General features: G+C 65.3%; 49 protein-coding genes, 1 tRNA gene and 1 pseudogene. 32 read left to right on the top strand and 19 right to left on the bottom strand.

Annotated features, from left to right (window positions below; all coding sequences use genetic code 11):
* Window positions 1–233: 233 nt before the first annotated feature.
* The gene (locus L2A60_RS13420; RefSeq protein WP_235704924.1) at window positions 234–464 is read right to left on the bottom strand and encodes an AbrB/MazE/SpoVT family DNA-binding domain-containing protein; all 231 of its coding nucleotides are present in this window, start codon (window positions 462–464) and stop codon (window positions 234–236) included.
* 186 nt (window positions 465–650) lie between these two features.
* On the opposite strand from L2A60_RS13420, the gene L2A60_RS13415 reads away from it, so the two are divergent.
* Window positions 651–908: a hypothetical protein gene (locus L2A60_RS13415; protein ID WP_235704923.1), complete on the top strand. Its 258-nt coding sequence runs from the start codon at window positions 651–653 to the stop codon at window positions 906–908.
* 5 nt (window positions 909–913) lie between these two features.
* Here L2A60_RS13415 and L2A60_RS13410 read toward each other — a convergent pair whose 3' ends face one another.
* From L2A60_RS13410 to L2A60_RS20910, 3 genes and pseudogenes are all read right to left on the bottom strand, one after another.
* On the bottom strand, window positions 914–1,120 hold the full coding sequence (locus tag L2A60_RS13410) for a hypothetical protein (RefSeq protein ID WP_235704922.1): 207 nt from the start codon (window positions 1,118–1,120) through the stop codon (window positions 914–916).
* A 54-nt stretch (window positions 1,121–1,174) separates the two neighbouring features.
* Window positions 1,175–1,648 carry a VOC family protein gene (locus L2A60_RS13405; protein ID WP_235704921.1) on the bottom strand — a complete coding sequence of 158 codons (474 nt, stop codon included), beginning with the start codon at window positions 1,646–1,648 and terminating at the stop codon, window positions 1,175–1,177.
* 109 nt (window positions 1,649–1,757) lie between these two features.
* Window positions 1,758–1,934: pseudogene (locus tag L2A60_RS20910) on the bottom strand (SRPBCC domain-containing protein); the annotation flags it as partial.
* A 158-nt stretch (window positions 1,935–2,092) separates the two neighbouring features.
* Between L2A60_RS20910 and L2A60_RS13400 the strand changes: the two are divergent.
* From L2A60_RS13400 to L2A60_RS13370, 7 genes are all read left to right on the top strand, one after another.
* Entirely contained in the window at window positions 2,093–2,410 is a 318-nt protein-coding gene (locus L2A60_RS13400; RefSeq protein ID WP_235704920.1) for a VOC family protein, read from the top strand.
* 44 nt (window positions 2,411–2,454) lie between these two features.
* Complete coding sequence (locus tag L2A60_RS13395) at window positions 2,455–3,504, top strand: extracellular solute-binding protein (RefSeq protein ID WP_235704919.1); 1,050 nt, start codon at window positions 2,455–2,457, stop codon at window positions 3,502–3,504.
* 20 nt (window positions 3,505–3,524) lie between these two features.
* Window positions 3,525–5,105 (top strand): ABC transporter permease, encoded by a 1,581-nt coding sequence (locus L2A60_RS13390; RefSeq protein ID WP_235704918.1) that lies wholly within the window; start codon window positions 3,525–3,527, stop codon window positions 5,103–5,105.
* A 2-nt stretch (window positions 5,106–5,107) separates the two neighbouring features.
* Window positions 5,108–6,154 (top strand): ABC transporter ATP-binding protein, encoded by a 1,047-nt coding sequence (locus L2A60_RS13385; protein ID WP_235704917.1) that lies wholly within the window; start codon window positions 5,108–5,110, stop codon window positions 6,152–6,154.
* 81 nt (window positions 6,155–6,235) lie between these two features.
* Window positions 6,236–7,375, top strand: coding sequence for an NHL repeat-containing protein (locus L2A60_RS13380; RefSeq protein WP_235704915.1), 1,140 nt, complete (start codon window positions 6,236–6,238; stop codon window positions 7,373–7,375).
* Entirely contained in the window at window positions 7,372–8,670 is a 1,299-nt protein-coding gene (locus L2A60_RS13375) for a Dyp-type peroxidase (protein WP_235704914.1), read from the top strand. The genes L2A60_RS13380 and L2A60_RS13375 overlap by 4 nt, the downstream gene beginning before the upstream one ends.
* A gap of 38 nt (window positions 8,671–8,708) precedes the next feature.
* Window positions 8,709–10,121: a carbohydrate porin gene (locus L2A60_RS13370; protein ID WP_235704913.1), complete on the top strand. Its 1,413-nt coding sequence runs from the start codon at window positions 8,709–8,711 to the stop codon at window positions 10,119–10,121.
* A 12-nt stretch (window positions 10,122–10,133) separates the two neighbouring features.
* On the opposite strand, the gene L2A60_RS13365 is transcribed toward L2A60_RS13370, so the two are convergent.
* The 6 genes from L2A60_RS13365 to L2A60_RS13340 form a co-directional block, all read right to left on the bottom strand.
* Window positions 10,134–10,694 (bottom strand): ferritin-like domain-containing protein, encoded by a 561-nt coding sequence (locus L2A60_RS13365; RefSeq protein WP_235704912.1) that lies wholly within the window; start codon window positions 10,692–10,694, stop codon window positions 10,134–10,136.
* Between the two features lie 164 nt (window positions 10,695–10,858).
* The gene (locus L2A60_RS13360; RefSeq protein WP_235704911.1) at window positions 10,859–11,752 is read right to left on the bottom strand and encodes an NAD(P)/FAD-dependent oxidoreductase; all 894 of its coding nucleotides are present in this window, start codon (window positions 11,750–11,752) and stop codon (window positions 10,859–10,861) included.
* Window positions 11,742–12,206 (bottom strand): Rrf2 family transcriptional regulator, encoded by a 465-nt coding sequence (locus tag L2A60_RS13355; protein ID WP_235704910.1) that lies wholly within the window; start codon window positions 12,204–12,206, stop codon window positions 11,742–11,744. The genes L2A60_RS13360 and L2A60_RS13355 overlap by 11 nt, the downstream gene beginning before the upstream one ends.
* 211 nt (window positions 12,207–12,417) lie before the next feature.
* Window positions 12,418–13,452, bottom strand: a complete 1,035-nt coding sequence (locus tag L2A60_RS13350; protein WP_235704909.1) for an ABC transporter permease — start codon at window positions 13,450–13,452, stop codon at window positions 12,418–12,420.
* Window positions 13,453–13,465: 13 nt separating this feature from the next.
* Window positions 13,466–14,971 (bottom strand): sugar ABC transporter ATP-binding protein, encoded by a 1,506-nt coding sequence (locus L2A60_RS13345; RefSeq protein ID WP_235704908.1) that lies wholly within the window; start codon window positions 14,969–14,971, stop codon window positions 13,466–13,468.
* Window positions 14,972–14,981: 10 nt separating this feature from the next.
* A complete protein-coding gene (locus tag L2A60_RS13340; RefSeq protein WP_235704906.1) occupies window positions 14,982–15,974 on the bottom strand; it encodes a substrate-binding domain-containing protein in 993 nt (330 codons plus the stop codon).
* 155 nt (window positions 15,975–16,129) lie between these two features.
* On the opposite strand from L2A60_RS13340, the gene L2A60_RS13335 reads away from it, so the two are divergent.
* From L2A60_RS13335 to L2A60_RS13305, 7 genes are all read left to right on the top strand, one after another.
* Window positions 16,130–16,411 (top strand): cyclase family protein, encoded by a 282-nt coding sequence (locus L2A60_RS13335; protein WP_235704905.1) that lies wholly within the window; start codon window positions 16,130–16,132, stop codon window positions 16,409–16,411.
* A gap of 24 nt (window positions 16,412–16,435) precedes the next feature.
* The gene (gene denD, locus L2A60_RS13330) at window positions 16,436–17,419 is read left to right on the top strand and encodes a D-erythronate dehydrogenase (RefSeq protein WP_235704904.1); all 984 of its coding nucleotides are present in this window, start codon (window positions 16,436–16,438) and stop codon (window positions 17,417–17,419) included.
* A gap of 87 nt (window positions 17,420–17,506) precedes the next feature.
* Window positions 17,507–18,490 (top strand): 1,2-phenylacetyl-CoA epoxidase subunit PaaA, encoded by a 984-nt coding sequence (gene paaA, locus L2A60_RS13325; RefSeq protein WP_235704903.1) that lies wholly within the window; start codon window positions 17,507–17,509, stop codon window positions 18,488–18,490.
* On the top strand, window positions 18,487–18,768 hold the full coding sequence (gene paaB / locus L2A60_RS13320) for a 1,2-phenylacetyl-CoA epoxidase subunit PaaB (protein WP_235704902.1): 282 nt from the start codon (window positions 18,487–18,489) through the stop codon (window positions 18,766–18,768). Before paaA ends, paaB begins: the two co-directional genes overlap by 4 nt.
* Before the next feature lie 6 nt (window positions 18,769–18,774).
* Window positions 18,775–19,551 (top strand): 1,2-phenylacetyl-CoA epoxidase subunit PaaC, encoded by a 777-nt coding sequence (gene paaC / locus L2A60_RS13315; RefSeq protein WP_235704900.1) that lies wholly within the window; start codon window positions 18,775–18,777, stop codon window positions 19,549–19,551.
* Window positions 19,548–20,039, top strand: a complete 492-nt coding sequence (paaD, locus tag L2A60_RS13310) for a 1,2-phenylacetyl-CoA epoxidase subunit PaaD (protein WP_316044780.1) — start codon at window positions 19,548–19,550, stop codon at window positions 20,037–20,039. Before paaC ends, paaD begins: the two co-directional genes overlap by 4 nt.
* A 10-nt stretch (window positions 20,040–20,049) precedes the next feature.
* Entirely contained in the window at window positions 20,050–21,123 is a 1,074-nt protein-coding gene (locus tag L2A60_RS13305; RefSeq protein WP_235704898.1) for a 2Fe-2S iron-sulfur cluster-binding protein, read from the top strand.
* Here L2A60_RS13305 and L2A60_RS13300 read toward each other — a convergent pair whose 3' ends face one another.
* Window positions 21,124–23,790: an Rne/Rng family ribonuclease gene (locus L2A60_RS13300; RefSeq protein ID WP_235704897.1), complete on the bottom strand. Its 2,667-nt coding sequence runs from the start codon at window positions 23,788–23,790 to the stop codon at window positions 21,124–21,126. It abuts the gene before it with no gap.
* A gap of 597 nt (window positions 23,791–24,387) precedes the next feature.
* On the opposite strand from L2A60_RS13300, the gene L2A60_RS13295 reads away from it, so the two are divergent.
* From L2A60_RS13295 to L2A60_RS13275, 5 genes are all read left to right on the top strand, one after another.
* The gene (locus tag L2A60_RS13295) at window positions 24,388–25,050 is read left to right on the top strand and encodes a protein-L-isoaspartate O-methyltransferase family protein (protein WP_235704896.1); all 663 of its coding nucleotides are present in this window, start codon (window positions 24,388–24,390) and stop codon (window positions 25,048–25,050) included.
* A 107-nt stretch (window positions 25,051–25,157) separates the two neighbouring features.
* Window positions 25,158–26,618, top strand: coding sequence for a TolC family outer membrane protein (locus tag L2A60_RS13290; RefSeq protein ID WP_407932557.1), 1,461 nt, complete (start codon window positions 25,158–25,160; stop codon window positions 26,616–26,618).
* 11 nt (window positions 26,619–26,629) lie between these two features.
* Window positions 26,630–27,274, top strand: a complete 645-nt coding sequence (locus L2A60_RS13285; RefSeq protein ID WP_235704894.1) for a DUF2497 domain-containing protein — start codon at window positions 26,630–26,632, stop codon at window positions 27,272–27,274.
* 225 nt (window positions 27,275–27,499) lie between these two features.
* The gene (locus L2A60_RS13280; RefSeq protein ID WP_235704893.1) at window positions 27,500–30,175 is read left to right on the top strand and encodes a valine--tRNA ligase; all 2,676 of its coding nucleotides are present in this window, start codon (window positions 27,500–27,502) and stop codon (window positions 30,173–30,175) included.
* 106 nt (window positions 30,176–30,281) lie between these two features.
* A complete protein-coding gene (locus tag L2A60_RS13275) occupies window positions 30,282–31,118 on the top strand; it encodes a slipin family protein (RefSeq protein ID WP_235704892.1) in 837 nt (278 codons plus the stop codon).
* Here the strand turns inward: L2A60_RS13275 and L2A60_RS13270 are convergent.
* Genes L2A60_RS13270 through L2A60_RS13260 form a run of 3 tightly spaced genes read right to left on the bottom strand, consistent with a single transcriptional unit; the run spans window position 31,101 to window position 34,169 of the window.
* On the bottom strand, window positions 31,101–32,276 hold the full coding sequence (locus L2A60_RS13270; protein WP_235704891.1) for a glycosyltransferase family A protein: 1,176 nt from the start codon (window positions 32,274–32,276) through the stop codon (window positions 31,101–31,103). The genes L2A60_RS13275 and L2A60_RS13270 overlap by 18 nt on opposite strands.
* Window positions 32,273–33,016: a PglD-related sugar-binding protein gene (locus tag L2A60_RS13265; RefSeq protein WP_235704890.1), complete on the bottom strand. Its 744-nt coding sequence runs from the start codon at window positions 33,014–33,016 to the stop codon at window positions 32,273–32,275. The genes L2A60_RS13270 and L2A60_RS13265 overlap by 4 nt, the downstream gene beginning before the upstream one ends.
* 1 nt (window position 33,017) lies before the next feature.
* Window positions 33,018–34,169: a DegT/DnrJ/EryC1/StrS family aminotransferase gene (locus L2A60_RS13260; protein ID WP_235704888.1), complete on the bottom strand. Its 1,152-nt coding sequence runs from the start codon at window positions 34,167–34,169 to the stop codon at window positions 33,018–33,020.
* Window positions 34,170–34,557: 388 nt separating this feature from the next.
* Between L2A60_RS13260 and gorA the strand changes: the two genes are divergently transcribed.
* The 4 genes from gorA to L2A60_RS13240 all read left to right on the top strand — a co-directional run bounded on the left by gorA (window position 34,558) and on the right by L2A60_RS13240 (window position 38,839).
* A complete protein-coding gene (gene gorA / locus L2A60_RS13255) occupies window positions 34,558–35,931 on the top strand; it encodes a glutathione-disulfide reductase (RefSeq protein ID WP_235704887.1) in 1,374 nt (457 codons plus the stop codon).
* Between the two features lie 48 nt (window positions 35,932–35,979).
* Complete coding sequence (locus L2A60_RS13250; RefSeq protein ID WP_235704886.1) at window positions 35,980–37,386, top strand: class II 3-deoxy-7-phosphoheptulonate synthase; 1,407 nt, start codon at window positions 35,980–35,982, stop codon at window positions 37,384–37,386.
* Between the two features lie 13 nt (window positions 37,387–37,399).
* Window positions 37,400–38,554 (top strand): beta/alpha barrel domain-containing protein, encoded by a 1,155-nt coding sequence (locus tag L2A60_RS13245; RefSeq protein WP_235704885.1) that lies wholly within the window; start codon window positions 37,400–37,402, stop codon window positions 38,552–38,554.
* A gap of 111 nt (window positions 38,555–38,665) precedes the next feature.
* Window positions 38,666–38,839: a hypothetical protein gene (locus tag L2A60_RS13240; RefSeq protein ID WP_235704884.1), complete on the top strand. Its 174-nt coding sequence runs from the start codon at window positions 38,666–38,668 to the stop codon at window positions 38,837–38,839.
* Window positions 38,840–39,052: 213 nt separating this feature from the next.
* On the opposite strand, the gene L2A60_RS13235 is transcribed toward L2A60_RS13240, so the two are convergent.
* The 3 genes from L2A60_RS13235 to L2A60_RS13225 all read right to left on the bottom strand — a co-directional run bounded on the left by L2A60_RS13235 (window position 39,053) and on the right by L2A60_RS13225 (window position 40,402).
* On the bottom strand, window positions 39,053–39,607 hold the full coding sequence (locus tag L2A60_RS13235; RefSeq protein WP_235704883.1) for an NADPH-dependent FMN reductase: 555 nt from the start codon (window positions 39,605–39,607) through the stop codon (window positions 39,053–39,055).
* A gap of 4 nt (window positions 39,608–39,611) precedes the next feature.
* Window positions 39,612–39,983: a YidB family protein gene (locus L2A60_RS13230; protein ID WP_407932556.1), complete on the bottom strand. Its 372-nt coding sequence runs from the start codon at window positions 39,981–39,983 to the stop codon at window positions 39,612–39,614.
* Window positions 39,984–40,072: 89 nt separating this feature from the next.
* Window positions 40,073–40,402 carry a hypothetical protein gene (locus L2A60_RS13225; RefSeq protein ID WP_235704881.1) on the bottom strand — a complete coding sequence of 110 codons (330 nt, stop codon included), beginning with the start codon at window positions 40,400–40,402 and terminating at the stop codon, window positions 40,073–40,075.
* 160 nt (window positions 40,403–40,562) lie between these two features.
* Here L2A60_RS13225 and L2A60_RS13220 point away from each other — a divergent pair, with 160 nt between their 5' ends.
* On the top strand, window positions 40,563–42,227 hold the full coding sequence (locus L2A60_RS13220; RefSeq protein ID WP_235704880.1) for an NAD+ synthase: 1,665 nt from the start codon (window positions 40,563–40,565) through the stop codon (window positions 42,225–42,227).
* A gap of 145 nt (window positions 42,228–42,372) precedes the next feature.
* Here the strand turns inward: L2A60_RS13220 and L2A60_RS13215 are convergent, their stop codons facing one another.
* On the bottom strand, window positions 42,373–44,007 hold the full coding sequence (locus L2A60_RS13215) for a Hint domain-containing protein (RefSeq protein WP_235704879.1): 1,635 nt from the start codon (window positions 44,005–44,007) through the stop codon (window positions 42,373–42,375).
* Between the two features lie 211 nt (window positions 44,008–44,218).
* Between L2A60_RS13215 and L2A60_RS13210 the strand changes: the two genes are divergently transcribed.
* The 7 genes from L2A60_RS13210 (at window position 44,219) to L2A60_RS13180 (ending at window position 47,642) form a co-directional block, all read left to right on the top strand.
* Entirely contained in the window at window positions 44,219–44,518 is a 300-nt protein-coding gene (locus L2A60_RS13210) for a hypothetical protein (protein ID WP_235704878.1), read from the top strand.
* 76 nt (window positions 44,519–44,594) lie between these two features.
* The gene (gene minC / locus L2A60_RS13205; protein WP_316044781.1) at window positions 44,595–45,338 is read left to right on the top strand and encodes a septum site-determining protein MinC; all 744 of its coding nucleotides are present in this window, start codon (window positions 44,595–44,597) and stop codon (window positions 45,336–45,338) included.
* An 11-nt stretch (window positions 45,339–45,349) separates the two neighbouring features.
* On the top strand, window positions 45,350–46,165 hold the full coding sequence (gene minD, locus L2A60_RS13200; protein ID WP_235704876.1) for a septum site-determining protein MinD: 816 nt from the start codon (window positions 45,350–45,352) through the stop codon (window positions 46,163–46,165).
* Entirely contained in the window at window positions 46,165–46,425 is a 261-nt protein-coding gene (gene minE / locus L2A60_RS13195; RefSeq protein ID WP_235704926.1) for a cell division topological specificity factor MinE, read from the top strand. The genes minD and minE overlap by 1 nt, the downstream gene beginning before the upstream one ends.
* Before the next feature lie 80 nt (window positions 46,426–46,505).
* Window positions 46,506–46,581, top strand: a tRNA-Phe gene (locus L2A60_RS13190).
* A 47-nt stretch (window positions 46,582–46,628) separates the two neighbouring features.
* Window positions 46,629–47,207 carry a DUF4337 family protein gene (locus L2A60_RS13185; protein ID WP_235704875.1) on the top strand — a complete coding sequence of 193 codons (579 nt, stop codon included), beginning with the start codon at window positions 46,629–46,631 and terminating at the stop codon, window positions 47,205–47,207.
* A gap of 165 nt (window positions 47,208–47,372) precedes the next feature.
* The gene (locus tag L2A60_RS13180) at window positions 47,373–47,642 is read left to right on the top strand and encodes an HU family DNA-binding protein (protein WP_235704874.1); all 270 of its coding nucleotides are present in this window, start codon (window positions 47,373–47,375) and stop codon (window positions 47,640–47,642) included.
* 148 nt (window positions 47,643–47,790) lie between these two features.
* On the opposite strand, the gene L2A60_RS13175 is transcribed toward L2A60_RS13180, so the two are convergent.
* Entirely contained in the window at window positions 47,791–47,955 is a 165-nt protein-coding gene (locus L2A60_RS13175) for a hypothetical protein (protein ID WP_235704873.1), read from the bottom strand.
* Window positions 47,956–48,081: the final 126 nt, after the last annotated feature.

The following is a 48,081-nucleotide window of genomic DNA, read 5'->3' as shown; positions in this document are numbered from 1 at the left end:
CCAGACGTGATTCGCTGCCTTGCGTGTTCGATTCGAGACCCACCACCCGCCTCCACGAGTCAGAATCTCTACCCACTCACACGCGTCAACGAATCGCTGCAAGAATTTTGTGACACAGTAAGATTAGAACCTGGACACTGATCGTTCCACCCGCAGCAATGGACGCCTCCGCCCGGTCCGCCTTCACGGCATCGCCCGAAGCGATATATACGAGTACGTTGGTGTCGAAAAAGCTACCGGGCATTCGCCTCGTCTCGGTCAAACTTGAAGTCGGCGGGAAGCCGGCCGCGGAAGGCACGGAGACGCTTCAAAAGCTCTTCGCGCCCAGGTTTTCGCACGACGCCAAGCTGCCGGATGTCTGCGACATGGATCTCGATTTCGTCGCCTTCCCTCAATTCGAGGGCTTCAACAACAGCCGCAGGAAGGCGAACGGCTAGGCTATTGCCCCATTTGGCTACCTGCATGCGGCCCTCAAAAGATACACATCTAGTTAGATGTATATCCATTACCGTACCCGGTCAAGATAATGCGAGCCGGGCTGGGATGACTACCGCCCGATCGGGCCGGCAGGTCGTAAATAAGGTGCAAGGGCGCAAATGAGGCTCATATCGTTTTGGCGGGCTCCTCTGCTATTCTCCGCTGTCGAGCACATGAGCGGACTGACGTGGTCATGCTGCAAGTCCCAGATGTGTCGCGGCTTCAAGGATCAGACGAAACGAGGATCTTGGCACGATGCACTTGGTTCGATAATCATCCACGAAGGGCAGCCATATCTCGTATTTTGCAAATTCCATCCCTTCGGCCGCTTCGAGATGGGTGGCCTTGGCGATGATTTCTGCAAGGATATCAAAGAGTTCTTTGAACTCGACGGTGAGCGCGCCGTGCTTTCAGGTGCAGTTCGAAAGTAGGAAATTCAGAGGCTCCGTTTCTCTTTCGCGAGCTGGACCGCGAACAACCGGTGCGCGTTCTGAGCCCGATTGAGGATCTGGATGCCCTGGTCCATGTAGGAATCGTCGGCGATGCGCTCGCGAAGCGCGCTGATCACGGCATAACCATGCAGCGGCCCTCCTCTGAGGACCGACAACACTTGCGGCCAACCCGTCGCGATTCCCCGCTCCATCCCGGAGACGGGCGCGAGCCGGTCATGCGTCAGTGCGGAAAACGCCGCGCAGGATCAGCCCGCGGCGGCATCCTTCAGCGCCTGCACGTCGATCTTCGTCATCGCCATCATCGCGCCCATCACCCGCTCGGCTTTTCCGGGATCGCCGGTCAGCAGTGCGGGCAGCCCGGCATAATTGATCTGCCAGGACAGGCCGAACCTGTCCTTCAGCCAGCCGCACACATTGTACGACCCGCCTTCGCCCAGCGCGGTCCATAGCCGGTCGATATCCGCCTGCTCGGTGCAATCGACCAGCAGTGAAAAGGCTTCGCTCAGCTTGAAGGCCGGACCGCCGTTGAGCGCGGTGAAACGCTGCCCTTCGAGCTCGAAGCCGACCACCATCACGCTGCCTTTCGGGCCGGCCCCGGCATCGCCGTAGCGCGAGAGATGGGTGATGCGGGAATTGCCGAAGATCGAAACGTAGAATCTCGCGGCGTCCTCGGCATCGGCATCGTACCACAGGAACGGGGTGATCGTCTGAATGGTCATGGTTGTCTCCGGTTTCAAATGGTTCCAGCGAGTGTGACGAGCTGATCGGCGCACTGGCTCCAGCCTCGATGAAAGCCCATCTCCTCGTGGGTCTTCTGTCCTCGGCATTCCAGTGCCGCACCCGCGCGGTGTAGCGCGTCTTGCCGTTCTCGTCGTCGAAGGTGACGATCGCGGTCATGAACGGCTTGCATGAGGTTTTCGGCATCCAGTCGCCGGTATAGGCATCGGTGAACACCAGTCTCTGCCCCGGCACGATGTCCAGGTAGGTGCCGGAGCAATCGATGTCCTGGCCATCGGGCCCTCACATCACGATGCGGTTCACTCCGCCGACCCGCAAATCCACCTCGGCCACTGGGGTGGTGTAGGGCGCGGGCGCAAACCACTGCCTCAGCAGGCCGGGTTCGGTCGCGCGGCCATTCGCTGAAGGAACCCGTCGCGTTCAGCATGATGCTGCCGGTCGCGGATGTCGATGCCGCTTATGGCCGCGCGACCGAAACCGGCTGCACTGCGAGCATGCCGGCCGCCGATATGTTCTGGGACGATCGCTACGGCCAGACCAAGGACCCGTTCGGCGTGATCTGGGCGTTCAACGGGCCGATCAAGCCGCAATTCCGCCCGCATGACAATGGCGCGGCGGCGAGCGCCCAGCCGCCGCGCCAGACCGCAACCGCGAGTTCGGCAACCCCCTCCCTTTTCATCGGCCCCCATTTCCACTGGTTGACAGGATCTGTCTGGTCCTATATCCGCATTCCTAACAATTAATAATAGTTCTCATTCTCATTTGATCGAGCATGAAAGGATTTTCCATGGGTTTGCTTCGGCTGCGGCGTTCCGGTCGATCCGATCGCCTGGTTCAGTTCGTTCTGACGGGTCTGATCGGCGCTGGCATATCGGCGGGGAGCGCGGTCCCTGCCCAGGCCAAAGTCGCGCTGATTCTCTACAGCGCACAGCATCCGCAAGTAGTGGCGATGCTGACCGGGGCGTTCGAGGCAAAAACCGGAATCGCAATCCGGGTCCATAGCGGCGAGGGGCCGGAAGTCGCCAACCAGATTCTGCGCGAGGGAAAAAACTCGTCGGCCGATCTGGTGTTCGTCGAGAATTCGCCGGAACTCACGTTGCTCGATCAGAAGCATTTTCTCGCGCCGATCGCCAAGGCAACGCTCGCGCTCGTCCCGCGCGCCGACAGCGCGGCGGATGGCAGCTGGCTCGGCGTGCTGGAACGGCAGAACGTGCTGGCCTGGAATCCGAAACTGATCCAGCACGCAACCCTGCCCAAGCATCTGCTCGATCTTGCCGCGCCGGCCTGGAAGGGCAAGGTCGCGATCGCGCCGGGCGATGCCGATTTCCTGCCCCTGGTCGGCGCGGTGATCCATGCCGACGGCAAGACGAAAGCGCTGGCCTGGCTCAAGGGCCTCAAGCGCAACGCGAAAATCTACCAGGACGACGAATCGGTGGTCGCCGCGGTGAATCGCGGCAGTGTCGCGACCGGCATCATCAACAACTACTACTGGGCGCGGCTGCGCACCGAGATGGGCCCGGCGCATACCCCGAGCCGGATCGCACATTTCGCGCCAGGCGATGTCGGCAACCTGATCAACGTATCGGGCGCCGGCATTCTGGCATCGTCGCATCACCGGAAGGAAGCGCAGCAATTCCTGGCATTTCTGGTGAGCGCCGAGGCGCAGTCGATGTTCGCGAAAAGCTCGGTGGATTACGAATACCCGCTGCGTCCCGGCATCGCGCCGAACAAGCTGCTCGCACCGATGGACACGTTGCATCCGCCGGCGATCGCGCCCGCGCAACTGGGCAACGACCGCGAGGCGGCGCGGCTGGTGCAACAAGCCGGACTGATCTGATCGCCAGGAGGACCGGGGCGGTGACGTCATTCCGCGCATTATCCGCTGTTCCGCGCCCGCCGCTCGGGCTGGTGCTGATCAGCGCGATTCCGGCAGCGCTGGTTCTGCTGCCGATCGGGATCACCCTGGCGGATGCAGCGGCGGCCGGTGGCCGCCAGGTGATCGATCTGGTCTGGCGGCCGTTGGTGGGCGTTCTTCTGCTCAACACCGTGATGCTGACCGTCACCGCCGCGACATGCTGCATCGCGCTCGGCACGATCGCCGCATTCCTGATCGAACGCACCGATCTGCCGGGACGTTCGGTCTGGGCGGTGCTGGCCGTAGCACCATTGGCGGTACCGGCCTTCGTCGCGAGCTATGCCTGGGTGTCGATCAGCCCCGATCTTGAAGGATTCGGCGGCGCGCTGATCGTCACCGTGTTCGCCTACACGCCGCTGGTCTATCTGCCGGTCGCCGCCGCCTTGCGCGGGCTCGATCCGGCGCTGGAGGATTCCGCGCGGGCGCTGGGCGACACGCCATGGCGCTGCATCCGACGGATCATCCTGCCGCAATTGCGCCCGGCGATACTGGGCGGCGCGCTGCTGGTCGCGCTGAACGCCCTGATCGAATTCGGCGCGTTCGCCCTGATGCGCTTCCGCACCTTCACCACCGAAATCTACGCCGCCTATCGCTCGGGGTTCGACGGCGCGGAAGCCGCCGCACTTGCGATCATCCTGCTGATCTTCTGCCTCGCCTGCCTCGCCGCCGAAGCGGCGCTGCGCCGCGATGCCCATTATGCCCGGATCGGCAAAGGAACGCGGCGACAGGCGGCGCCCTATCGGTTTGGACGCTGGCGATGGGCCGCGATACCGGGTTTCGCCCTGTTCGCCTTCCTGTCGCTCTGCGTGCCGATTCTCACTGTACTGTTCTGGCTGACCCAGCATGGTGCCGCGGCGATCACGCCGGACGAAGCCTCGCCGCGCGCCTTGCTGATGGCGACGCTCAGCACGGTGGAACTCGGGGCAGGCGCCGCCCTGCTCACCCTGATTCTGGCATTGCCCCTCGCCGTCCTGTCCGCCCGCTGGCCGCGTTTCAGGCTGACCGCTCCACTCGAACGCGGCGCCTGGCTGGCCCAGGGCGTGCCGGGCATCGTCATCGCGCTCGCGCTGATCACCGCGACCGTGCGCGCGGTGCCGGCGCTCTACGAAAGCACGCTGCTGCTCCTGATCGCCTATGCCATCCTGTTCATGCCGTATGCGCTGGTCGGCATCCGCGCTGCCTTGCTGCAGGCCGACCGGCGGCTGGAGGAAGCCGCGCGCTCGCTGGGTTCGAACTGGTTCCAGGTGCTGTGGCAGGTTACCGTGCCGCTCGCGGCACCCGGTTTCGGCGCCGCCGCGGCGCTGGTGTTCATCGCGGTGTCGACCGAACTGACCGCGACCCTCCTGCTCGCGCCGATCGGCACCGAAACCCTGGCGATCCGCATCTGGGGCGATACCTCGACCCTCGCCTTCGCCGCCGCCGCACCCTATGCGGCGGTGCTGATCGCCCTGTCGATGACCGCGAGCTGGCTGCTCGCGCGGCGCTTCGGCTTTACGTCCCTACGCGTCGATTTCGGAGACTGACGATGGCCGCTCTCGATATCGGCGGCGTGGTCAAGCGGTTCGGCGCCGGCACGGTGCTCGACCGGGTCGACCTCGCCGTTCGGTCCGGCGACGTGCTGGCGATTCTCGGCGCATCGGGCAGCGGCAAGACCACCTTGCTCCGCCTGATCGCCGGGTTCGACCGGGTCGATGCCGGGTCGATCGCCATCGACGGCGTCGCCGTGGCCAACCCCTCTCTTCATGTACCGCCGGAGCGGCGGCGGATCGGCTATCTTGCCCAGGAAGGTGCCTTGTTTCCGCATCTCTCGGTGGGGCGGAACATCGCCTTCGGCCTCGGGCGCGGCCGGCACGACGCGCGGATCGTCGAATTGCTCGCCATGGTCGGGCTGCCGGCCGATTTCGCCGCGCGCAGCCCGCATCAATTGTCCGGCGGCGAGCAGCAGCGGGTCGCTCTGGCGCGGGCGCTGGCGGCGTCGCCACGGCTGGTTATGCTCGATGAACCGTTCTCGGCGCTCGATGCCACCTTGCGCCAGGATGTGCGCCAGACCGTTGCCACCGCCCTGAAAGCCACCGGAGCGACCGCCATTCTGGTCACCCACGATCAGGCGGAAGCCTTGTCGATGGGCGATCGGGTCGCGGTGCTGCGCGACGGGCGGATCGTCCAGCACACCGATCCTGCGTCGCTCTATCATCGGCCGCGCGACGCGGCCCTGGCCCAGTTCGTCGGCGAGGCGGTGCTGCTACCCGCCATGGCGCACGGCGCGGAGGCCGATTGCGCGCTCGGCACGCTCGCCCTCGCCGAACCGATGCAGGGCGCGGTGACGATCATGATCCGCCCCGAACAGATCCGCCCGGTTCCCGAGGCGACCGCCGGCAGCACGGCGGCACTGATCGAAGCCACGCATTATTTCGGGCATGACGCGCTGATCGAACTGCGCCTCGCCGATGCTGCGGCGCCGATGCTGCTGTCCCGCGTGTTCAGCCACACCTTGCCGCATTCCTCCGGCCGCATCGGCCTTCTGGTCGAGGGCACGGTCGCCGCCTTTCCTGACGCCATCGCAGCGGATTGACCTGGAATCTCGCATGACACAGTCGCACGGTCGTATTTTGCGAATGAGAACTATTGTTAAATACAACTCAAGGAGCGCTCGATGATCCGATTGCCGACCCGCCCTCTGACCATCGCCTGCCTGCTCGCCGGCGCGATCGGCCTCGGCGCCGCCGCGCCGCGAGACCCGTCCTACCTCGCGGGACTCCGCAAGCACGCGCTTCTGACCTCGTCGATTCCGGCGAACGGCGACGAGAATCCCTATTCGCTGGTGGTCGCGCCCGTCTCGGCCGGCGCGATCAAACAGGGCGACGTGCTGTTCGACAATTTCAACAACCGGAAGAATTTGCAGGGAACCGGAACCACGATCATGCAATACGACCCGACCGCCAAAACGACCCGGCTGTTCGCCGACGTGCCGGCCAATCTCGCCGCCTGCCCCGGCGGCATCGGCCTGACCACGGCGATGACCATGCTGAAATCGGGCTGGGTGATCGTCGGCAGCATGCCGAGCAAGGACGGGACCACCAGAACCCTGGGGCGCGGCTGCCTGATCGTGCTCGATTCCAGCGGCAAGGTCGTGAAAACGATCACCAGCCCAGAAATCGACGGCCCCTGGGGCAATATGGCGGTGATCGACCGCGGTACGGCGGCGACGCTGTTCGTCAGCAATATCGGTTTCGGCATGGGCGCGCCGGGGCAGCCGGTCCGGCACAAGGCAACGATCCTGCTGCTCGATCTGGCGATTCCGGCCGGCCAGCCGCCATCGGTCGTATCCTCGACGGTGATCGGCGGTGGTTTCGGCGCGGTCTCCGATGCCGGCGCCTTCGCGATCGGCCCGACCGGGCTGGCGCTTGGCCAAGATGGCACGCTCTATGTTTCCGACGCCGTGGCCAACCGGGTCGTCGCGATCAAGGACGCAGCGATCCGCACCGCCGGCACTGGCACCGGCACCGGCACCGGCACCGGCACAATCGTCACCTCCGGCGGAATGCTGAAACGCCCGCTGGCGCTGGCGATGGCGCCGAACGGCGACCTACTCGCGACCAACGCGCTGAACGGCCAGGTCGTGGAAATCGACCCGCGATCCGGCACCCAGCGCGGCGCGCGATGGATCGACGCCGATGCGGCGCAGACCCCGCCCGGTAACGGCGATCTCTTCGGCATCGCGATGAAGCCGGACGGGTCAGGGTTCTATTACGCGCAGGACGACACCAATACGCTGATGGAGGCGCGCCGATGACCGGGGCGGACGCCCAGCCCGCCGGATCGCGCCGCCGCTTCATCGCCGCCGGCGGCGGCATCGCTGGTGCCGCGCTGGGCGCGAACACGGCGTTCGCGGGCGGCGAGACAAGCGCGCCACGCGCCACGCCGGACGATGCGGCCGAGCCGTTTTTCGGCCCGCATCAGAACGGCATCGCAACGCCGAACCCCATGCAGGGCAGCACCTATTTCGCCGCGCTCGATCTCGCCGCGCTCGATCTCGCCGCCGCCGATCGCAAGCCGGTGATCGCGATGCTCCAAGCCTGGACCGACGCCGCCGAACGCATGACCACGGGCCGCATCGCAGCACCTCCGGCCAGCCCAAACCGCCCGTTCGACAACCTTGATGCGCTCGGTCTCGGCTCGGCACGCCTGACCCTGACCTTCGGGTTCGGCCCCGATCTGTTCATGCTGAACGGCAAGGATCGCTTCGGCCTGGCCGGGCAGCGTCCCGCCGCCCTGGTCGATCTGCCGGTGTTTCCGGGCGACCAGTTGGAAAAACGCCATTGCGGCGGTGCCGTTTCGGTTCAGGCCAGCGCCGATGACCCGCAGGTCGCGTTTCACGCCGTTCGCGAGTTGGTCCGGCTGGCGCGGGATACCGCCATCGTGCGCTGGACCCAGGCCGGGTTCTCCACCGCGCATCGGGTCAATGGCACGGCGCGCAACCTGATGGGATTCAAGGACGGGACGATGAATCCCTCGATCCGCGACGCGAAAACGATGAACGATCACCTCTGGGCGGGTGCCGAGGCGCCGCGCTGGATGCAGGGCGGCAGCTACGCCGTGTTTCGCCGCATCCGCATCGCGCTGGAGCATTGGGACCAGATGACGCTCGGGTTTCAGGAACGCACGATCGGCCGGCACAAGCTCAGCGGCGCGCCGCTCGGCCGTGCCCGCGAATTCGACCCGCTCGACCTGAACGCACAGGACAAGGGGGGCAATCCGGTCATCCCCGCCACCGCCCATGCACGTCTCGGCGCGCCGGAGCAGAACGCCGGCGCGCAAATCCTGCGCCGCGCCTATAATTACAGCGACGGCGCCTCCTTCGTCGCCGAACGATGGCCACCCTGGAAACAGGTGATGGAATATGATGCGGGGCTGATGTTCGTCGCCTATCAGAAGGACCCGCGCCTCGGTTTCATCCCGATGTTCGAGAAAATGTCGCGGCTCGACGCGCTCAATCAATTCACCACCCATGTCGGCAGCGCGATCTTCGCCTGCCCTGGCGGAATTCGCAAAGGCTTGTATATCGGCCAGGCGCTGTTCGAAACCTGACTCGATCTTCCAACATCTCGATAGCAGGAGCGACTGCAATGGGAACACCGTCGTTCGGGCGGTCACGGGCTGATGCGCGCCGGTTCCGCCGCCCCGGCCTCATGGCAGGCGTCACACTCGGCGTTCTGTTCGCCGCCACGGCCCCGGCCGAGGCACAGTCGAATGACGACATCTGGTCGCGCGACACGATGCTGGGTTCGATCGGCGGGCTGCGCACCAAACCCGGCGATTCCGGCATCGTCCTCGGCGGCACCGATACCGAAACCCTGCTCGGCAATGTTTCGGGCGGGGTCAAACGCGGTGCGACGATGCAGGGACTAACGACCGTCACGCTGCGGATCGACACCGCCAAGGCGTTCGGCATCCCGGACGGCATCCCGGACGGCATGGTCAATGTCAGCGCGCTGCAGGTCCACGGCCGCAGCCTCAGCCCCTTCTATCTCGACGATCTGCAGACCGCGAGCGGTACGGAGGCCGACAATTCCACCCGGCTCTGGGAACTCTGGTACGATCAGGGTTTCGATCGCGGCCGGGTCGACGTGAAGATCGGCCAGCAGAGCATCGATCAGGAATTCATCGTCAGCAAATATTCCGGCCTGTTCGTCAACACCATGGCGGGCTGGCCGCTGGTCCCGTCGGACGATCTCTATGCCGGCGGTCCCGCCTATCCGCTGTCCTCGCTCGGCGCGCGGCTGCAATACAAGCCCGCCGACGACGAAACCATCCTGATCGGCGTGTTCGACGACAATCCGCCCGGCGGTCCGTTCAACGACGACCCGCAATCGCGCGATGCCGGCGGGGCCCGCTTCAATACCGGCACCGGCGCGCTGTTCATCGCCGAATTCCAGTATAGTGCCCGGTTGGCGCCAACCCTGCCCGGCACCTACAAGCTCGGCTTCTGGTACGACACCGCGCGCTTCCCCGACCAGGCGGTCGACACTGCCGGCCGCTCCCTCGCCAACCCCGCAGGCACCGGCATTCCGGCGCAGCGCGGGCACGATTACAGCCTCTACGCGGTGGCGGATCAGACGGTCTGGCAATCCAAGGCCAACAAGGCCCGCACGCTCAACGTCTTCGCCCGCGCGATGGGCGCGCCGGGCGATCGCAACCTGATCCAGTATTTCTTCAATGGCGGCGTCACCCTGACCGATCCGCTGCCCGGCCGCGACGACGATGCCGCCGGCATCGATCTCGGCATCGGCAAGGTAAGCAGCGCCGCCGCTGCCTATGACCGTGCCGTCGGCTTCTACACCGGCACACCTTACCCGGTTCGGGGTATCGAGACTCTGATCGAAGCGACCTACCAGATCCAGGTCGCACCCTGGTGGCAGATTCAGCCGGATATCCAGTATGTCGCAAATCCCGGCGGCGGCATCCCCGACCCGGCCGATCCGGCCCGCAAGCTGCGCAACGAGCTGATCGTCGGCGTCAGAACCAATGTGACGTTCTGAACGATCGGATCGTCAGTGAGTGCCGTCGCGCCGGACCAGATCGTCCATATCGGTCGCATGATCCTCCTCGTCCTGGAGGATTCGTTCGAGCATCGTGCTGGTCACCGGATCGCTGTCCCGGAAATACAAGATCAGGTCGCGGTAATATTCGACCACGGACTGCTCGGCAGCCAGGTTCTGGGCGATCATGCCGTCGAGATCGGTGTCGCTCCCATAATCCATGGCCAGATGCGATCTCAGCCCTTTCGGGGCGAAATCCGGCGTTCCGCCCAGTTGCCCAATCCGTTCGGCGACCATCCTGACATGCCTGCGCTCGTCATTGGCCTGTTCCTGGAATTCCGCCCCGACCGGCTCGTCCCGCAACCCCGTCACCGAGACCGACATCATCGTGTAGCGCCAGACGCAGACGATTTCGATCGCGAGCGCCGCCTGCAACAGGCCGATCGCGGCAGCGGAGTTCATACCGCCATTGGCCGCCTTGCGGCCGCCCGCCAGATAATCCTGGGTTCGCGATCGCATCGCCGCGACATCCTTGAGGAAGAGATTATCCGCCGACATGAGGTTTCCGGTCATGGCCATGACTTTCACTGTAACGTCCCGGCAACCGCCTTCGCAATGGGATCGGGACCCAATTCATTATATCGGCAGAAACGGCCCGCTTACAAATGACCCGGCCGGAAGACAATGTCTTGGTTTGAATTTCGGCATGCGTTCCAATCTGGACGCTCGATGACTGATCAGAAAATCAGCGAGCGGTGCACAGCCATGCCGACCGTGACGCCATCGGCGCTTGCCCACGTCACGTTGTGGGCGCCGCGGGTGATGTCGCCGGCCGCATAGACGCCAGGTACTGTGGTCAACTTTGCGGCATCGGTTCGGATGATGGGGCCGAACGGGCTCTCGTCCGTCGCACAGCCGAGTTGTCGCGCGATATCGCTGTTGAAGCGCGTGCGCGTGCCGATAAAGAGCGCGTCCACGCCCGACATTCGCCCGTCGCCAAGTTCGATCGCGGATAGCTGCGAGCCATCGCCGTGCAATCCGCACACCGATGCCGGCTCGATGGCGACGCCGCGCGTCCGCAGCTGGACAAGCGATTCATCGTCGGGATCGGCAGCCCCGTTCAAATAGAGCGTTGTCGGTCCCCATTCGGCAACCAGCATCGCTTGATGGGCCGACATGGGCGAGACATTCAGCACGCCCAATCGCTGTCCGCCGAACTCATAGCCATGGCAGTAGGGACAATGGAGCACGCTGCTGCCCCAGCGTTCGGCCAGCCCGGGAATGGCAGGCAATTCGTCCCGGATGCCGAAGGCGAGCACCAACCTGCTGCTTTCCAGCTTGTGACCGGCTGCTAATTCGACGGAGAAGCCGTCCGGCGTCTTGGCGGCGCTGATTGCTTCTCCGCCGACGAAGGTTGTCGTGGGATAGGCCGCAACTTGCGAGCGCGCGGTGGCGAGCATAGTGCCCGGTGCACTGCCATCCTGCGCAAAGAAGCCATGGGAATGTGCCGCGAAGCGGTTGCGGGGCGATCCTGTGTCGATGACGCAGACCGAACGCCGCGCGCGGGCGATATACATAGCTGCCGACAGCCCGGCGAAGCTCCCGCCGATGATGATCGCGTCATGACGCATGTACAGTCTCCAGATCATGAGAGCCGCCACGGGTAACGAGGCGGCGGTGAAAGTCCGCGCTCAGCATGGCCAGAGTCACTTCGCCAAGGCGCGAAACCAGCAGCGCTTCCGCATCGCGGAAGGTCTGATCGAGGGCGGCATTCACCGCCTGTTCAACGAGGCAGCCGGGCGACTCCGTCCGGTTGCCGATGGCGAAAAGCGATGGGCTGCCGAGTGCTGTGTAGATGTCGCGCAACGTGACCGCTGACAGATCGCAGGTCAGGGTCCACCCGCCGCCATGCCCCTTTTCCGACCGGACATATCCCTGGTCCCGAAGGTCAGCCATGATCCGCCGGATCACCACCGGATTGGTGGCCATCGCCCTGGCCAGGACCTCGGACGTCACGGGACCATTTTGCTCGGCCAGGTGCAGCAGGATGTGGAGCACACCCGACAATCGACTATCGCGTTTCACGCAACTTCATATGTTGCATGAATGCGTAAACGTCAAGGCTTTTGCACAAGAGGCGACAAGAGGCGGATTGATCGGGAGTCAGACCGCGGGCTGCATCGGGGTCGGCGGCACGATATGCCGCACCGACAGACCGGCGATGATGGCTTTCCGCAAACCATCCTCCATCTGCCGTCCGCATCGGCTGAATTCGCCTGAATGCCAGCCGGCCCGATCAGACCTTCGCGCCCCCGATCCGCCGCATCAGGGTGCGGAACAGGCCCGATTTCCAGGTATCCAGCGTGACCGCGAGCAGGATGACCACGCCGATGACCAGAGGCTGCCAGTAGGTATTGAGGTCGAGCACGTCCATCCCCTCGGTGAGGGTGCCGATCACGATCGCGCCGAGCAGCGCCCCGGCCACGCTGCCCGAGCCGCCGAACAGGCTCACCCCGCCCACCACGGCGGAGGCGATGCCGTCGAACAGCGAGGCGCCGGAGCCGGCGGTGGGATAGCCGGAGGCAAGGCGGGCGGCGAGGATGACGCCGGCAAACCCCGCGATGGTGCCCGACAGGGTGAAGCAGAGAATGTCGATGCGCGCGAGATTGACGCCGGCGAGATAGGCGGAGTGCCGGTTGCCGCCCACCGCGTAGACCTTCACCCCGAACGCGGTGCGGCTCAGCACGACATGGGCGATCGCCGCGATCAGCAGCATGATCAGCACGCCGATCGGGATGATTTTCAGCACGTAGCCCTGGCCGAGCGCGTTGAAGGTATTGTCGAAAATCGGGATCGGGTTGGCCTGGGTGACGATCAGCGGAATCGAGGCGGCAACGCCGAGAGTCGCAAAAGTCGTGATGAAGGAGGGAACGTTGACGTAATGGGTGATCGCTCCGTTGATGAAGCCGATCGCCGCCCCGGCGAGAATTCCGGCGAGAATTGCCCCCGGCCAGCCGAGCGGCGTGTGGTTGATCACCACCGCCGCCGCAACCCCCGACAGCGCCTGCACCGCCCCCACCGAGAGATCGATGCCGCCGATCAGGAGGACGAAGGTTTCGCTGACCGCGAGCAGGCCGATGGTGATGGTGTTGACCAGCAGGGTCGAGATATTGCCCACCGTGAGAAAATTGCCGGTGAGCAGTTCCATCCCGCCCATGATGAGGGCGAGGATGATGAAAATGCCGGTCTCCGGCGGCAGGCGGAAGGATTTGCGCGGCGCGGCGGCGCTTGGCGTCGCGGGTGGGGTCGGCGTGGTTTCGGTTCTGGCCATTCCGGTCACCGTTTCAGAGGGACAGGGCGAGAAGCGACTTCGCTTCCGCCTCGGCGCGGGGAATCCCCTGCCCCGCACAGACGCCGTGGCGGAAGACGTGAACGACATCGGCGATTTCCAGAATCTCCTCGATCTCGGAGGAGCAGACCAGCAGCGTATCGCCGGAGGCGGCAAGCTCGCGGATCAAGCCGTGGATTTCCGCCTTGGCGCCGATATCCACCCCCTTGGTCGGCTCGGCGAGCAGCAGGATCCTGCTCTTGGCGGTAACCCATTTGGCAAAAATGACTTTCTGCTGATTGCCGCCGGAAAGCCGCCGGACATGCATCGTAAGTGGCGAGCGGATGGCGAGCCGCGAGGCCATCGCTTTCGCCTGGATGTCGCAGGCATCGGCATCGAACCAGGGACCGCGCGCGAAGCGCCTGATGCTGGCGAGAACGATGTTTTTGCTGATCGTCATGTCCGGGATGAAGCCGTTGCGCTTGCGATCGTCGGTGAGAAAGCCGAAACCGCGCGCCAAGGCCGCGCGCGGCGTGCTGGGGATGTATGGCGTGCCGTTCAGCGTGATCCGCCCGCCGCGCAGCTTGCGAACGCCGAACAGCGCTTCGAGCAGATCGACCTGCCCGGCGCCGGCGACGCCGTAGAGGCCGACCACCCGCCCGGCATGAATCTCCAAGCTCGCGTCAAGGCAATTGCCGGCGGAGAGGTCGCGAATGTCGAGCATTGTGTCGCCGCCGAAGGCCGAGCGCGGCGCGGCTTCGGCAAGAGGCGTCGCCTCGCGGCGATGGCCGGTGATGTAATAGGCGAGATCAGCTTCCGAAAGTTCGCCTCGCTCGGCGTCCAGCGCGATGTCGCCGTCTTTCATCACCACGACATGATCGGCGACCGCCAGCGCCTCGCCGAGCTTGTGGGTGACGATGACCACGCAGGTTCCGGCGGCGGCGAGACGGCGCACGGTTTCCAGCAGGCGGGTGATTTCGCTCGCATTGAGCGCCGATGTCGGTTCGTCGAGCAGCAGGAACCGGCTGCCCTTGTCGAGTGCGATGATGATTTCCAGCATCTGCCGGTCGCCCGGCGACAAGTCGCCGGCCGGCGCATCGGGGTCGGCGTCGAGACCGTGGGCGGCGAGCGCGCGCACCACATGGGCGCGCATCGCCGCACGATCGACCAGCCCCGCCCTGGTGATTTCGCGGTTGAGAAAAAAATTCCGCACCAGCGTCAGGTTTTCGATGATGCGAAGTTCCTGCCAGACCACGGCGATGCCGTGCGCCTCGGCCTCGCGCGGGGTCGCGAAGCCGACCGGCGCGCCGTCGAGCAGAATGGTGCCGCCGGTGGGCCGTTCGGCGCCGCCGAGGATTTTCAGCACGGTCGATTTTCCGGCACCGTTATGTCCGAGCAGGGCGGTGACCCGTCCGGCCCGCAGCGTGAAGCCGATGCCGCGCACCACCGGGGCGGCATCGTAGCGCTTGACGATGCCGGACAGAGCGAGGCTGCCGCCCCGCTCCGCCAGAACCGCGCTCATCAGGGCGTTCTCACGGATAGGCGATTTTCAGCATGTCGTGACAATTCGCCTTGGTGACGCTGTAGGTCTTGGTCAGAACCAGCTTCGGCACGCTCTCGTGATGGAGATATTTGACGATGTTGGCGACCTCGATTTTCGATTCGAGCGAGGGGTCCTGCAGCGCGCCGGCCTTGTAGACCGAATTGTCGCAGATCGCCTGCACCGCCTGCTGGCTGCCGGACAGGCCGATCACCGCGACCTTGCCCGTTTTGTTGGCGGCGCGAATCGCATCGACGGCGCCGAGGCCGCTCGGCGCGTTGATATCGAAAATCACGTTGACGTTCGGGTGCGCGGACAGCATGGCGGCTGTGGCCGACAGGCCGCCCGGCGTAGTGCCCTTGCCGTTCAGGCGGGAGACGACATGAATGGCCTTGTCGCCGTCGATGACCGTCTTGAACCCTTTGTCGCGGTCCTGCACCGAGGTCGCGAACGGATAATCGACCCAGCCGAGCTCGACCGGCGCGCCGTGCAGCGCGGATTTGTCATAGGCGATCACTTCCTTCGCCGCGGTTTCGCCGAGTTCGACATTGTTCGACTGGACGAATTCGACGATATGCCCGCCGGCGCGCTTGAGCGATTTCATGTCGACATTGGTGTCGATGGTGAAGACCGGGATATGCGCATGGTTGGCGGCGAGCACGGCGGAAGACGCCGCGGCGGCGTCCGCCGGCGCGAACATGATGGCGTTGACATGGCGCTGGATGAACGCCTCGATCTGGTTGAGCTGCTGCGCCTCGCTCATATTGCCGCCGTAATAGACCAGCTTGGCGCAATCGGCGGCGGCGTAGAGTTCGGCACTCTTCGCCATGGTCTCGAAATACGGGTTGGTCAGCGTCATCAGCGACATGCCGATGACGTATTTCGGTTTGGCGCAACTTTGCGCGGCTTCAGCGCGCGGTGCGGCGATGCCGAGCGCACCGGCGGCAAGTGCGGCCGCCAGCAACCAGGATTTCGTTGATTTCATGACTGTCTTCCCAGGGTTTATGATCGGAATGGCTTTGAACGCGACATAAGCATGGCCGCGATGTGCCGGGCAACGGCCAAAATAGAACAAAAAATCGTTTGAACCGTTTTTTCAAAAAATCAGTTCTCTTTTGCCGCCGAATTTAGTCGCACCGCGTGCCGTTGCGCAGACGCTCGAGCATCGCGGCCTGCGCGGCCTCCGAATCAATCCCGGCGAGCGACCATGGCTCCGCGCATGACGGCGCGCCGGTCCATGTCTTCGGCCTGTCGCACGGCATCGCCTATGTCGAGCTGCTGACCGGGCTCGAACGCCTGCCGGTGCGTGGCGCGCGCTTCCTGTTCCTGCCGATCAAGGTCAAGGGCTCGTCGGGCGGTCCGGCCGCGCAATCGCCCTGCTCGACGAACCCTGCCGCCGCCGTCAAAATGCACACGACATAACCCATTCGGAGACCATCCACGCCCATGCATATCCTTATCATCGGCGCCGCCGGCATGATCGGCCGCAAACTGACCCACCGGATTCTCGCCGATCGGCGGGTCAGCGATCGCGAAATCACCCGCCTCACCCTCGCCGACGTGGTCGATCCCGCGGTACCGCCCGGCGCGGCAACGGCGATCGAGACGCGCGCCGCCGATCTCTCCTTACCCGGCGTTGCCGAAAGCCTCGTCGCCGCGCGGCCCGACCTGATCTTCCATCTCGCCGGCATCGTCTCCGGCGAGGCGGAGGCCAATTTCGCCAAGGGCTACCGCGTCAATCTCGACGGCACCCACCTCCTGTTCGAGGCGATCCGCGCGGAAGCCGCCCGCGCGCCGTACCGCCCGCGCCTCGTCTTCACCTCCTCGATCGCGGTGTTCGGCGCGCCCTTTCCCGCGCGGATCGGCGACGAATTCTTCACCACGCCGCTCACCAGCTACGGCACCCAGAAAGCGATCGGCGAACTCCTGCTCGCCGATTACAGCCGGCGCGGCTTCTTCGACGGGCTTGGCATCCGCCTGCCGACCATCTGCATCCGCCCCGGCAAGCCGAACGCCGCCGCCTCCGGCTTCTTCTCGAACATCCTGCGCGAGCCGCTGATCGGCCGGGAAGCGGTGCTGCCGGTTTCAGAGTCGGTGCGCCACTGGTTCGCGAGCCCGCGCGCCGCAATCGGCTTCCTGATCCATGCCGCGACCCTCGATCTCGGCCGCGTCGGCCCGCGCCGCAATCTGAATCTTCCCGGCCTGTCAGCAACGGTCGGCGAAGAGATCGAAGCGCTCCGTCGCGTCGCCGGTGACAAGGCCGCTTCCCTCATCCGCCGCGAAGCCGATCCGGTGATCGAGCGCATCGTCTCCGGCTGGGCGACGGATTTCGACGCGCGACGCGCGCTCGCGCTCGGCTTTCGCGCCGAAACCTCGTTCGATGAGATCATTCGCGCGCATATCGAGGACGAGCTTGGCGAAAACATCTGACAGGGCCCGCCGGTTCGTATATTACGAAATAAATTGACATCGATAATTTTTGTAATATAACTCGCTCCCGACACCGGGAACCTCGCCATGTATACCCAAGGCCTCAACGCGGCGGACAAGGCGCCGCCCGCCATCGAAGACGCCGGCCGTCTCGGCGCTTTCCAGGCGCGGATCGACGCCGAGCAGAAAATCGAGCCGAACGACTGGATGCCGGAGGCCTATCGCCGCACCCTGATCCGCCAGATCGCCCAGCACGCGCATTCGGAAATCGTCGGCATGCTGCCCGAGGGCAACTGGATCACCCGCGCGCCCAGCCTGCGCCGCAAGGCCGCGCTGCTCGCCAAGGTGCAGGACGAAGGCGGCCATGGCCTCTATCTCTACGCCGCCGCTGAAACCCTCGGCGTCGCGCGCGAAACCCTGGTCGAGCAATTGCTGAGCGGCGGCGCCAAATATTCCTCGATCTTCAACTATCCCACCCTCACCTGGGCGGATATCGGCGCGATCGGCTGGCTGGTCGATGGTGCCGCGATCATGAACCAGATTCCGCTCTGCCGCTGCTCCTACGGCCCCTATGCGCGCGCGATGATCCGCGTCTGCAAGGAGGAAAGCTTCCACCAGCGCCAAGGCTACGAGATCATGACCGTGCTGGCGCGCGGCACCACGGCGCAGCGCGCCATGGCGCAGGACGCGCTGGATCGCTGGTGGTGGCCCTGCCTGATGATGTTCGGCCCGCCGGACGGCGAAAGCCAGCATTCGGACGCATCGACACGCTGGAAGATCAAGCGGTTTTCCAACGACGAGCTGCGCCAGAAATTCGTCGACGCCACGGTGCCGCAAGGCCATTATCTCGGCCTGAGCTTCCCCGACCCCGCGCTCCGGTTCGACGAAGCGACCAGCCATTGGCATTACGGCGCGATCGACTGGGATGAATTCCGTGCCGTGCTGCGCGGCGACGGCCCGTGCAACCGCGACCGCCTCGCCGCGCGGAACCGCGCCCATGAAAATGGCGCCTGGGTGCGCGAGGCGGCACTCGCCTTCGCCGAAAAGCGCCGGCGCAAGGCGGCGGCATGACCCTCACGCCACTCTGGGAAGTGTTCGTGCGCAGCCGCAACGGGCTCGCGCACAAGCATGTCGGCTCGCTGCACGCCGCCGACGCCACCCTCGCCCTCGCCGCCGCGCGCGATCTGTTCACAAGACGCAACGAGGCGATGTCGGTCTGGGTGGTTCCCTCGAACGCCATCACCGCCTCCGACCCCGACGATGCGGCGATGCTGTTCGAGCCGGCGGAAAGCAAAATCTACCGTCACCCTTCCTTCTACGAGGTGCCCGACGATGTCGGGCATATGTAAGGCCCGATGGCCACCACAAGCATCGCCGTCGTCGATGACAGGCTGTTTGCCGCCGTTCTCGCCCGTGCGGACGATGCGCTGATCCTCGGCCATCGCCTGTCGGAATGGTGCGGCCATGCGCCGATGCTGGAAGAGGATCTGGCGCTGGCCAATATCGCGCTCGACCTCATCGGTCAGGCGCGCTTACTCTATGAGTATGCCGCCACCATCGAGAACGCCGGTCATACGGAAGACGATTACGCCTACCGGCGCGATCCGCACCAGTTCCGCAATATTCTGTTAGTCGAACAGCCGAACGGCGATTTCGCGCACACCATTATCCGGCAATATCTCTACTCCGCTTTCGCCCATGCATTCTGGCAGGCAATGACAAGCTCGGCCGATGCCGCGCTCGCCGCCATCGCCGCGAAATCGGTCCCCGAATCCGCCTATCATCTGCGCCACGCCGCCGAATGGACGATCAGACTCGGCGACGGCACCGAGGAAAGCCATCGCCGCGCGCAGGACGCGCTGGATGCGCTGTTTCCCTATACCGGCGAGATGTTCGCGATTCCCGAAACCGAAACGGACCTCATCGTCGGCGGCATCCTGGCCGATCCCGCAACCATCCGTCCCGCCTGGACCGCATCGCTCGATCGGATTCTCGCCGAAGCCGGACTCGCGAAACCACAATCCACCTGGATGCAGAGCGGTGGGCGGCGCGGGCGGCATTCCGAACATCTCGGCCATTTACTTGCGGAAATGCAAATCCTGCCGCGCTCCTATCCCGGAGCGATCTGGTGAGCACGCCGCAACCAACCCTGCGCGATCGCGCCTGGAGTGCCGCCGCCGCGGTGCCCGATCCCGAACTCCCGATGCTCACCATTGCCGAACTCGGGATCTTGCGCGGCGTGGAACTGGTGGATCGGTTCGTCGAAGTGACCATCACCCCCACCTATTCCGGCTGCCCCGCGATGGCGGCGATCGCGCTGGATATCGAACGCGCCTTGCACGAAGCGGGCATCGAAAACACCCGCATCCGGCTCGTGCTGGCGCCGGCCTGGACCACCGACTGGCTGACCGACGAAGCCCGCGCCAAGCTCGCCCGTAACGGTATCGCCCCGCCTGGTGCGCGCGGCTCTAACTGCCTGTTCGACAATACCCCCGTCCCATGCCCGCGCTGCGAGTCCAATGCCACCGAACGCATTGCCGAATTCGGCGCCACCGCCTGCAAATCCATCTGGCGCTGCACCGCCTGCCGCGAGCCCTTCGACCACTTCAAATGTCACTAACCTTCTGACAATGACCGCCCCGCGCTTTCATCCGCTCACCGTCGCCGATATCCGGCACGAAACCCCGGACGCCGTCTCCGTTGCCTTCCGCATCCCCGATCATCTCAAAGCCGATTATCGTTTCGCTCCGGGCCAATACCTCACCCTGCGCGCGATAATCGACGGCGCGGAACAGCGCCGCGCCTATTCCATCTGCTCCACGCCGGAGGACGGCGAATTGCGCATCGCCGCCCGCGAAATCGCGGAAGGCTCGATGTCGCGCCGGATCAACCGCGATGTCGCCGCCGGCGATATCATCGAGGTGATGACCCCGACCGGCCGGTTCGGCGCGATCCCGCCCGCGACCGGCCCGCGCAATGTCGCCGCCTTCGCCGCCGGTTCGGGCATCACGCCGGTCATCGCGATCATCCGCGCAATCCTCGCGCGCGAACCCGAAAGCAGCGTCTTCCTCGCCTACGGCAACCGCTCGGCCGATTCGATCCTGTTCCGCGACGCGCTGTCCGCCCTGAAAGACCGCTATACCGGCCGGTTTTCGGTGGTCCATATCCTTTCGCGCGAGGAGCAGGACATCCCGATCCTGAACGGACGGCTCGACCGTGCCAAGGCCGCGCGCCTCCTCGGCCATATGGCCGGCACCCCGGTCGATCATGTCTTCATCTGCGGTCCCGAGGGCATGATCGCCGAGGTCGAGGTGGCGGCCCTCGATCACGGCATCGCGTCCGAGGCCATCCATGTCGAGCGTTTCGTCTCCGCGCTCGGCGGCGCGCCGCGCGCGGCACCCAAGCGCGCCGAAACCGCCATGCCGGGCATGCAGGTCACGATCATTTCGGACGGCAAGCGCCGGAGCATCGATGTCGCGCACGGCGAAGCAGTGCTGGACGCCGCCCTGCGCGCCGGGCTCGACCTGCCCTATGCCTGCAAGGGCGGCATGTGCTGCACCTGCCGCGCCCGCGTGGTCGCGGGGGCGGCCGCCATGGCGGTGAATTATTCGCTGGAACCGTGGGAATCGGCCGCCGGATTCGTTCTGACCTGTCAGGCCAGGCCGATATCCGACGGCACGGTTATCGACTTCGATCAGGTCTGATCAAGCCGGCCGGCGCCACCAGCCGCGCTTGCGCTCCGCCTGCGGCGCCTCTGCCGCACCGATCACCACGGGCTGCACCGCGGGTGAAGGCGCGGGTTCGGGCTCATGTGCGGGCTCCGGCGTTTGCGCCTCGGCCGCTTCGGCAACCGGAACCGGCTCGGGCACGCGCTCCGGCTCGGATTCCGGCGCGGGAGCGGCCTCGGCAACCGTCGCGGGCGCCTGCGCCGCCGCCGCGGCGCGCGACGCGCGGCGCGGCTTCGGTGTGCGCGCCTCGGCCTGTTCGGCCGCCTCGAAGATGTCCGCGATATCGGTAAAGACCGGCAGAACCGGCTCCTGCACCGGCGACGCTTCGGCATCCGAACCGGCGCGGCGGCGACGCACCGGGCTGCGCGACGCACGCCGCTTCGGCTTGGCATCTTCCGGCTTGGCCTCCTCGGATGCCACATCGACGGCCGATTGCGGCGCGGCCTCGACAATCTCGGCCGCAGGTGCGACGTCCGGCGTCACCGCCGCCGCGCTCGCCGGCTCGGAGCGCACCGCCACCGGCTGACCCAGCCGTGCCGCGAATTCCGCCGGAATTTCCGGCACATCCGGCTGATCGGCGCCCGGCGCGGGTGCGGCATCCTCGCGCCGTCCGCCGCGCCGCCGCCGCCGCCGCCGACGTCGGCCGCGCTCACCCTCATCCGCCTTGCCGCCGGCCCGCGAATCGGCGGCCTCGCCGGCAACACCTTCCTCGTCCGGCTCCTCATCCTCGTCGGCAACATCCGCCACCGGTTCGGCCGCGTGTGCGTCAATCGCCACCGGCGCCTCGGCCTGGCGCGGCGGCGCGGTCTGCGCCCGCAGTTTCTCGATACGGAATTCGGACGGCACCGCGCCATCGGCTGCGAAACGCACCTGCATCCCGAACCGCGCCTCGGTCGCCGCCAACTGGGTGCGCTTATGGTTGAAAATATACAGCGCCACGTCCGGCGCCAGATGCACCGCGATTTCGGCGGCCTGCCGCGCCGCCTCATCCTCGATACCGCGCAGAACCGCGAGCGCGGTACTCGCCGTGCTGCGCACATGGCCCAGCCCGGCGCAATGCGGGCACGGGATCAGCATGGTCTCGGCCAGCGACGGGCGCAGCCTTTGCCGGCTCATTTCCAGCAGCCCGAAATGGCTGATGCTGCCCACCTGGATGCGCGCGCGATCGGTCTTCAGCGCGTCCTTCAGCTTGCGCTCGACCATGCTGTTATGCTTGCGCGCCTCCATGTCGATGAAATCGACCACGATCAACCCGGCCAGATCGCGCAGCCGCAACTGCCGCGCCACCTCCTCGGCGGCTTCCATGTTGGTGCGCAGCGCGGTGTCCTCGATATTGCGCTCGCGCGTCGAGCGCCCCGAGTTCACGTCGATCGCCACCAGCGCCTCGGTCTGGTTGATCACCAGATACCCGCCGGAGCGCAACTGCACGGTCGGCTGGAACATCTGGTCAAGCATCTGCTCGACATTGTACTTGGCGAACAGCGGCTGGCGGTCCTGCCACTGGAGCACCTTCTTCACATGGGTCGGCATCAGCATGCGCATGAACTCGCGCGCGGTGCGGAACCCCTCGTCCCCCTCGATCAGCAGCGTATCGACATCGCGGGTATAGACATCGCGGATCGTCCGCTTGATCAGCGTCGCTTCCTCGTACACCAGCGTCGGCGCGACCGAGGCAAGCGTCCGCTCGCGGATATCGTCCCACAGCCGCAGCAGATATTCGCAATCGCGCTTGATCTCGGGCTTCGGCCGGTTGGCGCCGGCGGTGCGCACGATCATGCCCATCCCGTCCGGGATGTCGAGTTCCGCCATCACCTCCTTGAGCCGCTTGCGATCGGCCGCCGAGGTGATCTTGCGCGACACCCCGCCGCCATTGGGCGAATTCGGCATCAGCACGGAAAACCGGCCCGCGAGCGAGATATAGGTGGTCAGCGCCGCCCCCTTGCTGCCGCGCTCCTCCTTGACCACCTGCACCAGAATGATCTGGCGCCGATGGATCACCTCCTGGATCTTGTAGGACCGCAGCGTGCGCATCCGCCGCCGCTCGCGCGCCTCGTCCGCCGCGTCCTCGCCGCCCACCTGCTCGGGCGGCTCGGCCCGTTCGACTTCTGCTCCGTCATCCGCCGACGCTTCGGCCGCCGGCTCGGCCTCCCCCGCCGCACCCGAGACACGGTCGGGTTCAGTCTGCCCGGATATCTGCTCGCCGCCACGCTCGACGTCGTGATCCGCGGCATGATCGGCCTGCGGCGGCGCGTCCTCGATCGCGATTTCGGTTACCGTCGGCGCGGTTGCCGCGTGCAGCGGGGCCGTGCGCGGTTGCGCGTCCTCGGCATCCTCGGCCTCGATCCGGCGGCGCGCTTCCTCGGCCTCCATTTCCAGCAGCTTCTGCCGGTCGGCGACCGGAATCTGGTAATAATCCGGGTGAATTTCCGCGAACGCGAGAAACCCGTGCCGGTTCCCGCCATATTCCACGAAAGCCGCCTGAAGGCTCGGCTCCACGCGGATCACCTTGGCGAGATAGATATTGCCCTTGATCTGTTTCTTGTCGGCGGTCTCGATGTCGAAATCGTCGAGCCGGCTACCGTCCAGCACGACCACGCGGGTTTCTTCCGCGTGGCTCGCATCGATGAGCATGGTCTTGGTCATTGAAGGAAAAACTCCTGCGCGCCGGCAGCGGGACCGGAGGGTCGCCAGGGTACGGGCGCGGGTGATGGGTTGTGAAAAGAGTCGGGCTGAAGAGCCGGGGCGCCTGGTCGCGACCGGCGCCGGATGGGTGGGCGCCAGCTTGAATGGGTGCGACAAAAAGCGCGATCATCGGTCCTTATCTCGTGGGGCGGCACATACCCGATCCGGCAGCGCTGCCCAGGGTGGTTTGCCCCGTTCGGCCGAAATCGACGCGCACGGTGCGGAAAGGATCAAAAGGCCGCGCCGGTCGGATTGAACTCTGGCGCCGAACCTCTTGAATATCGATGTAATGGCGCAAACGCCCGCGCGGCGCAAGGCCGCCGCACCCCGCCGCCGCGCTTTGCCGGATCGCGCGGCTGGCCTTATAGGGGGACTGGCTCTAGTATCCCGGTTTGGAAGTTCGTCGGTGCCGGCAAAGGCGTTCTACGACCTTCCAAATCGGGAGGACCACTAGCAAACATATGATTCCAGTGTGGTTTTTGGTTCTGAAGTTCCTAAAATCGCCACCGCGAGTACACAGGAACTTCAGAACCACCACACTGGCGTAGAGGCTTCACGATGCCGGATACCGACTCCTATTTCCGCGCGGCGCGCGCCCTGATGGTCGACAGCCAGGTGCGCCCCAACAATATCATCGACGACCGCATCGTCACCGCGATGCGCACGCTGCGCCGCGAGCGGTTCGTCCCGGCTTCGCTCGCCTCCCGCGCCTATGCGGACACCGAATTGCCGCTCGGCGGCGGACGGGTGCTGCCGCCGCCGCTGACCATCGGCAAGCTCGCCCATTTCGCCGCCATCCGCCCCGGCGAGCGCGTGCTGGTGATCGGCGCCGGCACCGGCTATGGCGCAGCGGTGATCGCCTCCTGCGGCGGCGCGGTGTTCGCCTTGGAAGACGATGCTGCATTGCGCGCCATCGCCGAACAGGCGTTGTCCGCCGAAGCGCCGGAGGTGCGGCTCGTCGCGGGTCCGCTGGCCGGGGGGGATACGAAACACGCCCCGTTCGACCTCATCGTGATCGAGGGCGGTGTCGAATTCCTGCCCGACACCCTGACCACCCAGCTCGCCCCCGGCGGCCGGCTGATCGCGATCCTGTACGAACGCGGGATCGGCCGGATCGTGCGTGCCGAGCCGAGCGGCGATGGTTTCGCCCATCGCGCCGTCGCCGATTGCCATGCCAGCCCGCTCACCGCCTTCCGGCGCAAGCCCGAATTCGTATTCTGATGATCCGTCATTCCGATCCGACGACATTCTCTGCGAGGAAGCCCATGCGCCGCCGATCGACCGCTCTCTGCGCCGTAATCCCCGTCGCCGCGCTCATCGCACAGCCCATGGCACTGGCCGCAGGCAACGCGCCGCGCTCCGCCCGCCCTGCCACGCTCACCCAGGCGCTCTCCGAGGCCTATGCCGACAACCCGACGCTGCAGCAGCAGCGCGCCAATCTGCGCGCGACCGACGAAACCGTGCCAGCCGCCCTCGCCGGCTGGCGCCCGACCGTGGAAATCCAGGGCACCGCCGGGCGGATCACCGGCACCAGCCAAGAAGCCTTTCCCGGCACGAATCCGTTCACCGGCCAGTCCACTCTCACCCGCGCCACCCTGCCGCAGTCGCGCAACGAGGCGATCGGCCAGATCACCGTCACCCAGCCGATCTTCAAGGGCGGCGCCACCGTCGCCAAGACCCATCAGGCGAAGAACGACGTCTATGCCGCCCGCGCCCAGTTGCTGGCGACCGAGCAGAGCGTGTTCACCAAGGTGGTGCAGGCCTTCGTGACCGTCATCACCGACCGGCAGTTGCTCTCGCTCGACATCAACAACCGCAAGGTCCTCGGCCAGCAGCTTCGCGCGGTGCAGGATCAGTTCAATGTCGGCGAAATCACCGAAACCTCGGTCGCCCAGGCCAAGGCGGCACTCGCCGGCGCGCAGGAACAGGTCGAGGTCGCGCGCGGCAATCTCCACATCGCCGACGAAACCTTCCGCCAACTGGTCGGCGCCTATCCGGCGCGCCATCTGGTACCGCCGCAGCCGCTCGTCCTGCCGATCAAGGACAAGGCCGACCTGGTCCGGCAGGCGATGCTGAACAACCCGAGCGTGGTCGCCGCCCTGTTCACCCAGGCGGCGAACCAGGACGCGGTGGATGTCGCGGTCGCGGCCCTCGCGCCGCAAATCTCGGTGTCCGCCTCCGCCTTCGACGAATCGAACCCGAGCGGCCCGCATTCGCGCACCACCGGCGGCCAGGTGCTCGCCAACCTCACCGTGCCGCTCTACCAGGGCGGCTCGGAATACGCGGCGATCCGCCAGGCGCGCGACAAGGTGCAATTTGCCATCGCCGGGGTGATCGACGCGCGCCGCACCGCCGTGCAATCGGCAACCCAGGCCTATGAAGGATTGATCGCCTCGAAAGCGGCGGTGCGCAGCACCGACGCCCAGATCCGCTCCGACGCGATCGCGCTCGACGGCACCGAACGCCAGGAAATCGTCGGCACCCGCACCACGCTCGACGTACTGAACGCCCAGCAATTGCTGCTCAACGCGCAGACCACGCAAATCCAGAACATCGCCAACGTGGTCGACGAATCCTACGCCATCGCGGCGGCGATCGGCCGGCTGACCGCGACCGACCTCGCTTTGCCGGTCACCCATTACGACGATCTGAAATACTACCGCTCGGTGAAAGATGCCTTGTTCGGCAACGGCAACGCGGCGTATCAGGAAGCCGGGATCACGCCGGACGGCCGCCTGCTGAACGAGCCGGCGGCAACGGCGGCGATGGCCCCAGCCGCGACCAAATAGGAGCCGACCCGATGAGCGTCTCGAACCAGCCTCTAGGCAACGAGCCGTCGATGGACGAGATTCTCGCCTCGATCCGCCGCATCATCAGGAATGACGAACCGCCGGTCCAGGTTCCGCCGGCCGCGCCGGAGGCGACCCAAGCGCCCGAATCGGTGATCATGCTCGACGCCTCGATGATGGTGCCGGACGACGAACCGCCCGCCGAAGCGCCCTCCGCCCGCGCACCGCTTCGTACCCCGGCGCGGGAGGCGTTCGCGTCGTCTTCCACCTTGTCCACAGCGCCCCCTCCGTTGCCGTTCCAACAATCCGTCGAATTGTCGGACCCTTCGGCAACTCCGCCCGACAACGCAGGCACCGACCAGCCCTACGAACCGTCCGCCGAGCCGGAGCAAAAATCCGGCACGGTGGAAGCACCGCAGCCGATCATCGGCGCCCGCACCGCCGAAGCGGTCTCGGCCCAGTTCGGCGCGCTGGTTCGCACCATCTCGGCGGATCGCTCGCTCGCGGTCACCAGGGGCGGCCCCACGGTCGAGGAGATCGTGCGCGAGGAAATCCGCCCGATGCTGAAATCCTGGATGGATTCCCACCTGCCCAGCCTGGTCGAGCGCATGGTCCGCGCCGAGATCGAACGCGTCGTCGGCCGCGACGGAGGGTGATTTGATTGATCCTCAAACGCCGGGCGGAGTTGCGCAAGGTTCCGGCGACCCGAAGGATCGCTGGAAGCGCAACGAAGGGGGGCGCATCCGCGCCCTTGGCTTTCGCGGCTAAAGCCGCGCCCTCGCATTCGCGAGGGGCAGCGAAACGAGCTGCGCTACGTTTCGCTGTTTATTTGCAAGAGTCCGCTACTTTCACGGCGCGATCATTTCGCGCATAATTGATCCATGCTGGACAAGAATTTCGATCCCGCCGCTTTCGAAACGCGGCTTTACGAGACATGGGAACAGGAAGGCGCCTTCGCCGCCGATCCGTCGCGCAACGCGAAACCCTTCACCGTCATGATCCCGCCGCCCAACGTCACGGGCAGCCTGCATGTCGGCCACGCGCTCACCATGACATTGCAGGACGTACTGATCCGCTTCCGCCGGATGCAGGGCCGCGACGCACTTTGGCAGCCGGGCACCGACCATGCCGGTATCGCCACGCAATTGATGGTCGAGCGCGAATTGCAGCGCGAGGGCACCACCCGCCAGGCGATCGGGCGCGAGGCGTTTCTCGACCGGGTCTGGCAGTGGAAGGCCGAACAGGGCAGCGCGATCACCCGTCAGCTGCGCCGGCTCGGCGCCTCGCCGGACTGGTCGCGCGAGCGCTTCACCATGGATGACGGCTTGTCGGGCGCGGTGCGTACCATCTTCGTCCGCCTGTTCAACGACGGGCTGATCTACCGCGCCAAGCGGCTGGTCAACTGGGACCCGGAATTCCGCTCGGCGCTGTCCGATCTCGAGGTCGAGATGCGCGAGGTCAAGGGTAATCTCTGGCACCTGCGCTACCCGATCGAAGGCACCGATCAGGCAATCATCGTCGCGACCACGCGGCCCGAGACGATGCTGGGCGATACCGCCGTCGCGGTGCACCCCGACGACGCGCGCTATCGCGACCTGATCGGCAAAACCGTGGTCCAGCCGATCACCGGGCGGAAAATCCCGATCGTCGCCGACGCGCACTCCGACCCCGAAAAGGGCACCGGGGCAGTGAAAATCACCCCCGCGCACGATTTCAACGATTTCGCGGTGGGCCAGCGCCACAACCTCGCCGCACCCTCGATTCTCGATCGTTCCGCGCGCATCGCCCTCGCCGAAATCCGCGCCGATTGTCACCCGGCCGATCCGTCCTTCCTCGACAGCCTGGAGGGGCTGGACCGCTTCGCCGCCCGCGCGGAAATCGTCGCCCATCTGGATGCCATCGGCGCGCTCGACCGCGTCGAGCCGCATACCCATACCGTGCCGCACGCCGACCGCTCCGGCGCGGTGATCGAACCGCTGCTGACCGAGCAATGGTTCTGCAACGCCGCCGAACTCGCGGGGCCCGCGATCACTGCGGTCGAGGACGGCCGCATCGAATTCGTGCCCAAATCCTGGGAAAACACCTATTTCGCCTGGATGCGCAACATCGAGCCCTGGTGCATATCCCGCCAGCTCTGGTGGGGCCATCGCATCCCCGCCTGGTATGGGCCGGACCGCACCATTTTCGTCGCCGAAACCGAGGCGGACGCGAAGCTCCAGGCAGAGGAGCATTACGGCCACGCCGCAGCGCTCATCCAGGACGAGGATGTGCTCGATACCTGGTTCAGCTCCGCCCTCTGGCCGTTCTCCACCCTCGGCTGGCCGGACAATACGCCGGAACTCGCGCGCTATTATCCGGGCGACGTTCTGGTTACCGGCTTTGACATCATCTTCTTCTGGGTCGCCCGGATGGTGATGATGGGGCTCTACGTGATGGGCGACGTGCCGTTCCGCACCGTGATGATGAACGGGCTGGTGCGCGACGAGCGCGGCCAGAAAATGAGCAAGACCAAGGGCAACGTGGTCGATCCGCTCGCGCTCATCGAGAGCTACGGCGCGGATGCGCTGCGCTACACCGTCACCGCGCAGAGCGGTGCCGGGCGCAACATCAAGCTTGGTCCGGCCATGGTCGAAACCAATCGCAGCTTCGTCACCAAATTGTGGAACGCGGCGCGCTTCTGCGCAATGAACGACTGCCGGCCCGATCCGGCGTTCCAGTCCGGCCATGCGAAACTGCCGCTGTCGCGCTGGATTCTCGACGCCGCGAACCGCGCCGTCGCGGAAGCGACCGAGGCGCTGGACGCCTATCGCCTGTCGGATTACGCGCTGGCCTGCTACCGCTTCACCTGGGGCGATTTCTGCGACTGGTTCCTCGAACTCGCCAAACCCGGCCTCTCCGGTGAAACCGGCGAAGCCCGCGAATTGCGCGCGGTCGCCGCCGATGTGCTCGGCACCATCCTGCGGCTGCTGCATCCGGTGATCCCGTTCGTGACCGAAGCCCTGTGGGACGATTTCGGCTATGGCGAGGCCGGCTCGCTGATCCGGGCGCCGTGGCCGGATCGGGTCGCCGTCGCCGGCGCCGAAGTTGCGCACGACGAAGTCTCCTGGGTGATCCGCCTGATCTCGGAAATCCGCGCGGTGCGCGGCGAGATGAACGTGCCGGCGGCGAGCCGCATCCCCATTCTGCTCCGCGACGCCGATCCCGGCACGATCGCCCGCGCGGGGCGCTGGCACGCCGAAATCGCCCGGCTCGCCCGGATCGCCAGCCTGGAACCACTTACGAGCGACATGCCGAAGGGCGCCGCGCAGGCGATCATCGACGAAGCGACGATCATCCTGCCGCTCGCCGATGTGATCGACCTTGCCGCCGAGCGCAGGCGCCTCGCCAGCACGCGGGAAAAAACCGCGTCCGAGGCCGAGAAAATCGCCCGCAAGCTCGCCAATCAGGATTTCGTCGCCCGCGCGCCGGAGGATGTAGTCGCCGAGAACCGCGACCGGCTGGACGCGGCACAGGCCGAACTCGCCCGGCTCGACGCCGCATTGTCGCGAATCGCCTGATGACGGTCACCATGTCCGGGGAGCGCGTCATCGTCAGCCGAAGGCGACGCGATCTATTGCGGAACTGACAAGGCCAGCACCCGAGGGCATTGAAAAGGACACGATCATGAACCGATCCGCCAGCATCATCGCCGTCATCATCATCGCCGTCGGCGCCGCACTCATCGGATTGTTAAAGCTGATCGTCCCCGGTGCGATCGTCGTCGTCATCGGCATCGCCGTCGCCTTGTCGCTGCGCATGGCGAATGAATGGGAACGCGCCGTGGTGCTGCGCCTCGGCCGGTTCGCCGGAATTCGCGGGCCGGGCGCGTTTTTCATCATTCCGGTGATCGAGACGATCTATGTCGCCGTCGACACAAGAAAGCAGAGCACCGTCATCAGCGCCGAGAACACCCTCACGCTCGATGGCGTCAGCGTCGCCGTCGATTCCATCCTGTTCTGGAAGGTGGAGGACGTGAAGCGGGTTGCGACCGAACTGCTCGACTATCGCGCGATGATCGGCCAGGTCGCCCAGACCTCGCTGCGCGAAACCATCAGCTTCATGTCGCTCGCGGAAATCCTCGGCAATCGCGAACAGATGGACCAGCATATCCGCAACGCGATCCAGACGAAATCGGCCGATTGGGGGATCGGCGGCATCGCGGTGGAAATCCGCGACGTGCGCATCCCCGCCGAGCTGAACGACGCGATGAGCCGCAACGCCCAGGCGGAAAAAGAGAAACAGGCGCGCGTCACGCTCGCGAGTTCCGAGGTCGCGATCGCCGAGCAGATCGTCCGCGCCGGCGAGATCTATCTCGCCAACCCCGCAGCGCTGAAAATCCGGCAGATGAACCTGATTTATGAGATGAACAAGAACAAGGGCGCGACCATCCTGTTACCCACCGAGCTCGCCAGCGCGATGGCCGGCGTCATGCCCGTCATGGCATCACGCCCCGAAACCTGACTCCAGTCCCGCCGCCGACAAACCCTCGGTCGGGCGCAGAACATAATCCACCGTTCCGACCACATGAACGTCCAGGGTCGAACAGCTTGGTAATTCGGCGCGCCCCGAGGTCCAGCGCCAGCCGCCTTCATCGGCACGCCAGCCCCGAACCAGTGCCGAAGCCCGCAGCGCTTCCCTGCCATCGAGACACAGGCGGTCGATCGCAACGCCGAGAGGGCGCCGATCGGGGGAACCGAGCGCGAATCCCTTGCGCGAAACCAAAAAAATATTCCGCCCGCCGGGCGGAACCGTAAAACGATAGTTCTTGTCGCCACGTTCCGGCTCGATGCGAATCCCGTCGACCTCCAGATGCAGATCGGGCTCCTTGGTCAAAAGGCTCGCGGCATCTTCGCCGGACCGAAGCGCTCTCTCCGTCTGCGCCTTATAGGTCAGGCTATACATATACTCGTTGCGCTTGTGCATATCGTAATGCGGGTAGTCGTAGATGTTCATCAGGGAAAGATGCCGATGCCGCACTTCGGTGCTGATGCCGGTCGTATAGCCCAGTTCGAACAACCGCTCGTGGAGATCGAAATCGCTCGCCGCCCCGGCGCGCAGCACCGCATCGGTTTTCAGAATCAGCAAGCGCCCGGCCGGATTATGCGGAGAAAAAATCGGCTGATCGGGATTGACGGGCCGATGCCGCTGGCGTTCGGGGTCTTCGTGATGGGTGAGATCGCGAATTTCATATTCCGACAGATGCGGCGCGATCCTGCGTGCGACATCCAGCGGCACGAAATCGTCGGCATCAACCAGCGAACCGAGCATCGCAAGCTTGGCATCAAGCTCGATGAGTTGCCGCATCCGTTCGAGCCAGCATTCATACGGACCAGGCAGAAGCAAAACGTCGGATTCGATGAATCCGAAGAGACGGTCTTCTTCCCTCAGGAAATCGAGAATCGTCGAACGGACCAGGCCAGCGTCGTTGCGCTTCAGCCAGACGACGGACTCGAACATCCCGCGCCGCTCGAATCCTTCGATAACCGGCCGGACCAGCGGATCGTCCGATGCGGAGTCGATCAGGATGAATCGGCACGCGGTTCGGGTCAGCCTGAACAGGCTGTCGAGACAGGCCCAGAGATAGATCGGGCGATTCCGGCACAAAATGAAAATTTTCATTCTTTTATCTGCCGAATTCCATTGACGGAACCCTGTGCACGAACGTCATCGCGAGCCGATGGCGAAGCGATCCATCGGCGTTTGCGCAACGCCGCGAGGCTGACGTCCCGCGCGGGATTTCCTGCAACCTTCGTGCCGGGCGGAACCGATTTCGTGACCACCGCGCCCGCGCATACATAGGCGCCGCGCCCGATTCGGATCGGCCGCGCCTCGGTTCCGTGGACGATGGCAACGCCGATGCCGATGAAAACCTCTTCCTCGATGATCACCCAGCCGGCGATATTGGAGGAACAGATGGTGGTAAAATCGCCCACTTTGGAATCGTGCCCCAGCGCCGCCATCGGCTGCACCTGGACATGCTGCCCAATTCTGACATTCGGCCCGATATAATTCGGGCCGCCGGTGAAACAGCCCTCGCCGTGCCGGAAATCACCCGCGATCGATGGCCAGTCGCCGACCATCGATGCGAAAATGCCGCCCGCCGCCTCGATTTTTGCCGCGAGCTTCCGGCGCGAGCGCGGATCTCCGACCGTGATGATAACCGGAATGTCGCGGAATTCGTCGCGCCATTGCTCGAAACCGATCACCGGAACACCATCGACACGGGCATTTTCGGTCGCGCGATAATCATCGATATACGCGACGATATCGTGCCCGCGATGCGCGAAAACCCGGTTGATCTGTTCGCGCACGGCAAGCGCGTGTCCGGTCGAGCCGTAGAGAATGATCTTGTTCGTCATATCAGGCCGCATATTGATGATTCGGCACCGGCTGCCGCCCGATTATCCCGGCGAGAACGCCGACGATGCGGCTGATCGTCTCGGGTTCGATGTCGGGATACATGGGAATCCCGATCAGACGCGACGCGATCCTCGCTGTCCCCGGCAGCAGGCAACGCTTCCGCCGCGCGAAATAGGGTTCGGCATGAACGCCCCGGCCGTACCAGAAGCGATGCTCGATTCCGGCCCGACCCAGCGAGGCCGTTACCTGATCGGCCTCCGCCTGGGTTTCCACCTTGAACAAGGCATAATTCGAGGCAACGAACGGCGCGGTCAGGATCCGGTCCTCCAGCCCGGCCCGCGCCGCGACGCGCCGGTACGCATGAACGGCATTTTGGACGGACTCCGCCGTCGCCTTCCATTGGTCGAGGCAGGCAAGCCCGACCGCCGCATGATATTCGCTCATTTTGCCGTTGAACCCGGCCGAACGGCTTTGCCGGCTGCGCAAAAAGCCGAAATTGAGCGCCTGAGCGACCCTGGCCAGTCCATCCTTGTCGGACCAGATCACGGCGCCACCCTCGCCAGTGCTGAAGGATTTGGTGGCATGGAAGCTGACGGCGACCGGAATCTCGCCGGTCAGCCCGGCGGGATCGGCAAGCAGCGCCTCGAACGACGCCGCGGCGTCGATCGCCACCGTCACGCCGGATCGGCGCGCGAACCGGACCCACTCCTCCTGCGAATGCGCCCGCCCGTAGGGAGCCACCGGTACGACAACGCCGCATTTCGCCAGGGCGGGATGATCGAGCAGCGCTGCCGCCTGCACCGCCCAGCTTTCAGCGTCGATATCGGCGAAAACCGGAACGTAGCCGCACGCTTCCGCCGCCATCGCGGTCGCGACGAAGGTATAGCTCGGGATCAGCGCATAGGGCCGGTCTTTTGTCGCACGCCCGGCGGTTGCGAGAATCGCCGCCTGAAGCGCCGCCGTGCCGGAAGCGGCAGCGATCACGTCGCAATCCGGCGCCGCGATGATCGCGCGCAGCCGCTGTTCCAGCAAAAATACCAGTTCGCCGTAATTCGTATAGTTCCGGCTGCCGTCGATGATTTCCAGATAAGGCAGAATCTGCGCCGCCGCGGGAAGCTTCGCGCGATAGACCGGCACGCGCCCGACGGACATGCGCCTCGTGTCTTCCTTCGCGCTTTTCAGCGACGAAAGGCTCCTCAGAGTCGATATCTGCATTTGTCCAGGCGCTTTCAGTGTTCCGAGTCACGTGGACGGTTCGAACGAAACAAGCCCGCGACCCGGACGCGCTGCCAGCCGGATTCGTCGGGATATGATCGCAAACCAGCCACTCAAGGATCGCCGGAGCGCTTAATTCTCAAAATCAATTAAATCAAGTCTTAAAATAGAGATAAATTTATGCGGTTTTTGTGGAATGTTTTGACCACGAACCCGTCCGGTTTGATCGTAATCGCGCAATAAATGACATCGTTCACGGTTTCGCCTCCCGCCATTCCGCACCGCCCGGAATCCGCTATACCAGGGTCGGAAAAGGAATGATCGCATGAGTTATGATTTCGACCTGTTCGTCATCGGCGGCGGCTCGGCCGGGGTCCGGCTGGCGCGCATCGCGGCGGGGCATGGCGCGCGCGTCGGTATCGCCGAGGAACGGTTCTGGGGCGGCACCTGCGTCAATGTTGGCTGCGTGCCGAAGAAACTCATGGTGATGGCCGCCGAATACGGCTTCGCCGCCGAATACGCGGCGGGCTTCGGCTGGAACATCATACGCGGCGCCCATGACTGGCCGCGCTTCATCGCCGCCAAGGATCGCGAGATCGAGCGGCTCAACGGCGTCTATACCGGGCTGCTCGACCGCGCGGGAGCGCAAATCTTCAATGCGCGCGCCCGCTTCCTCGACTCCCATACGATCATGGTCGGGGAGGAGACAAAAACCGCCGAACGCATCGCCATCGCGACCGGCGGCCACCCGATCCGCCCGGATATTCCGGGTGCGGACCTCGCCATCGTCTCCGACGACGCATTCCACCTGCCCGAACGCCCGGAGCGCGTGGTGCTGATCGGCGGCGGCTATATCGCGGTCGAGTTCGCCGGAATTTTCGCCGGCATGGGCGCGCACGTCGATCTCGTCTATCGCCAGCCGCTGCCGCTGCGCGGTTTCGATGCGGATTTGCGCGCCGCCGTGGCCGAGGCGCTCGAAGCCAGCGGCGTGCATCTCCACCCCGGCCATTCGCCTTTGCATATCGACGCGCATGACGCGGCGAAGCGGCTTGTCACATCCCATGGCGACGCGATCGAGGGGGATTGCGTGTTCCTCGCCACCGGCCGCAAACCCAATACTGCCGGGCTCGGGCTGGAGCACGCCGGGGTCGAGGTCGCCCCCAGCGGCGCGATCCCGATCGACGAGGGTTTTTGCACCAGCAGCCCGCATATTTTCGCGATCGGCGACGTGACCGACCGGCTGAACCTCACCCCGGTCGCGACCGCCGAGGGCCATACCCTTGCCGACTCGCTGTTCGGCGGCAAATCGCGCGGCGTATCCCTGAAAAACGTGCCCAGCGCGGTGTTCTCGATCCCGCCTCTCGCCACCGTGGGGATCACTGAGGACGAAGCGCCGAGGGGCGCCAGAATATTCCTCACCCGTTTCACCCCGATGCGCCACGCGCTGACTGGGCGGCCGCGCAGGAGCATGATGAAGCTAGTGGTCGACGGCGCGAGCGACCGGGTGATCGGCGCCCATATGCTGGGCGAGGACGCGCCGGAAATCATCCAGGGGCTCGCGGTGGCGATCACCGCCGGCGCGACCAAGGCGGATTTCGACCGCACCATCGGCATCCACCCCACCGCGGCGGAGGAATTCGTCACCTTGCGCGGCGAGACCCGCCGGATCGGCGCAGCCGATGCGAAAGCGGCGGAGTAGCGCGACACCCTGATTCGGGGGTATAGCGGGCCCTTCAAGGAGCTTTGCATGACGACAACCGCCCTGCCCGACCGCGACACCGCAAGCTGGACGCCCGATTCCTGGCGTTCGCGGCCGATCCGTCAGGTGCCGGCCTATCCCGACGCGGACAGGCTCGCGGCGATGGAAGCGCGGCTGCACCGCTTCCCGCCTCTGGTTTTCGCCGGCGAGGCGCGGCGGCTGAAAGCGTCGTTGGCCCTGGCCGCCGAAGGCCGCGCCTTCGTTCTGCATGGCGGCGATTGCGCGGAAAGCTTCGGCGATTTCACCGCGAACATCATCCGCGATACGTTCCGCGTCCTGCTGCAAATGGCGGTGGTCCTCACATTTGGCGGCGCTTTACCTGTGGTAAAGCTTGGCAGAATGGCCGGCCAGTTCGCCAAGCCGCGCAGTTCGGATACCGAAACCATCGGCGGCGTCACCCTGCCCTCCTATCGCGGCGACATCGTCAACGGCCCGGAATTTTCCGCCGAATCCCGCATCCCCGACCCCGCGCGCATGGAATTCGGCTATTTCCAGTCCGCCGGCACGCTCAACCTGCTGCGCGCCTTCGCCTCCGGCGGCTATGCCGACCTGCACGAGGTGCATCGCTGGAACCTCGATTTCGTGCGCCGCTCGCCGCTGGCCGAGCGCTATCACGACCTGTCGGCGCGGATCGACGAAACCCTGCAATTCATGGCCGCCTGCGGCATGACCAGCCAATCGACCCCGCAAATCCACGAAACCGAATTCTACACCAGCCATGAAGCGCTTCTGCTTCCCTATGAACAGGCGCTCACCCGCGTCGATTCCACCAGCGGCGATCACTACGCCTGTTCGGCGCATTTCCTCTGGATCGGCGACCGCACCCGCCAGCTCGACGGCGCGCATGTCGAATTCATGCGCGGCGTGAAAAACCCGATCGGCATGAAAGTCGGCCCCAGCATGGAGGAAGACGACATGCTGCGCCTGATCGAGCGGCTCGATCCGGCCAACGAACCGGGCCGCCTGACCCTCATTGCCCGCATGGGGGCCGAACACGTCGCCGCCAAACTGCCGAAACTGCTGCGCGCGACCAGGCGCGAGGGCCGCCGCATCGCCTGGGTGTGCGACCCGATGCACGGCAACACGATCACCACCGCGGGCCGGGTCAAGACCAGGCGGTTCGACGCGATCCTGTCCGAGGTGCGCTGCTTCTTCGATATCAGCGAGGCCGAAGCGACCGCCCCCGGCGGCGTCCATGTCGAGATGACCGGCCAGGACGTGACCGAGTGCATCGGCGGCGCGCGGCAGCTTTCCGAAGCCGATCTCGGCGCGCGCTACGAAACCTTCTGCGATCCGCGCCTGAACGCGGAGCAATCGCTCGAACTCGCTTTCCTGATCGCGGCGGAGCTGAAATCCCGCCGCGCGCCCAACCGCACCGATATTGCGGCACAGTAAGCGAGGCAGCGCCATGTCCCTCCAGCGGCGGCGTCTCGCCGAGCGCGCCTCCGATCTCGATGCTGGCATCGCCGCGCGGACCGACGCCTATTTCAACCGCACCAAGTCGATCGTCGCCCGCTTCGGCGACAGCCGCGTCACCTATGCGCTGTTCCTGCGCCGCCCGGTGGTATCCGCGCCGTCGCTGATGCTGCGCTGGCTGCGCGAAGTCGCCGCCGCGCGCGGCGAGACGGTGGATATCGAGCTGCCGAACCCGGAAGGCTCCTGGGTCGGCGCCGGCGAGCCGATCGCCTATATCACCGGCAGTTTTCTGCTCCTGGTCGATCTCGAAACCATCCTGCTCCAGAAGCTCGGCCCCCCCTGCGTCGCCGCGCACAACGCCTATCAGATGTGCGCCGCTTTGCCGAAGGCTGGCTTCCTCGCGATGGAGGCGCGGCACTGCGCGGGTGCCGAAATGCAGGAAATGATGGCCTATGCCGCCTCGGTCGGCTCGCGCGCGGCGCAGGCCGAGGGCGCGCGCGGCTTCATCGGCAACGCCAACGACTCGACCGCGCATTATTTCGGCGCGCCGCACGGTTACGGCACCATGCCACATGGTTTGATCGGTTACGCGGGATCGACGGTGCGCGCCGCCGAGATGTTCCGCGAAACCTTCCCGGACGACGACATCACCGTGCTGACCGATTTTTTCGGCCGTGAAGTCACCGACGCGCTCGCCGTCTGCCACCGCTTCCCCGATCTCGCCGAAGCCGGGCGTCTGGCGGTCCGGCTCGACACCCATGGCGGGCGATTCATGGAAGGGCTCGACCCGCAGGAGAGCTACGCGGTGCTGGAGCGCCACGCCCCTGGCGCGATCCGCCGCTATCGCAGCCAGAGCGAGCTGCGCTACCTGATCGGCACCGGGGTTTCCGCCGCCGCCATCTGGAAACTGCGCGAGGCGCTGGACGAGACCGGCTTCATCCGGGTGCGCATCGTCGTATCGTCCGGATTCGGCGTGGAAAAATGCAGCGTGATGGCCGACGCCCACGCCCCGATCGACGTGGTGGGCACCGGCAGCTTCATCCCGGAAAACTGGCCCGAAACCTACGCCACCGCCGATATCGTCGCCTATGACGGCGAACCGCGGGTCAAGATCGGCCGCGAATTTTTGCTCCGCGACCGGGGATGACTGTCTGCTCCCTCCGCAAGCCCGCTCTCGCCGATCTGGCGGAATTCCGCGCGGCGCTGGAAGCTGGCTATTCGACCAGCACCGCCCTGGGCGACGCGCGCCGTCGCTCTCATGTTACCCGAAGCCGCCGCGCAGGGCCTCCATTTCGTCGAAATTAGCACCGATCCCGATAACATTGCCTCGCAGCGCGTCATTTTGAACAATGGCGGCGTGCTGGTGGAGCGGTTCCGCAAGCCCGACTCCCATGGCGGCGCCGAAGGGCTCCGCTTTCGCATCGATTTATGATATCATGGCGGTCTCTCGCGAAAGGAGACCGCCATGGCGCGCAAACGCAATCCCATGGCGCGCGACCTCCTGACCAATCCGCTCTATCGCGCCAGGCACACGAAATCTCGTGCCGAACGCGCGCGAAAGGCGGATCGCTGGGATCGCCGCGCCAAACATAAACTGCCGCTGAAATCGCCCGAACCGAAGCCCGGTTCGGGCGATCTTTTTGGATCAGCTACGCAACCGCATCGCCCAATCCCGCAGCCCCGCGAGCTGCTGGCCGATGAGCTGGCGCGTCGCCGCGTCGGTCAGCACCCCTGCGCCGTCGAAACGCTGCCCCGCCGCGCTGATCATGATCTCCGGCTTGTTCATCACATGAGCATCCAGAAACACGAACACCTTGCGCAGATCGTATTGGGCGCGCGCCGTGCCGATCGCGCCGGGGCTCGCGCCCATGATCGCCACCGCCTTGTCGCGAAACGGCTGCGGATCGCAGCGCGACACCCAGTCGATCGCGTTTTTCAGCACGCCGGGGATCGAATAATTATACTCCGGCGTGGCGATCAGCACCGCATCCGCCGCCACGATCCGCCCCGCCAGTTCGATGACCGGCGCCGGAATGCCGACGGCGCGGACATCGTCGTTGAACAGCGGAATCTCGCCGATCAAGGCGATCTCGAGCGAAATCCCCTCGGGCGCCAGATCAACCGCCGCGCGCAGCGCCGCCAGATTGAACGACCCACGGCGCAGGCTGCCGCAGATACCGAGAATTCTGAACCCCGTCACGGATTTACGACGCGTCCGCCACGGCGCCGCCCGGCGTCGCCTGATCCACCGCCGCCGGCAGATGCTGCGCGATGAGCTGCGCCGCCGTCTGCGGATCGACGCCGAATTTCTGCGCGATCGAGGCGATCACCGGGCTGCCGAGCACCTGCTGGACCTGATCGGCCGAAATCGGCAGATTCTCTCCGCTGCCCACCCAGGACGCGACATGCGCACCCAGGCCGTTCTGCTCGAATTGCTGCACCAGCCCTGAAACACCGGAAATCCCGTTCTGCTGGAGCACGCCCATCAACTGACCGGCGACACCGCCCGAGCCGCCGCCGAGCGCGCCGCTGACCATTCCGGAAACCTGATCGAACAAGCCCATCCCAGCCTCCATGTTTGTGTCGGCGGGCTCGCAACGGACCCGCGGCCGGAATGAAGAAGCGATTCCGGCCGCGAGTCAAACAGGATTAATCGCGCGTTCGGTTAATTTTTCGCTTCGTGCAGATGGTCGGCCAGCGCCGCCTTCTCGCAGACATAGGCGCCGTGCTTGGTCTTGCCGAAATACTTCGACTTCGGACCGTGGAACGCCTTGCTGCCGGTCGCGTGCCACACCACGCCGCCCATGCCGCAGGCCGCCTTCGCTGCGGCCTCGGTCTTGTAGCCGGGCAGCTTCGCGTGGCTCATCGTGGCGTGGCTCGTGGCGGTCTCGGCCTTCTTCTTCTTGCTGGTGGCATGCGCCGTGCCGACGGCGCCGACGGCGAAGGTCAGCGCCAGGGCGGGAATCGTCGCGCGAAGGATCGTACGGATGGTCATAGGGAATCTCCGTTGGTTAAGTGAAGTCTCGCGCCCAGGCCGTCCGGTTCGGAATCCGGCTTCACGGGCGCGTGAGGCTCTAACGGCGAGTTGCGGCCAAAACAAGGCAGGATGAGCGGGAGGGAATGACGACGGAGCACGATCCAGGCTATCATGCCCCATGACCGAAACGCTGAAGCTCGCGATCGCCCAGCTCGACCTGCATGTCGGCGCCATCGAGAAAAACCTCGCCTCGATCCGCGCCGCCCGCGCCGAGGCCGCACGGCTCGGCGCCGATTTGCTGATCACCCCGGAACTCGGCATCGCCGGCTATCCGCCCGAAGACCTCGTGCTGAAACCCGCCTTCGTCGCCGCCTGCGAACAGGCCGCCGAAGCCCTCGCCGCCGACACCGCGGATGGCGGGCCGGGCATCGTCGCCGGCCTGCCCTGGCGGGCGAACGGCGCGCTGCACAACGCGGCCTTCGTGATGGATGGCGGCTCGGTCATCGCCCGCCGCGCCAAGCACGAGCTGCCGAATTACGGCGTGTTCGACGAAAAGCGCGTGTTCGATCCCGGCCCCGCGCCCGGCCCGGTGGCCTTTCGCGGCTTTCGGCTCGGCATGCTGGTCTGCGAGGATTGGTGGCTCCCCTCGGTGCCCGAAACCCTCGCCGAAACCGGTGCCGAAATCCTGATCTCGATCAACGGTTCGCCCTTCGAGGACGGCAAGCAGGGCACCCGCCTCCAGCTCGCGCTGAACCGCGTGGTCGAAACCGGCCTGCCTTTCATCTTCGCCGCCCTCACCGGCGGCCAGGACGAAATCGTGTTCGACGGCGCGTCCTTCGCCCTCAACGCCGATCGCAGCCTCGCGCTGCGGATGCCGCATTTCGAACCGGCGATCTCCCTCACCGAATGGCGGCGCACCAATAGCGGACTGGTCTGCACGCCCCACCCTTTGCCGCCCGAGCCCGACCGGCTCGACCTGATCTACCGCTCGATGGTGATGGGCCTCGCCGACTACGTGAACAAGAACGGCTTTCCCGGCGTGATTCTCGGCCTCTCCGGCGGGATCGACAGCGCGCTCTCCGCCGCCGTCGCGGTTGATGCGCTGGGTGCGAAGCGGGTGCGCGCGGTGATGATGCCGAGCCGCTACACCAGCGCGCACAGCCTGGAGGATGCGGCGGAATGCGCCCGCCTGCTCGGCATCCGCTGCGACACCGTGCCGATCGGCGCGGCCACCGACGCCTTCGAGGCCGGCCTCGCCCCGCTGTTCGAACACCGTGCGCCCGACATCACCGAGGAGAACATCCAGTCCCGCTCGCGCGGCCTGATCCTGATGGCCCTGTCCAACAAACTGGGCGCGATGGTGCTCACCACCGGCAACAAATCCGAAATGTCGGTCGGCTATGCCACCCTCTACGGCGACATGTGCGGCGGCTATTCGGTGCTCAAGGATGTCTACAAAACCACCGTGTTCGAACTGTCGCGCTGGCGCAACGCTCACCGCCCCGCGCACGCCCGCGGCCCTTCCGGGTCGGTGATGCCGGAGCGGGTCATCACCAAGCCGCCCACCGCCGAATTGCGTGAGAACCAGACCGATCAGGACAGCCTGCCGCCCTACGAGGTGCTGGACGCGATCCTCGCCGGGCTGATCGAGGGCGATTCCTCGATCGACGAGCTCACCGCGGCCGGCCATGACCGGGCGACCGTGGCACGGGTCTGGCGCCTGCTGGATCGCGCCGAATACAAGCGCCGCCAGGCGCCGCCGGGGGTGAAAATCACCGCCCGCGCCTTCGGCCGCGACCGCCGCTACCCGATCACCAACGGCTTCACCAATCTGGTGAAGTGACCCTGCTCCGTCATTGCGAGGTCGCTCAGCAACCGAAGCAATCCATTGGCGATTTACCCTCCGTCATTGCTCCGCAAGCAATCGCCAACAAAAAAGACGCGGCCGGAATACCGGCCGCGCCGCAACGATTCGTCAGCCTCCGCGCTTACGACGCGGTTAAATGATGGGTCGAGACCGGCTTCGCCGGCCTCGCGGCGCCGCTCCCGGCCTCGACCGGATAGGATGCCAGGGCCTGCAGCCGGACGATCAGCGCCGTCGCATCGCCGAGCAGGGACGCGGGAATCACGCCTAGCCCATCGGTCCAGCGATGCGTCCCCTCGGTCGCATGCCAGCCCGTGCTCAGCGCGGGATCGTCGAGCGCGATCGCGCCGATCGCCCCGGCGCTTTCGACCGCGAGCTCGCCGACATCGAGGCCGAGCCGCCGGCGATCCTCGACGCTCGCATCCTGCTCGGCCGGCACCATGCTGCGCGACGCGAGAACCACGTCCGCCCCTTCTTCGGGCAGCGCAATCCAGTAGGTGAGCGGATCGATGCAGGTGACCCGAAGTGCCGCGCCGCCCGCCATCGCCCGCAGCCCGCAATCGCTGGTGCGCGCCGGCGCCGGCAGCCGGGCCATGATCCGCGCGCGGATCGCGGCAACTTCTTTGCCGGTCTCGGCGAAAGGCGCGCAGCCTTTGGCCTCGCGCATCGCCTGCGCCATGTTCGGGTGCAGCACCATGGCGCCGCCGCCATTCTCGAAGAAATTGCGGTTGCCGGTCTCGAGATAGGATTCCACCGGCAGCGATTCGGCGAGCAGAATGTCGTGGGTCTCGAGCTCGACATGATAATAGGCGATGTGGCGGCGCTTCTCCTGCACGATCGAACGGCCGTTCACCAGCGCCTTGGCCGGGATCAGCCTGCCGTCGAGATAGAGCGCGTGGTCGGGCGACAGGTACAGGGTGCGCTCCGGCAGCCCATGGTCGATCGCCCCCGCCTCGATGCGGATCGGCCAGACCGTCTCCGGGCGCGGATGCCGCTCGGCGTCGATCACCCGCTTGCCGACCCAGCGCACCGGCCGCATCGCGCCGCTATTGGTGATCAGCCGGTCGCCCGGTTCCATGTCCTCCACCGCGATATCGCCGTGCAGCCCGAGCAGCCTTGTGCCTTCGAGGAAGCAGACGGTGAGGTCGACGCCGCCATTCGGGTCCGGCGTCACCTGGAATTCGTTGGGGGAATAGCTGCCGTTGGAGAGAACAATATTGCCTACATCAGTTCCGCCCGCATTCAACAATTCGACCGTGCCGCCGCCCAACAGACCCGGCACAAACGTCGCGTGGGTCGCTGTCGATATACCTTTCAGTTCGATCGTGTCGCCAGCGGCAAAATTATGCAGCGAATCGAGCAACTGAATGTTCAGGCCGGGGTCGAGAATCAGCTTGTTGTCGGTCCCGAAGAAATTGATGTCCTGCGCGAGAGTGACACCGAGCAGCTTCGACCCGAGTTCGAGCGTGCCGTCACCCAGGATCGACCCGCTGGCATTCTCGCCGATATTGAAATTGTCGATCAGCGACAGACCGGCGACGGGATTGAGAATTTCGCTGGCGCCGTTGCTGATATCGGTGGTGAAGACGAGACCTGCCCCCAGCAACCCGACGACCGCGACGCTGATCGGCGTGCCCGTCGTCCCCGGCCCTTGGATATTCGCGGTCCCGATGCCGGTGACATCCAGTTCATAAGTCCCCGAGGTCGTAATGTTACTCGTGCCCCCCAGCCCGATCGTAACAATCGTCGTCCCGCTCATGATCCGCTCCCAAAAATTAAATTTCTCTCTAAAAATTACCTAACCGAAACGCGTATCAATTTCAATCTTTTTTTGATTTCTTCACATCCTTAATGACGATGAACGCCGGCTTGATAACATTTTCTGACCGGACGGTAAGGTCCTGAGTCATAACGACAATCTAGGGTAAACAGAATCATGGCACGAGTCATCTGGAGATTTTGTCGAATCCATGCAAAAATTGCAACAAAACATGTCTGAATTGTGGATGTTTTTTAATTTACACAATCCGAACGCTTGCCCCGAAGCATCCTGCCGGTCCGGCCGGCATGACGAACGGGTCATGACAGATAAGTTATTGCGAATTGATTATGAAACGTCATTGCGACGCCGCGCGTCACGCGCGGCGGAAGCAATCCATCGCGCCGCAAACCCCGGCGCCGGAACGCCGTCACCCGATTGCCATCATGCCCGAGTCGCCAATGCCGGCGCGGCTGTCGGCACCAATCCGTATCGACCGAAAATCCCATGATATTTCCTGAATTTTTTCAAATCGATCGCATCCGGTCTGCAGTCCGTTGTTGACGCGCGGATGCGCGCGACGCTACGTGCTGATCGTGTCAAACACTACGCTCCCTCTTCCGGCAATCAGGATTCGCGGCCGGTCCTTCATGGCGCTGATCGTGGCGCCGGAACCGCCATTCGATGCCTGGCTCGTCGCACTCGATCAGCAGATGCAGCGCTCCGCCGGGTTCTTCGCCGGCCGTCCGGTGGTGGTCAATCTCGCCGCCCTCGCCGAGACCGAGGATGACGATCCCGCCGCCGTGCTCGAAGCGCTCGACGCGCGGGATTTGCGCATCATCGGTGTCGAAGGCGCCGACACCGCACTCCTGCGCGGCACCAGATGGGCGAATACGCTGGCCATCGCTCCCGCCCGCGAAGGCCGCGCGGATCGCGCGGTCGATATCCCGGAACCGCAGGCCGAGGCGCCCTCGCCCGCGCCGAAACCCGAGGCGCCGCCGCGCGCCGCGCTGCTGATCGATCGGGCCGTCCGCTCGGGCCAGTCGATCGTGTTCGAGGAGGGCGACGTCACCGTGATCGGCCCGGTCGCCTCGGGGGCGGAAATCATCGCCGGCGGCTCGATCCACATCTACGGCACGCTGCGCGGCCGGGCGATCGCCGGGCTGCTCGGCCGCCCGGACGCACGGATTTTCTGCCGCAAGCTCGCGGCGGAACTGCTCGCGATCGACGGGCTCTACCGCACCGCCGATCATTGGGGCGACGGGCTGCACGGCAAGGCGGTGCAGATCTGGCTGGACGACAAGACGCTGCGCCTCGCGGCGCTCGATTGAAGGATAGTGGCATGGCGAAGGTTCTGGTCGTTACATCGGGCAAGGGCGGAGTCGGCAAGACCACCTCGTCGGCGGCATTGGGTGCCGCACTGGCGCAGACCGGGCAAAACGTGGTCGTCGTCGATTTCGATGTCGGCTTGCGCAATCTCGACCTCATCATGGGCGCCGAGCGCCGCGTGGTGTTCGACCTGGTCAACGTGGTGCAAGGCGATGCCAAGCTCGCCCAGGCGCTGATCCGCGACAAGCGGGTCGAAACCCTGTCGCTGCTGCCCGCCTCGCAAACCCGCGACAAGGACGCCCTCACCCCCGAAGGCGTGGAACGGGTAATCGACGAGCTGCGCGCGAAATTCGACTGGATCGTCTGCGACAGCCCGGCCGGCATCGAGCGCGGCGCGACGCTCGCGATGCGCCATGCCGACATGGCGGTGGTGGTCACCAACCCCGAGGTCTCCTCGGTGCGCGACTCGGACCGGATCATCGGCCTGCTCGATTCGAAGACAGCGAAAGCCGAGGCGGGCGAAAAGGTCGAGAAGCATCTGCTGCTGACCCGCTACGATGCGATGCGGGCCGCGCGCGGCGAGATGCTCAAGGTCGAGGATGTGCTTGAAATTCTCGCGATTCCGCTGCTCGGCATCATCCCCGACAGCGAGGAGGTGCTGCGCGCCTCGAATGTCGGCTGTCCGGTCACGCTGCACAACCCGATTTCCGCTCCCGCCCGCGCCTATGCCGACGCTGCCCGCCGGCTGATGGGCGAGATCATCGAGGTCGTCACCCCGATCGAGCGGAAGGGACTGATGAGCCGGCTGTTCGGCCGGAAAGTCGCATGATGAACCTGTTCAATTTCTTTTCCCGCCCGCGCACCGCGCCGGTCGCGCGCGAACGCCTGCAGTTGCTGCTCGCGCATGAGCGGGCACTGTCGGGCAAATCCGATCTCGCGGCGATCCTGCAGGAGGAAATCCTGGCGGTGATCGCGAAGCACATCGCGATCGACCGCGAGAAGGTCAACGTCAAGCTTGAGCGCGATGGCACGATCTCGACGCTCGAAATCGACATCGAGATGCCCGAAGCGGTGCTGGTGAGGAACTGAACCGCCCGCTGCGATGACGGCTTGATGACCGCGCGCGGTTCGGCTAGATCCCTCTCGCGCCGTGATGAGCGGTCAGAGAGGCCCAGGTAGCTCAGTTGGTAGAGCATGCGACTGAAAATCGCAGTGTCGGTGGTTCGATTCCGCCCCTGGGCACCATTTTCCGGTAAAACGAACTCACTTTTCACCGCACGGATGCCGCCGTCATGGACGGAATCGAAACCGCGACCGACAGCCTGGAACGCCACAAGCACCTCAAGGAACACCCGGAGAACAAGCACGCGCGGCGCATGGCGCTGCTCATCGGCATTCTCGCCGCGGCCCTGGCGATTTGCGAAATGGGCGAGAAATCCGCCCAGAACGACTACATCGCCAAGCAGATCGCGGTGAACGACACCTGGGGGTTCTACCAGGCCAAGGCGATCAAGGCCGATGTCGCCGGCGCCGCCTCTGCAATTCTCGGCGGCCTCGCCGCGCATTCGAACGATCCGGCCCTCGAAGCCGCGGCGAAGGCGGCGGCGGCGCGGGCGGCGAAGGAAACCTCCGATCCGGCCGGGCGCGAGGGGAAGGCGCAGCTCAAGCAGCTCGCCTTGCGCCAGGCCGAGGCGCGCGACCGTCAGCTCGAACGCTACCATATGCTGGAAATCGTGGTCGGCGCCTTGCAGATCGCCATCGTGCTGGCGTCGGTCTCGGTGGTCACCGAAATCCTTGGTTTCGGCTTCGCCGCACTCGGTCTCGGCGGCCTCGCCTTTCTCGCCGGCGTCGCGGTCATGACGCTCGGATGATTTTCCGGCTGCCCGGCATCATTCCTCTGTTCAAACTCTTCGCGAATCGCTAGAAGAATCGTTGCCTGCCGATTCGTTGTTGGCCGGCGTGTGAGATTCCTCAACCCGCCGGCAACGCCGGCATCGGCCTGAGCGCCGATCAAGAACACGAAAGAGGCTTCGACCATGTCGAAAGCGTTTATCGCCGAAGTCATCCAGGGCTCTGCCGAGATCACCGGCGTTGCCGCCAATCGCGCCGCCACCGACCTGATCGAGGCGATCGTCAAGGAACTGAAAAAGAACGGCAAATTCACCCTGCCGAGCTTCGGAACCTTCACCGTGCGCAAGACCAAGGCACGCAAGGGCGTCAATCCGCGCACCGGCGCGGAAATCAAGGTGAAAGCCGGCAAGACCGTCCGCTTCAAGGCCTCGCCCTCGCTCAAGAAGCTGGTCTGACAGCCAAAACCCCGGTCAGCCGTGGCGCGGCAAAAACCGCGCCACGGCGTCCGTCACATCCCCAACGTGTCATCGCGAGGCCGCGCAGCGGCCGAAGCGATCCATCCTGTCGCAAACGTGAATTTCCGCACGGGCGTGATGAAAACGATCAGGCCGAATCGGATCGACGGCGTGGCGCCGGCGCAAGATCGGGTTCGCTGCCGCCGAGCGATGCGAGACTCCTATCGCCGGCGCGGCCGATCAGCCCCGAAGCCTCGGCCCGCACGCGCGGCTGGTGCGCTTGAAGGACGTTATTGATACCCGCCTTGTCCAAATTTCAAGACTTTCGAAATTTTCGTAAGATATAATCGTAACTTATAGGCAATGAAGAGCTAGTATCAGATGGTTAATCACCCAAGATCGGCGAACCAGTGGAGCGCTTTGGCCTGAGTACGCTCAA

This window comes from Acidiphilium iwatense (assembly GCF_021556475.1).
In the GTDB taxonomy this organism is placed as follows: domain Bacteria; phylum Pseudomonadota; class Alphaproteobacteria; order Acetobacterales; family Acetobacteraceae; genus Acidiphilium; species Acidiphilium iwatense.
Note: the sequence above shows the minus strand (reverse complement) of the source record. Positions and strands in the feature narration are given on the sequence as shown.

What these genes read in the sequence shown, in the direction of transcription:
- L2A60_RS13340 (WP_235704906.1), bottom strand. Translation starts at nt 15,974, where the DNA reads ATGAAATCAACGAAATCCTGGTTGCTGGCGGCCGCACTTGCCGCCGGT.
- L2A60_RS13360 (WP_235704911.1), bottom strand. Translation starts at nt 11,752, where the DNA reads ATGCGTCATGACGCGATCATCATCGGCGGGAGCTTCGCCGGGCTGTCG.
- L2A60_RS13260 (WP_235704888.1), bottom strand. Translation starts at nt 34,169, where the DNA reads ATGTCCGTCGGGCGCGTGCCGGTCTATCGCGCGAAGCTTCCCGCGGCG.
- L2A60_RS13185 (WP_235704875.1), top strand. Translation starts at nt 46,629, where the DNA reads ATGGACGGAATCGAAACCGCGACCGACAGCCTGGAACGCCACAAGCAC.
- L2A60_RS13380 (WP_235704915.1), top strand. Translation starts at nt 6,236, where the DNA reads ATGATCCGATTGCCGACCCGCCCTCTGACCATCGCCTGCCTGCTCGCC.
- paaA (WP_235704903.1), top strand. Translation starts at nt 17,507, where the DNA reads ATGTATACCCAAGGCCTCAACGCGGCGGACAAGGCGCCGCCCGCCATC.
- L2A60_RS13240 (WP_235704884.1), top strand. Translation starts at nt 38,666, where the DNA reads ATGTTACCCGAAGCCGCCGCGCAGGGCCTCCATTTCGTCGAAATTAGC.
- L2A60_RS13230 (WP_407932556.1), bottom strand. Translation starts at nt 39,983, where the DNA reads ATGGAGGCTGGGATGGGCTTGTTCGATCAGGTTTCCGGAATGGTCAGC.
- L2A60_RS13275 (WP_235704892.1), top strand. Translation starts at nt 30,282, where the DNA reads ATGAACCGATCCGCCAGCATCATCGCCGTCATCATCATCGCCGTCGGC.
- L2A60_RS13370 (WP_235704913.1), top strand. Translation starts at nt 8,709, where the DNA reads ATGGGAACACCGTCGTTCGGGCGGTCACGGGCTGATGCGCGCCGGTTC.
- L2A60_RS13405 (WP_235704921.1), bottom strand. Translation starts at nt 1,648, where the DNA reads ATGACCATTCAGACGATCACCCCGTTCCTGTGGTACGATGCCGATGCC.
- L2A60_RS13305 (WP_235704898.1), top strand. Translation starts at nt 20,050, where the DNA reads ATGACCGCCCCGCGCTTTCATCCGCTCACCGTCGCCGATATCCGGCAC.
- L2A60_RS13285 (WP_235704894.1), top strand. Translation starts at nt 26,630, where the DNA reads ATGAGCGTCTCGAACCAGCCTCTAGGCAACGAGCCGTCGATGGACGAG.
- L2A60_RS13295 (WP_235704896.1), top strand. Translation starts at nt 24,388, where the DNA reads ATGCCGGATACCGACTCCTATTTCCGCGCGGCGCGCGCCCTGATGGTC.
- L2A60_RS13415 (WP_235704923.1), top strand. Translation starts at nt 651, where the DNA reads ATGAGCGGACTGACGTGGTCATGCTGCAAGTCCCAGATGTGTCGCGGC.
- L2A60_RS13220 (WP_235704880.1), top strand. Translation starts at nt 40,563, where the DNA reads ATGACCGAAACGCTGAAGCTCGCGATCGCCCAGCTCGACCTGCATGTC.
- L2A60_RS13270 (WP_235704891.1), bottom strand. Translation starts at nt 32,276, where the DNA reads ATGAAAATTTTCATTTTGTGCCGGAATCGCCCGATCTATCTCTGGGCC.
- L2A60_RS13400 (WP_235704920.1), top strand. Translation starts at nt 2,093, where the DNA reads ATGATGCTGCCGGTCGCGGATGTCGATGCCGCTTATGGCCGCGCGACC.
- L2A60_RS13210 (WP_235704878.1), top strand. Translation starts at nt 44,219, where the DNA reads ATGCAAAAATTGCAACAAAACATGTCTGAATTGTGGATGTTTTTTAAT.
- paaB (WP_235704902.1), top strand. Translation starts at nt 18,487, where the DNA reads ATGACCCTCACGCCACTCTGGGAAGTGTTCGTGCGCAGCCGCAACGGG.
- L2A60_RS13300 (WP_235704897.1), bottom strand. Translation starts at nt 23,790, where the DNA reads ATGACCAAGACCATGCTCATCGATGCGAGCCACGCGGAAGAAACCCGC.
- L2A60_RS13245 (WP_235704885.1), top strand. Translation starts at nt 37,400, where the DNA reads ATGTCCCTCCAGCGGCGGCGTCTCGCCGAGCGCGCCTCCGATCTCGAT.
- L2A60_RS13410 (WP_235704922.1), bottom strand. Translation starts at nt 1,120, where the DNA reads ATGGAGCGGGGAATCGCGACGGGTTGGCCGCAAGTGTTGTCGGTCCTC.
- L2A60_RS13290 (WP_407932557.1), top strand. Translation starts at nt 25,158, where the DNA reads ATGGCACTGGCCGCAGGCAACGCGCCGCGCTCCGCCCGCCCTGCCACG.
- L2A60_RS13385 (WP_235704917.1), top strand. Translation starts at nt 5,108, where the DNA reads ATGGCCGCTCTCGATATCGGCGGCGTGGTCAAGCGGTTCGGCGCCGGC.
- L2A60_RS13365 (WP_235704912.1), bottom strand. Translation starts at nt 10,694, where the DNA reads ATGACCGGAAACCTCATGTCGGCGGATAATCTCTTCCTCAAGGATGTC.
- denD (WP_235704904.1), top strand. Translation starts at nt 16,436, where the DNA reads ATGCATATCCTTATCATCGGCGCCGCCGGCATGATCGGCCGCAAACTG.
- L2A60_RS13180 (WP_235704874.1), top strand. Translation starts at nt 47,373, where the DNA reads ATGTCGAAAGCGTTTATCGCCGAAGTCATCCAGGGCTCTGCCGAGATC.
- L2A60_RS13420 (WP_235704924.1), bottom strand. Translation starts at nt 464, where the DNA reads ATGCAGGTAGCCAAATGGGGCAATAGCCTAGCCGTTCGCCTTCCTGCG.
- L2A60_RS13225 (WP_235704881.1), bottom strand. Translation starts at nt 40,402, where the DNA reads ATGACCATCCGTACGATCCTTCGCGCGACGATTCCCGCCCTGGCGCTG.
- L2A60_RS13375 (WP_235704914.1), top strand. Translation starts at nt 7,372, where the DNA reads ATGACCGGGGCGGACGCCCAGCCCGCCGGATCGCGCCGCCGCTTCATC.
- L2A60_RS13350 (WP_235704909.1), bottom strand. Translation starts at nt 13,452, where the DNA reads ATGGCCAGAACCGAAACCACGCCGACCCCACCCGCGACGCCAAGCGCC.
- gorA (WP_235704887.1), top strand. Translation starts at nt 34,558, where the DNA reads ATGAGTTATGATTTCGACCTGTTCGTCATCGGCGGCGGCTCGGCCGGG.
- L2A60_RS13215 (WP_235704879.1), bottom strand. Translation starts at nt 44,007, where the DNA reads ATGAGCGGGACGACGATTGTTACGATCGGGCTGGGGGGCACGAGTAAC.
- minE (WP_235704926.1), top strand. Translation starts at nt 46,165, where the DNA reads ATGAACCTGTTCAATTTCTTTTCCCGCCCGCGCACCGCGCCGGTCGCG.
- L2A60_RS13265 (WP_235704890.1), bottom strand. Translation starts at nt 33,016, where the DNA reads ATGACGAACAAGATCATTCTCTACGGCTCGACCGGACACGCGCTTGCC.
- L2A60_RS13345 (WP_235704908.1), bottom strand. Translation starts at nt 14,971, where the DNA reads ATGAGCGCGGTTCTGGCGGAGCGGGGCGGCAGCCTCGCTCTGTCCGGC.
- L2A60_RS13250 (WP_235704886.1), top strand. Translation starts at nt 35,980, where the DNA reads ATGACGACAACCGCCCTGCCCGACCGCGACACCGCAAGCTGGACGCCC.
- minD (WP_235704876.1), top strand. Translation starts at nt 45,350, where the DNA reads ATGGCGAAGGTTCTGGTCGTTACATCGGGCAAGGGCGGAGTCGGCAAG.
- paaC (WP_235704900.1), top strand. Translation starts at nt 18,775, where the DNA reads ATGGCCACCACAAGCATCGCCGTCGTCGATGACAGGCTGTTTGCCGCC.
- L2A60_RS13280 (WP_235704893.1), top strand. Translation starts at nt 27,500, where the DNA reads ATGCTGGACAAGAATTTCGATCCCGCCGCTTTCGAAACGCGGCTTTAC.
- L2A60_RS13395 (WP_235704919.1), top strand. Translation starts at nt 2,455, where the DNA reads ATGGGTTTGCTTCGGCTGCGGCGTTCCGGTCGATCCGATCGCCTGGTT.